The sequence below is a fragment of the Rathayibacter iranicus NCPPB 2253 = VKM Ac-1602 genome (assembly GCF_003149025.1).
GTDB classification, from domain to species: Bacteria; Actinomycetota; Actinomycetes; order Actinomycetales; family Microbacteriaceae; genus Rathayibacter; species Rathayibacter iranicus.
Genome location: NZ_QGDV01000012.1, coordinates 1 through 56,868, shown reverse-complemented (window position 1 = coordinate 56,868; position 56,868 = coordinate 1). Strand labels below are relative to the sequence as shown.

Sequence of the window (56,868 nt, the reverse complement as noted above, 5' to 3'; positions counted from 1 at the left end):
CGCCGGGCAGATTGCCCAGCACCGTTTCGGCTCCTGCCCACTCATCGAGCAGCGGCACCTCGAGCGGATCACCGGAGACGTTGCCGACCACCAGCAGCTCATCCGCTCCGCTACGCGTAAAGGCGAACAGCGCCGGATGCTCGGGCTCGAGCAGGGTGAAGCGGCCCAACTGCACGGTCTCGTCCTTGTGACGCAGCGTGATGAGGGCGCGGTAGTACTCGAACACCGAACGCTTGGCCGCGCGATCGGCGGCGACATTCACCTCGGCCGCATTCGGGTTGACTGCGATCCACGGCTGGCCGGTGGTGAAGCCCGCGTGCGCGGAGTCGTTCCACTGGACGGGGGTTCTCGCGTTGTCGCGGCTCTGCGCACGGAGACCGGCGAGGACCGTGGCGGCGTCCTCCCCACGCTGGCCGACCGCCTCCGCCCAGTAATTCAATGACTCCACGTCTCTGAAATCATCGATGCCAGCGAAGGGGACGTTCGTCATCCCGATCTCGTCGCCCTGATAGATGTAGGGCGTGCCGCGTTGCATGTGCAGGAGCGTCGCCCACAGCGTTGCGGATTCGTAGCGGTAGGCGCCGTCGTCGCCGAAGCGCGAGACGAGCCGAGGCTGGTCGTGGTTGCCGAGGTACAGGCTGTTCCAGCCGCGCTCGGCGAGACCGTCCTGCCAGCGCGCAAGGTTCGCCTTCAGGGCGACGAGGTCGAGCGGCACCGGGTGGAATTTGTCGACGCCGTGGTCGATTCCGACGTGCTCGAACTGGAAGACCATGTCGAGTTCGCGGCGCTCGGGATCGGTGACCAGCATCGCCTCCTCCAGTGTGACGCCGGGCATTTCGCCCACGGTGAGGAAGGCGCCATCACGACCGGCGAACACGGCCTCGTTCATCTCGCGGAGGAACTCGTGCAACCGAGGGCCGACGCCATCGAGGATGCCCGCGCCACCCGTCGCACTGTCGATAGCCTCGACGTCCTTAGAGACGAGGTTGATCACGTCCATTCGGAACCCGTCGACCCCGCGGTCGAGCCACCACGTCATCATCGCGTGCACCGCGTGCCTGACCTCGGGGTTTTCCCAGTTGAGATCTGGCTGCTGCACCGCGAAGAGGTGGAGGAAGTATTCGTCGGTAGCGGGATCGAGAGTCCAGGCGGGACCCGAGAAGTAGGAGCGCCACCCGTTGGGCTCGGCGACGTCAAGACCAGCGGAGGCCGCCGCCTCGAGTTTCCGGCCGGGCTCGGCGAGGGCGCGCCCCCGACGCCACCAGTACCAGTCGCGCTTCGGATTGTCCCGCGATGAGCGCGACTCGACGAACCAGGCGTGCTCATCGCTGGTGTGGTTGACGACGAGGTCCATCAGGATTCGGATGCCGCGCTCGTGCGCCTCTGCAAGCAGCAGGTCGAACTCGGCGAGGGTGCCGAACCGCGGGTCGATGTCCTGGTAATCCGAGATGTCGTAGCCGTTGTCGTGCTGGGGTGACGGATAGATCGGTGAGAGCCAGATGACGTCGATACCGAGGTCGGCGAGATGGTCGAGTTGTGAGCGGATTCCGCCGAGGTCGCCGATGCCGTCGCCGTTCGAGTCTGCAAACGAGCGGGGGTAGATCTGGTAGACGACGGCGCTGGTCCACCAGGGAGCGGACGGGGTTGGGGCGTCGGGTTTCATGAGCCCGAATCTAGCCGGGAGGTGCGACACGGAGGGGGCCAACGCACCGGCGGACGGCGCGTTTTGTAGCTCTCTGCGGCCTCCGTGTAACGATCTGGTGAACCGTTTCGGACCAGTCGCTGGTGCGGCTCCGACGCTCGGCTAACGTCTGACGCGGCGGGCATGAGAGCCGCCGCAGGGAGAGTGATGGCGTGCCCAGGGTCAAGTCCGGTGCAGCCGTGAGGGCGTTGCACCACGGTGCCCTGCCGTCTACCACGTGGCCGGTCGAGACCGCCGTCGTCGCGCAGACGCACCGCCGTCCGCTCGGCGAATCAGAGCACGCCCTGTTCCCCCTGATTCTCGACGTCTCCGCGGTCGGACGCGAGGGCGGCGCCGCCCTGCTCGAGCGTTTTGCCGCCTGGGGTGGCAATGGAGTGGTTGTCACCGATTCGGCGTCCTCCGTCGCGGCTGAGACGGAAGCCGGCAGTTGGCTTGCTGGTCACCGCGATCGAGACCGTTTTCTTCTTATCGGCCGTTTTGGCGCCCCCGAGGGAGCCGCAGCCACACCGCGGTTGCTGGTGACACGGATCGAGGATGTCCTGCGCCGCCTCCGCACGGACCGGTTGGACGTGCTCGCCGTTCGACCCGACGGCGCGGGCCGACTCGACGAGCTGCTGAGCGCGGCGGAGGTACTGCTTTCCCGCGGCCTGGTCCGAACGGTTGTCGCCTCGGGCTTTGCGGCGGAGCAGCTCTTCGAGGCGCGAGTGCTCGCCGCGCACGGGCTGCCGCGCTTCTGCGCCGTGGAGGTCCGCTACAACCTGCTCGAGCAGCAGGAGGCGGAGGGCGACCTCGGACTCGTCGCTGCCGGCCAGGGCCTCTCGCTCCTGTCGAGCGTCCCGCTTGCGCACGGCTTCCTCCGGGGCGTCGAACGGACGAAGCGTGACCTCGGCCGCCTGCCCGAGGGGGCTCTGGCGGCGGCGTACATCGGCCGTCGCGGCCGGCGGATGCTCGCTGCCCTCGACGCGATCGGCTCCGAACTCTCGGCGGCGCCTGCCGCTGTCGCCCTCGCCTGGCTGCTCGCTCGGCCGCACCTGGCCGCGGCGACCGTGGCCCCGCGCTCGCCGGCCGAGGTGGACGCGCTCGTGCGCGCAGTCTCACTCGATCTCGACGCCGGGCACGTCGCCGCGCTTGATCGCGCGCGGCGCTGACGACCGGGTACAAACGCCGCAGCGACGCTCCGCTCGGCTAGTTGCGCCAGCAGGTGGCAGTCGGGCGCCGGTGGCCTAGGGTGATCACGATGAATCACGGTGTCGCACTCCCACTCGACCAGCCGGAGACGACCATCCGGGCCGCAGGCGGGTCGTTGGTCCGCCGCTCCGTCCTTCCGAGCGGGGTCCGGATCCTGAGCGAAGCGGTTCCCGGTGCTCGGAGTTCGACGATCGGCTTCTGGGTCGCTGCGGGCTCACGCGACGAGCGCGCTGGTCGGCCGGCCACCGCGACCGAGGCCGCTGTGCCGTCCAACGTCGGCTCGACGCACTTCCTCGAGCACCTGCTCTTCAAAGGCACCCGGACGCGATCGGCGCTCGACATCGCTGTCGCCTTTGACTCCGTGGGCGGCGAGCACAACGCTCTGACCGCCAAGGAGTACACCTGTTACTACGCCAAGATCCAGGACCGCGATCTGCCGATGGCCGTCGAGGTCATCGCCGACATGGTTACGTCGAGCCTCCTGGACCCTGTCGAATTTGAGACGGAGCGCGGGGTCATCCTCGAGGAGCTTGCGATGGCCGACGACGATCCGGCTGATGTCGCGGGGGAGCGGTTGTTCGAGGCCGTCTTTGGTGACCACGCCCTCGGCCGCCCGATCGGCGGTACGGCTGCGACGATCGGTGAGGCGACTCGCGAGGCGGTCTGGGCGCACTATCGCTACGCGTACCGCCCGCGCGACCTCGTCGTTACTGTCGCCGGTGCCGTCGACCACGAAGCACTGGTGACACTGCTCGAGCGCGTACTCGCTTCCGACGGCTGGGACCTCGACACCCCCGCGGCTCCCGTCGAGCGTCGCGTCGGCGGCACCGCCTCGTACAGCCGGGGCAGCGCGCTCTCGGTGGTGCAGCGCCCCACCGAGCAGGCACATCTGCTCCTCGGCTTTCCCGGCATCGCAGCCGGTGATGAGCGCCGAATGACTATGGGAGTGCTCAACTCCATCCTCGGCGGCGGAATGTCGTCGCGGCTGTTCCAGGAGGTGCGCGAGAAGCGTGGGCTCGCCTACTCCGTTTACTCCTTCGCACCGTCGTACTCCGATGCGGGTCTCTTCGGCCTGTACGCGGCCTGTACGCCGGCCAAAGCGGGCGCCGTAGCCGAGTTGCTCCTCGGCGAATTCGGCCGACTCGCCGAGCACGGCGTGAGCGCCGACGAACTCGAGCGTGCCCGCGGGCAGCTCTCGGGCGCCGCCGCCCTCGCGCTCGAAGACTCGGACACGCGGATGTCGCGCCTCGGCCGTGCCGAGCTCACCTTCGGCGAGTTCGCTGATCTCGACGAGAGCCTACGGCGACTCGCCCTCGTCAGCGTGGACGACGTCCAGGCGCTGGCGGCAGACTTGGCCCGGGGGCCGTCGTCGATCTCGGCCGTCGGTGCGGTCGAGGAATCGACCTTCGCCGGGTTCGCCGATATCGCGAGCGCCTCTGTGGTCTGATCGGATTCTCTCCGGCCGGATCGTCGACCGCGCACCGTCGCGCCGCAGCAGGGAGGACTGTCGTGTCCCACTACATCTACCTCGTCCGTCACGGAGAGCAGCAAGACGCCGAGCATGGTCTACCCGACGGCCCGCTCTCAGCGCGGGGCGAACGCCAGGCCCGACTCATCGCGGAGCGGCTTGGCGGCGTCCCCTTCACTGGCGCGTGGCACTCGCCGCTGCGGCGGGCGGAGGAGACGGCCGCGCGCTTCCAGACGCTCCTCCCGAGCCTGCCGCTGCAGCCGTCCTCGCTGCTGTTCGACTGCATCCCGTCCGGCCCCACTCCCGACATGCCCAAGGCGTTCGAGCCCTTCTTCGGCAGCGTGACGCCGGCCGAGATCGAGGCCGGTCATGCGCAGATGCAGGATGCTGTCGCCGAGTTCCTGGCGCCCTCACGCGAGGACCGCCATGACCTCCTGATCACCCACAACTTCGTCATCGGCTGGTTTGTGCGCCACGTCTTCGACGCTCCTAACTGGCGCTGGTTGGGCGTCAACCAGGCCAACTGCGGCCTGACGATCATCCGCGTACGATCGCGCAAGCCGCCCGTGCTCGTGGTGCATAACGACCTGGCGCACCTGCCCGTCGAGCTGCGCACCGGCCTGCCCGAGGCGCAGCCGTACTGAGCGGCGGCGGAGGAGGATCGAGCGGCGGCGGAGAACGTCCGCTAATCGACAGGCCCGCGGGCTCGCTCAACAGTGTGTGAGTCGGGGCGAGCGCGTCCCATCGATGGTGCTGCATGTGCTCGAGGCGACCTTGATCGCCGTCGGCGTCTCCATTTCTGGAGGCTGGCGGGTGGAGGGAGCGGTAGGGCCGCATCCGTTCACCTATGCGCCGATGCTCACCCTGGTGCGCGATCTGCGCGACGCCCCGCCGTGCTCAGCTGCGCCGCGTTGTTAAGCTTGACCGGTGATTACCTCTGTCGCCGTGGTCGGTGCGTCCGGCCGACTCGGTTCCTTCACCTGCTCCCTCCTCGACGCGTCCGACGAGTTCACGCTTGTGGCGCGGCTCGGCTCGCGGAACGACCTGCGGGAGATGCTTGCGGCTGACATCGTCGTCGACATGACCGTGCCGGCGGTCAGCCAGCAGATCGTCGATCTCGCCGTCGCGAACGGGAAGAAGGTGCTGGTCGGCACCTCCGGCTGGACGGGCGACCGCATCGCCGCGCTTCGGCGCACCGTCGAGGAGCAGCCCGAGGCGGGGGTGATCATCATCCCTAACTTCTCACTGGGATCGGTCCTCGCCACCGCACTCTCGACCGTCGCTGCCCGATTCTTCGACGCGGCGGAAATCATCGAGGCACATGGCGCCCGAAAGGTCGATTCGCCCTCGGGCACCGCGGTGCGCACGGCCGAACTCCTCCTCCGTGCTCGCGCCGAGCTCGGACCTGTGCAGGCGCCGCACACCGATCAGCGGGCGCGGGGCCAGCAGGTCGCGAGCGTTCCGGTGCACAGCCTGCGGCTGCCCGGTGTGGAGGCGCGGCAGGAGATCATCTTTGGCGGCACGGGTGAGACGGTGACCATTCGCCACGACACGTTCTCCCAGTCGTCGTACGAGCAGGGTGTCCTGCGCGCGCTCGACGCTGTCCGTACGACGACCGGAGTGGTCGTCGGTCTCGATGCCTTGATTGATTTACGGGCGGCCTTCGACGCGGTACCGCTCGCGGAGCGCCCAACTGCTGACAGGCCCGTCGCCGATCAGGCGCCCTCCGGTCAGGCCGCCACCGCCACGAGCTCGGCGTGAGGACCCGCGTCGGCGTCGTCCTGATGGCGGTCTTGCTCGCCCTCTACCTGTTCGTCTGCCTGCAGTACTCGGTCGTCGCTTTCGCGGCGGCGACCGTGCCCGGCATCGTCATGGGCGTCGGCCTGCTCATCCTGGGTGCTGTCGGCGTCTGGGGGCTCGTTCGCGAACTGCTGTTCGGCGTCCGTGCCGAGCGCCTCGCCCGCCGTCTTGAAGGCGAGGACGGCCTTCCGAAGGAAGTTCTCGACTCGCGCGCCAGCGGACGGCCGCTCCGTGAGGAGGCGGACGGTTTGTTTCCGCGTTACGCCGAGGCGGTGGACGCGCAACCGAAGAACTGGCGCGCCTGGTACCGCCTGGGCCTCGCCTACGATGCGAGCGGTGACCGCAAGCGGGCTCGCGGAGCCATCCGCCGCGCCATCGCGCTCGAGCAGGACGCTTCCGCCTGAGTGTTCAGTGTTCAGGCCAGCACCCACTGCAACGCCTGTGCGATGGTGCGGTGCCGGAACTCGAAACCGTCATCGAGCAGCCGCCGCGGCACGAGCCTTTGGCTCGAGAGAAGCAACTCGTGGCCGGCGTCTCGCAGTGCGAGTTCGATGACCTTCTCGGGCACGGGAAGCGCGAATGGACGGTGCATCAGCTCAGCGAGTGTGCGCATGACGTCATTCGCTGTCGCAGGCTCGGGCCCGGCTAGGTTGACCGGTCCGGAGAGGGACGACGTCAGCAGGTGGCGGATCGCCGCGGCCTCGTCGTAAAGACTGATCCACGGCCACGACTGACGACCCCCACCGAGCGGACCGCTGAGCCCCAGGCGGGTGAGAGGGAGCAGCGGCTTCAGTGCGCCTCCGTCGCCGAGAACGAGGCCGGTGCGCAGGGTCACCACGCGGGTCGACTCGGGTGCGAGGTTGGCTGCCTGCTCCCAGCGGTCCACGACGTCCGCTAGGAACCCCTCGCCTCGCGCGGATTCCTCGGTGAGATCCTCGTCCGGTCGGTCTCCGTAGAAACCGACCGCGGAGGCATTGAGGAGGACCGACGGGGGAGCGGATGACATCCGCATCGCGTCCGTGATCGTGCGGGTCGCCTGCACCCGTGAGTCGAGGATGTCCCGCTTGTACGACGAGGTCCACGGTAGCCGGCTGATCGACGCACCCGAGAGATTGACCACCGCGTCGACTCGGTCGAGCACGCTGAAATCGAGCATGTGCGAGGTGGGCGCCCAGTGAAACTCATCCGAACTAGTTGGCGTGCGCCGTACCAGGCGAAGGATCTCGTGCCCCTCCGCGCGCAGTTGCCGAGAGAGTTCGGAGCCGATCATGCCGCTCGCACCCGAGATCAGGACCCGCAGCCTCGGCGACCGCGTCTCCTGCTCCGACGGCGCCGGCTCGGACACGTGCCCCCCAACGGAGTGCGTAGCTCGATGCGGCGAGCCCTCCGTCTCCGTTGGCTCCTGGTCCGAGTGCCGTGCGGATGAGTCGCTCATGGTGCCTCCCCAGGCCCGTCGCGGGCCACCCGCGAAGCTCGTCCAGCCTAGAGCCTCAGGCCCGGGAGCTACCCGAACGACCGAGGAGCCCGATCCGTGCCAGGACAAGGTAAAGCTCACAGCCGAGGCAGAGGCCGACGGCGGCGTTGAGGAAGGCGGCGAGGAATGCGACTGCCGCGGCGACCGGCACCGCTCCGGGAACGCCGACGAGATGCAGAAGGGCGCCGGCTCCCGCGACGATCAGTCCAATCAGCTGGGCAAACCGTGGCGGACGGGCGTCCTCCCAGTCCCGCGGCGGAGCCAGATATGGCCGGATCGCGCGGCGAAACAGCAGCGCCCAGGGGCCAGCGCCGACTCCCCGTGCCGCTGACCAGGCGAAAAGCAGAGCCAGCAGGAGCAGGAGGAGGAAGCCGGGCTGCGTGATCCGCGCAGCGAGGTCTGCCTCGGTCGGCTCCGCGAGGCCGAAGCCGACGCTCACGAGGAGGAGCGCGGCGGTGAGGGCAGCGGCAACGCGCGGACTCCGTGGGTCGATGCTTCCGGGCGGGGGAGGGGTGCTCATCGTGTCTCCTGAAGTCGGTCGAGCTCTGCCGTCACGAGAGTGCGGGCAGGCGTGCCGCCGATTCTGCTGCGCGGAACGCCCGCGGCATCAAGCAGGAGCAGGGTCGGGGTCTGTCGGACGCGGAACCGCTCGGCGAGGTCGGCGCGGTAGGTCAAGTCAACGTCAAGATGCACAACGCCCGGTCGTTCTTGGGCGAGTCCCGTGAGCATCCGTCGCACCGCCGGGCACCGTTTACAGTACTCGATGGAAAATTGCACGATTGTGGCGCGAGATCCGAGGACGGCGTCAGGGATGAGGTCGGCCGGATCGATCGCCGCGTCGGTGCGGGCCGGCCGTGCTGCGATCCGTCCGGCAGCGCGCCGTTACAGGGCACCGAGGACTATGCCGAGTGTGACCAGCCCTGCGAGGGCGGCGGCGATCGTCGCGGGGTCCATGGGGCGAGCGTACGGTCTGAGGCACGTTCCATCTCGTCCATGACGCCCGGAGTCACCGGGAGCGGGCGGGCCTGGTCTAAGTTCGAAGCCGTGATCGAGCAGACAGACAGCAGCCCAGAGTCCAGCGCCACGTTTCGTTCCGACATCGTCGTCGAGCTGGTCCGATCGAGTGCCCACGACTCCGACGTCCTGTTCGCCGCTCGGGTGTCCACGCAGGGCGAGAAGACACTCGCCCTAGCGCTCGATGACGAGGAGTCAGACTCCGAGCAGCAGCGCAAGCGCGACCGAGGTCGCATCAACTATTTGATTCGCGATCGCCATGGTTCGCCCTTCGAGCACAACTCGATGACCTTCTACGTGCAGGCGCCGATCTTCGTCTTCCGCGAATTCATGCGGCACCGCATCGCCTCCTATAACGAGGAATCCGGCCGCTACCGCGAGCTGCGTCCCGTCTTCTACGTGCCCGGACCCGAGCGCAATCTCGTGCAGATCGGTAAGCCCGGCGCCTACGACTATGTCCCCGGCACCCCCGAGCAAACTGAACTCGTTCAGGAGGAGACCCGTCGGGTCAGCACCCAGGCGTACGAGTCGTATCAGCGGATGCTCGGCGAGGGCGTCGCGCGCGAGGTCGCCCGCATCGTCCTCCCGCTGAACATCTACTCTTCGATGTACGTCACGTTGAACGCCCGCTCGCTGATGAACTTCCTCTCTTTGCGCACCAAGCGCGCGGACTCGACGTTTCCCTCCTTCCCGCAGCGAGAGATCGAGATGGCCGCCGAGCAGATGGAGTCACACTTCGCGGAACTCATGCCCCTCACGGCCGCCGCCTTCACCGCGAACGGCCGCGTCGCCCCGTAACCACGCCGTCCCTCGGCCGCACCGTCCCCAGCCCGCCGTCCGATGCGCAGGGACCTGTGCCATCTGCAGGGACCTGTGCCATCTGCAGGGACCTGTGCCATCTGCAGGGACCTGTGCGATGTGCAGGGGATCCCTGTCGGAGAGCGCTCTTCTTCGCGTGCTGCGACCGGCGGGAGTTCCATCCTCTGCACATCGAACCCTAGAACGTCCTCCACAGCGCCCGGTTCATCGAACTCTCCACCGAACGGGCAGCTCCTTGCCCGCGAACTCACGCATCGCGTCACGCTCAGTGCATGCGACCCTCCAGCACAGTCCTCCTCCGCGCAGGCGGTGTTGTTAAGACGGAGCAGTTCCTGCGCGAGGGGACGACGCAGCGTGAGCTAAGCCGAGCCGTCGTCGCGGGGTCCCTTCTCCGGGTGCGAAAGGGGTGGTACGCCCTCCCGGGTCTGGCGCCGAGCATCGAGCAAGCCTTCCGGGTCGGAGGAGTCCTCGCCTGCGCGAATGCGGCTGCCGTTCACGGGCTCTGGGTCCCGCACTTTCGCGGGCTCCACGTCGGTGTGCCCGATCAGGCCTCCCGTCTCCGTGATCGAGAGCAGTACCACCGGCGTCTCGCCAATGCTCCGGACGTCGTCGTGCACTGGTCCGAATGGGCCCCGCCGCCCTGCACCCTCGTGCAGAGCATTGAGGACTGCATCGTTACTGCCGCACGGTGCCACGGCGCCGAGTTCGCCTTCGTCCTACTCGAGTCCGCTTTGCGACTCAGGCTGCTCGGCGATGCCGGCAAGCGGCGGCTGTTGGAGCGACTCCCACCGCGGATGAGGTCGCTGCTGCGCTGGGCCGGCCGCGAATCCGAGAGCGGGCTCGAGTCGATGGTGGCATTCCGGCTGCGACGGCTTGGCATCCGGTTCCGACAGCAGGTCCGGATCGGCGCTCGCCGCGTCGACTTCCTCCTCGGCGAGGTCCTCGTCCTCGAGGTGGACGGAGCAGCCTTCCACGAGGCCGATCACGACAATCGCCGCGACATCGAGCTTGGCCGGCTCGGGTATCGTATCCACCATTTCCGAACCGCGACGGTGCAGACACACTGGGATGCCGCCGAGGCGGACATCCTCGCGGCGCTCTCGCGCGGCGATCACCTTCGCAGCTGAGGGCCGCAAGCCGACTCTGGGCGACGGCATCTGCAACGTTCGATCTGCAGGGGATCTCGATCGCCGGACGCCGATCGCGCGAAGGAACGCCGCCAGTCGCGCGGATCCCCGGCAGATCGCACCCGATCCTGCACATCGCACGCCCGTCTCCGCACCCAAGCGCACCGCGTGACTGCGCCAGCGGACCCGCCGTGTCGAACCGCTACCCTGTCAGCGTGTCAATTCCGGAGAATCCTTTCGGCCAGGTCCTGGTTGCCCTGGTCACCCCGTTCACCGCCGACGGCGAGGTCGACTGGCCCGGCGTCGAAAAGCACATCGACGATTGCATCGCGGGCGGCGCGGACGGCATCGTGGTCACCGGGACCACGGGCGAGACCAGCACCTTGACCGACCCCGAGAAGATCCGCCTCGTCGAGGTCGGCCGCTCGGTCGCCGCCGGCCGGGCAAAAATCATCACCGGGGGTGGCTCCAACGAGACCGCGCACGCCATGCAGCTCGCCCGCCAGAGCGAGAGGGCCGGCGCCGACGGCAACATGATTGTCACTCCGTACTACAACAAGCCCACGCAGGCGGGGATCCTCACGCACTTTCGGATGATTGCCGACGCGACCGATCTGCCGGTCATCCTGTACGACATCCCCGGCCGCACCGGCGTCCCGATCCGCTACGAGACGATCCTGCGCGCGGCGAAGCACCCGAACATCCTGGCGGTCAAGGATGCAAAGGGCGATCTCTCCGAGGTCAGCCGCGTCCTCAACCAGACTGATCTGATGTATTTCTGCGGCGACGACGCGAACGTGCTGCCCGAACTTGCCATTGGCGCCACCGGTCTGATCGGGGTGACCGCCAACATCGCCGCCTCCCCCTACCGCACCATCATCGACGCCGTGAATTCGGGAGATCTGCACGCCGCGACTCGCGCTCACCAGCAGCTCGAGCCGCTCGTGCGGGCCGTCATGACGCACGTCCCTGGCACCGTCGCCGCGAAGTACATCCTGCACGGGCTCGGCCGCATCTCGTCGCCGCGCGTCCGGCTGCCGCTCGTCGGCCCTGAGGAGTCAGAGGCTGCGCTGATCGAGGACGAACTCGGCCTGGTCCGAGACATTCCGGGAGTCGATTTCCGCAACTTCCGCCCCGACCGCAACGCCGCGGCCGGTGGCGCCCTCCCGAAGGTCGCCGGCACCACCCGCTAAGCCGCAGGAGCGGCATCGCCAGAGAATGAGGAGGGCGTATGCCCAGTCCCGTGATCACCCCCGCCCCTCTCCAACCGGGCACACTGCGGATCATCCCTCTTGGCGGTCTCGGCGAGATCGGCCGCAACATGACGATCTTCGAGATCGACGGCAAGATCCTGGTGATCGACTGCGGCGTGCTCTTCCCGGAGGAGAACCAGCCGGGCGTCGACCTGATCCTGCCGGACTTTAGCCCGATCAAGGACCGTCTCGACGACATCGTCGGAGTGGTGCTGACGCACGGTCACGAAGACCACATCGGAGCCGTCCCTTACCTCCTGCGCCTCAAGCGCGACATCCCGCTGATCGGCTCGACCCTCACGCTCGCCCTCGTCGAGGCGAAGCTCAAGGAGCACCGCATCAAGCCCTACACGCTGGCCGTGAAGGAGGGCGACGTCGAGAATCTTGGCCCGTTCGAACTCGAGTTCGTTGCCGTCAACCATTCGATCCCGGACGCGCTGGCCGTCGCCATCGTCACCGACGCCGGCTCGATATTGCACACCGGCGACTTCAAGATGGACCAGTTGCCGCTGGACGGCCGGATCACCGACCTCCGCGCGTTCGCTCGTCTCGACGAGGAGGGAATCGACCTTCTCCTGGTCGATTCGACCAACGCGGACGTCCCCGGATTCACACCAAACGAGCGTGATATCGGACCGGTCATCGAGAGCGTGATGGCCAAGGCGACGCGTCGGGTCATTGTCGCGAGCTTTTCTAGTCACGTGCACCGGGTGCAGCAGGTGCTCGACGCGGCACACGCCACCGGGCGCCGGGTGGCGCTCCTGGGTCGCTCGATGGTCCGCAACATGGGGATCGCGGCCGACCTTGGCTACCTCAGGGTGCCGCAGGGGGTGCTAATTGACATGAAGAAGGCGGGCGATATCCCCGAGGACGAGATCGTCTATATGTCCACCGGGTCGCAGGGCGAGCCGATGGCGGTGCTGAGCCGGATGGCTAATCTCGATCACCACATCGAGCCGGGGGAGGGTGACACGGTGATCCTTGCCTCGAGTCTCATTCCGGGCAACGAGAACGCTGTCTACCGGGTGATCAACGGACTCACCAAGCTGGGCGCGACCGTGGTGCACAAGGGCACTGCGAAAGTGCACGTCTCGGGTCACGCCGCCGCCGGTGAGTTGATCTACTGCTACAACATCCTCAAGCCGCTGAACGTCATGCCCGTGCACGGGGAGTATCGGCACCTCGTCGCCAACGCGAAGCTGGCGCGTGAGACGGGCATCGCGGAGGAGAACACGATCATTGCCGAGGACGGCACCGTCATCGACCTGCTCGACGGGACGGCCACCGTGGTCGGACAGCTCGATCTGGGCTTCGTCTACGTCGACGGCTCCTCCGTGGGCGAGATCACCGACGCCGACCTCAAGGACAGGCGGATTCTCGGCGAGGAGGGCTTCATCTCCATCATTGTGGTCGTCGAGGCCGGAACGGGGCGGGTCGTGGTCGGCCCAGAGATTCATGCCAAGGGCTTTGCAGAGGACGACCGCGTCTTCGACGAGGTCAAGCCTCGCATCGCGAAGGCTCTTGAAGAGGCGGTGCAGAACGGAGCAAGCGATCAGCACGCGCTCTCGCAGGCGGTCCGGCGCGTCGTCGGCCGCTGGGTGAATATCAGTTACCGCCGTCGTCCGATGATCGTGCCGCTGGTCATCGAGGCCTAAGGCTCCTCCACAGGCTGCGGGTGGAGACCGGGTGGGCCGCTCACGGCGCGGGTCAATGGTCCGAGCGGAGGCGGCGGGTACGGTGGCCTCATGGCGACCAGCACCAAGACGACCTCCCGCGGGCGCGGCACTGCGGCTCCACGCTCCGGCGCGCCGCGATCCAGTCGGGGCTCGGCCAAGGCGGACGCCGAGACGAAGACAGTGGCCTTCGAGTCCGCTGCACGCACGGGCATCGTCGTCCGCGTCTGGTTGGCGCTCGCTCACCTCGCAGGAGGAGCCGCTCGCGCCCTCGGTCCTGAGCGGCTCGCGAAGGAGGAGCGCCGCGACGGCCTTCCGTTCCTGCTGCTTCTGCTGGCGTTGGTGGGTGCCGTGGTCGAGTGGTTCCTCGCGACCGACCCGGTCGCACGCGTGCTCGACGCCTGGAGCTTTGGAGGCATGTTCGGCCGCGTCGCCTACGTCCTGCCGGTCGTACTCCTCCTCTTCTCCCTCTGGCTGTTCCGCCATCCGCGTTCGGTCGACGACAACGGTCGGATCGGCATCGGCGTGACGACCCTCCTTGTCGCCTCGGCCGGTATCTGCCACGCGCACCTCGGCCTGCCGCTACCCGGCCAGGGCATCGAGCCAATGGCGGCGGCCGGAGGCGTTCTGGGCTGGCTTGTCGGCGCCCCGCTTGCGGCGATCGCGACGGTTCCCGGTGCGACCGTGCTGCTGTCCCTCGTGATCCTGCTCTCACTCTTCATCATCACCAAGACCCCGCCGAATCGCGTGGGCGCGCGAGTGCGCGAACTGTACGGCTACCTCTTCGGGGCTCCCGTGCTTGACGACGAGGAGCGCGCCCGGCTGAAGTCCGAACGAGCTGCCGCTAAAGCCGCCGCCAAAGCAGAGGCGGAGCACGAGGAGAACACGCAGCAGGACGGAGGCGATCTGCCCTGGTGGCGGCGCACCGAGTCCGGCCGCGAGGATGAGCCGACGGTCCAGACCGAGCTGCCGATCGGCTCTTTCACCGAGGTCATCGCGGGAACGGCTCCAACGGCGGGCCCCGCGACCGGCTTTGATACTCCCCTTCAGGAGCCAGCTGATCCTCCTACCCGTTCCTACGCGACGGAGGTGCTCGCTTCTGCTGAGACGGCTGAGGCGGCGCTCGCCCGTCTCGAGCAGAGCGGCGCGCCCCGCGGAGCGACCGGCGTGGTCGATGACGACGCCACCGAGATCATTCGCCTGGACCGCCTCGACGTCACGCCCGCCGTGCCGGTCCCGCCCGCTGGGGAGACCGGCCCGATCGCGCCCCTTGCCGACGAGGACCCGACCGCAGGATTCGACCCCTCCTTCCGCGACGATGCGCCCTACCGTCTGCCCTCGGCCGCCGCCCTCTCGACCGGTACTCCGTCGAAGGCACGCTCAGCCGCCAATGACGACATGGTGAGGGCGATCACTGAGGTCCTCCAACAGTTCAACGTCGACGCGACCGTCACCGGCTTTTCTCGCGGCCCGACCGTCACGCGCTACGAGATCGAACTCGGACCGGGCGTCAAGGTCGAGCGCGTCACTGCTCTCAGCAAGAACCTGTCTTACGCGGTCGCAAGCAACGAGGTGCGCATCCTCTCGCCGATTCCCGGTAAAAGCGCTATCGGCGTTGAGATTCCGAACGCCGACCGCGAGATCGTCTCGCTCGGGGACGTCCTGCGCTCTCCGGCCTCGACCACCTCGACGCACCCGATGACCATTGGTGTCGGCAAGGATGTCGAGGGCGGTTACGTCGTGGCCAACCTCGCCAAGATGCCGCACCTCCTCGTCGCGGGCTCCACCGGCTCCGGTAAGTCGAGCTTTGTGAACTCGATGATCACGAGCCTGCTGATGCGTGCCCGTCCGCAGGACGTGCGGATGGTCCTCATCGACCCCAAGCGAGTCGAACTCACCATCTATGGCGGAGTGCCGCACCTGATCACGCCGATCATCACGAACCCCAAGAAGGCCGCCGAGGCGCTGCAGTGGGTCGTGAAAGAGATGGACATGCGCTACGACGACCTCGCGTCGTTCGGGTTCCGGCACATCGACGACTTCAACGCTGCCGTCCGGGGCGACGAGATCAAGCTTCCGGCCGGGAGTAACCGGGTGCTCAAGCCTTACCCGTACCTGCTCGTGGTCGTCGACGAGCTCGCCGACCTGATGATGGTCGCCCCGCGCGACGTCGAAGACTCGATCGTCCGCATCACTCAGCTGGCGCGGGCCTCCGGGATCCACCTCGTGCTCGCCACGCAGCGCCCGAGCGTCGACGTCGTCACCGGCCTCATCAAGGCGAATGTTCCCAGCCGACTCGCCTTCGCCGTGACGAGCGTCACCGACTCCCGGGTCATCCTCGACCAGCCCGGCGCCGACAAGCTGATCGGCCAGGGTGACGGACTGTTCCTCCCGATGGGAACCAACAAGCCGATGCGTGTGCAGGGCGCCTGGGTCCGCGAAGACGAGATCGTCAAGGTCGTCGAGCACGTCACCCGGCAGGCGCAGCCTGAGTACCGCCAAGACATCACTGTTCAGGCGCAGCGGAAGGAGATCGATTCCGATATCGGGGACGACCTCGAGCTGCTCATGGCCGCCGCCGAGCTCGTCGTCAGCACTCAGTTCGGCTCGACCTCGATGCTCCAGCGCAAGCTCCGCGTCGGCTTTGCCAAAGCCGGTCGCCTGATGGACCTGCTCGAGTCTCGCGAGGTCGTCGGCCCCTCCGAGGGGTCGAAGGCACGTGACGTGTTGGTCACGGCTGAGCAGCTACCGGGCGTGCTCGCGAGGATGCGGGGGGAGGAACCCGCAGAAGTCGACGCGGCACCGTCGGTCGTCGCGCCCGATCCCTACGCCGATCCGCTGGCGGAGCCGACCGGACCGGCCGCGGTCGACTACCACGATGACGACGAGGGCTCCAGCGAGGATGCCTGGGCGCTAACCGGCCGCGAGTGACCGCTCGGGCGGCCACTCCATCCACGACGACGAACGGCGAGGAACGATGAGTACTCCCACGGTGCCGAACTCGGCGAGATCGGGCAACTGGAACCTGCCCAACGCGATCACGGTGGTCAGGATCCTGGTCGCACCGCTCTTCTTCTGGCTGCTCCTGGCCGATAGCGGCGCGGACGGCGGGCTGCGCATCGCAGCGGCGCTGCTGTTCATCGTGGCGATCGCGACCGACGGTATCGACGGGCACATCGCGCGCAGCCGCGGTCTGGTCACCGACCTCGGCAAGCTGCTCGATCCGATCGCGGACAAGGTACTGACGGGCGCAGCCCTCGTAGGCCTCTCGATCCTCGCTGAGTTGCCATGGTGGGTCACCACCGTGATCCTCGTGCGCGAGATCGGCATCACAGTGTTCCGGATGGCCGTGCTCTCGGACCGAGTAATCCCCGCTTCCCGTGGCGGCAAGCTCAAGACGATTGTGCAGTCGACCGCTCTCTCGCTCGCCCTGCTTCCCCTGTGGGTCGTCCTCGGCGAGTGGGTGCACTGGCTGAACGGCGTTGCAATGACCGCCGCCCTCGTGCTCACCGTGGTCACCGGCGTCGATTACCTCGCCGATGCGTCCCGCCAGAGCCGGGCCGCGCGCAAGCGCTCATGACGGCTGCGGAGCTGATCGGGGAACTCCGTCGTCGTGGCCTTGGCATTGCGGTCGCGGAATCATTGACCGGTGGCGCACTCAGTTCGGCCCTCGTGGAGGTGCCCGGTGCCTCCGCAGTGCATCGCGGGGGAGTGGTGAGCTATGCAACGGAGCTCAAGCACCGCCTGCTCGGCGTCGATGCCGACCTCCTTGCTATGGCGGGTCCAGTGCACCCGGAGGTCGCTCTGCAGATGGCGCGGGGCGCGGCTGCCCGCCTGCGCGCCGAGGGCCAGCTCACCCTCGGGCTCTCGACGACGGGAGTCGCTGGGCCCGACCCACAGGGGTCCGCCGCCGTTGGCACGGTCTTCGTCGCTGCTGTCCTGGGAGAAGCGGAGGTCGTCAGGAAGTACCGCTTCGACGGAGATCGAGCCGCGATCCGAGGCGCCTCGGTCGATTCGGCTCTGGCTCTGGGTCGCGAGTTGCTCGCTCGAACGGCATGAGGCGGATACCCAGCCACCCGCGCGCGTCGATCGGAATGCCCTGCATTGCGACCCGGTTACATCTGGTGTCGCTCACACGCAAAGTCCAGTCATCCGGTATTAGAGTCGACATAATACGAACCGGGTAGTGAACAGCTATCCGGTTCTCTCGTCCCAGCCCCTCGACCACCCGCCTCGGAGAACTCCGATGCCCGTGCCGCGGGGAAGGTGCGCGACATGCGGTTGACGTGGAGAAGGAGGGTCCAGTGGTTCTAGTTCGTCAGGAAATCGGCGATGTCCTCAGGGACTTTCGCCTGCAAAAAGGTCGTACGCTCCGTCAGGTGGCGAGCAAGGCGAGCGTCGCGCTCGGCTACCTGAGCGAGGTTGAACGTGGTCAGAAGGAGGCCTCTTCGGAGATCCTCGCATCTGTCGCCGACGCCCTCGGCACTCCCATCTCGGTGATCATGCGCGAGGTCGGCGATCGTCTCGCCGTCATCGAGGGCATCGATACCATTCCCGACACCATCCCGGCCGACATGGTCGCCGGCTTCGACGCCGACCTTGTGACGCAGTAGTCGGCTCTCCCTCCACTCACCGCACCCCGTTTCACGCGAAGGGCGCCCAGGCTTTGGCCGGGCGCCCTTCGGCGTTGGCCGGGAGGTCGGTCGGGGAGCGGCTAGCGTGGATGGATGCGGTTGAGCGAATTCCGGCAGCTGGTCGACGACGAGTTCGGCGGTTCCTACGCCCGTGTCCTGGTCTCGGATCTCGTGCTCACTGAACTCGGCGGCCGAACGGCGGAGCGGGCGCTGAGCGATGGGGCCGAGCCCCGTGAGGTGTGGTTCGCCCTTTGCCGTGCAAACGACGTCCCCGAGGCTCGGTGGTACGGCATCGGGCCGAAGAAGCGCTCTCGCTGAATCGGCTGGTTACACACGCCCGAATTCCTGTTCGACACGCCGAGAGTCATTTGATCGAATCTGTGTTCGATCGGGTCTAGGCTCCTCCACAGAAGCAGAATCGGCTCCGTCTCCACGGAGTCGCTCTCGCACGGTCCCGGTGTCGGTGGTCGGGCGTACCGTCGGAGATACCTGAACGGGTCTGCTTCACCGCCTTGTTGCAGCCGGTCGGCACTGTCACTCCGACAGCCGCCGGCATGTCGCGACAGCCTGTAGGCGACACCACCACGAACACGAGAGCGAGACGGCCATGCCCAGTTCCTCCGACCGCGAGAAGTCCCTTGAGACCGCACTCGCCCAAATCGACCGCCAGTTCGGCAAGGGCGCCGTCATGCGTCTTGGCAGCGACGAACGCGCCCCCGTCGAAGTCATCCGGACCGGGTCGATCGCGCTTGACGTCGCACTCGGCATCGGCGGTCTCCCTCGTGGCCGCATCGTCGAGATCTACGGGCCCGAGTCCTCGGGTAAGACAACTCTCACGCTGCACGCCATCGCGAATGCCCAGCGCAACGGGGGCATCGCCGCCTTCATCGACGCAGAGCACGCGCTCGACCCCGAGTACGCCAAGAAGCTCGGTGTCGACATCGACTCCCTTCTCGTCTCGCAGCCCGACACGGGAGAGCAGGCACTCGAGATCGCGGACATGCTTGTGCGTTCCGGCTCGATCGACCTCGTTGTCATCGACTCTGTCGCGGCCCTCGTGCCGCGTGCCGAAATCGAGGGCGAGATGGGCGATTCCCATGTCGGCCTCCAGGCCCGGCTCATGTCGCAGGCGCTGCGCAAGCTCACCGGTGGTCTCAATACCACCAACACGACCATGATCTTCATCAATCAGCTGCGCGAGAAGATCGGTGTCTTCTTCGGAAGCCCCGAGACCACCGCGGGTGGCAAGGCACTCAAGTTCTACGCCTCCGTCCGCCTCGATATCCGCCGCATCGAGACGCTCAAAGATGGCACCGAGGCGGTCGGCAACCGCACCCGAGTGAAGGTCGTCAAGAACAAGATGGCCCCGCCCTTCAAGCAGGCCGAGTTCGACATCCTGTACGGCATCGGCATCTCTCGTGAGGGCAGCCTGATCGACTTCGGTGTCGAGCACGAGATCGTCCGCAAGTCGGGCGCCTGGTACACCTACGACGGTGACCAGCTCGGCCAAGGCAAGGAGAAGGCGCGCCAGTTCCTCATCGATAACTCGGACATCGCCGCCGAGATCGAGAAGCGCATCCTGGTGAAGCTGGGCGTCATCGCCGACCCAAACGCGATCGCCGAGGTCGCACCGGTCGCGATCGAGACCAAGCAGCCCGTCCGCAAGGGCGCCTAGCCCGTGGCGCAGAAGGCTGCGGGTGGAGCCGGGAGTCGTCCCGTGGCCTTCCTGCCCTGGGTCGACAAGGACCAGGCGAGCGCGACGGCGGGCGCTCGTCCCAGTAGGACGGACGACGAGGGCTGGGCGGTTGCTGCTCCTGAGCCCGCAACTACGGGGCATGATGCCCGCGGTGCCGCTGTCGTCGGTCCCGCCGACGCGGAGCGAATCGCCGAGCTGTCGGCGCACATCACCAGGCAGGCGTCGACCGCCGAGCCAGACGGCCAGCACGCCTTTCCGGAAGACGACGCGGTGGAGGCTCCTGAGGAGATTGATCCGGAGCAGGTCGCCGATCGCATCGTCCGCGGGCTCTCGCGCAAGAGCCTGTCGGTCGCCGAGGTCGAGGTGCGCCTCTACACCGAAGGGGTCGCAGAGAGGGACGCCCTCGAGATCATTGAGCGGTTCACCCGCTTCGGCTACCTCGACGATCTCCGGATGGCTGAGCAGTTAGTTGTGTCGCTTCGAGAGCGCAAGAAGCTCGGCCGGTCGTCCATTCAGCAAGAGTTGCGGGCGCGGAAGCTTGACCCGGACGCGATCGCGTCGGCCCTCGACGCACTCGACGGCGACGACGAGTACCGCACTGCGCTCGAGCTGGCACGCAAGCGGCTGCCGAGCCTCCGCTCCCTCTCGGATGAGGTCGCCGAGCGGCGCCTGACCGGTTTCCTCGCCCGCCGCGGCTACTCTGGCGGGCTCGTCCAGCGCGTCGTCCGCGAGACCGTCCGCGGGTCTCGGCCGAGCGTTCGATTTCGTTGAACAGACGGCCAGGAGGCGTTCAACCCGGCGCGTAGAATCGCAGACCATGAGCATGCTCGGTACCGTCCCGTCATCCGTCACCGAGATCCGGCCGAGGACCTACGAGGTTCGCACGTTCGGGTGCCAGATGAACGTTCACGATTCCGAGCGCCTGAGCGGGTCGCTGGAAGCCGCGGGCTACGTGCCCGCGGACGGAGCGGAGGCCGACGTCGTCGTCATCAACACCTGCGCGGTGCGTGAAAACGCTGACAACAAGCTGTATGGCACTCTCGGGCACCTCGCCTCGGTCAAGCGCCGACACGAAGGAATGCAGATCGCGGTCGGCGGCTGCCTCGCGCAAAAAGACAAGAGTGTCGTCCTCGACCGAGCACCGTGGGTCGACGTCGTTTTTGGAACTCACAACATGGGCGCGTTGCCCAGCCTCCTCGAGCGAGCGCGCCATAACGACGAAGCGCAGCTCGAGATCCTGGAGTCGCTCGACGTCTTCCCCTCGACGCTCCCGACCAAACGCGACTCCACCTACAGCGGCTGGGTCTCCATCTCGGTCGGCTGCAATAACACCTGCACGTTCTGTATCGTTCCCTCACTCCGCGGCAAGGAAAAGGACCGCCGACCCGGCGACGTCCTGGCCGAGATTCAGGCTCTCGTTGACGACGGCGCAATAGAGGTCACGCTACTGGGCCAGAACGTCAACTCCTACGGCGTCGAGTTCGGCGACCGTCAAGCGTTCTCGAAGCTGCTGCGCGCCGCGGGAACGATCGACGGTCTCGAGCGCATCCGCTTCACCAGTCCCCACCCGGCCGCTTTCACGGACGACGTGATCGACGCGATGGCCGAGACTCCGACCGTGATGCCGCAGTTGCACATGCCGCTGCAGTCCGGATCCGACCGCATCCTCCGCGCGATGCGCCGCTCCTATCGATCCGACCGCTTCCTCGGCATCCTCGACCGGGTTCGCGCCCGCATTCCGCACGCAGCGATCACCACCGACATCATCGTCGGCTTCCCCGGAGAGACGGAGGAAGACTTCGAGCAGACTCTTCGCGTGGTCGAGGAGGCGCGCTTCGCCTCGGCCTTTACCTTCCAGTACTCGATTCGGCCGGGCACTCCCGCGGCGACCCTGCCCGATCAGATCCCGAAGGCGGTCGTGCAGGAGCGCTACGAGCGCCTCGCCGCGCTACAGGATGCGATCAGCGAACAGGAGAACCGGCTGATCGTCGGCCGCGAGGTCGAGGTGCTGGTCGCCACCGGTGAGGGTCGCCGCGATGCCGAGACCCACCGGCTGAGCGGACGGGCGGAGGACAGCCGACTGGTCCACTTCGATGTGCCGGCCGGCTCCGAACAGCCCCGACCCGGGGATATTGTCTCGGTCCGGATCACGCGAGGCGCGCCGTTCTACCTCCTGGCCGACTCGCCCGACGGCGCTCCGCTGAGGATCCGCCGCACCCGAGCGGGCGACGCCTGGGACCGTGCCCACACCGAGTCCTGCGGCGTGCCGGTGGCCGTCGGCGCGTCCGCTGCGCCCCGCGTCTCGCTCGGCCTCCCCTCGCTGCGCGTGCGCAGCAACACCGACAGCGACACCCTGACGACGCCGATTTACGACGCCGCGGATGGCGAGCGCTAAGCCGCCGGCACACGCTCCCGAGTTGATCGCCGTGGTGGGAGCGACCGGCACCGGCAAGTCGGCGCTGGCGCTCGATCTGGCCGACCTCATCGGCGCAGAGGGCGGAACCGCCGAAATCGTGAACGCGGACGCCATGCAGCTGTACCGCGGTATGGACATCGGGACGGCGAAGCTGCCGGTCGAGGAGCGCCGAGGAATTCCGCACCACCTGCTCGATGTGCTCGACGTGACAGAGGAGGCGTCCGTCGCGCGCTACCAGGTTCAGGCGAGGCAGGCGATCGAGGACGTCCTGGCGCGCGGCGCGACACCGATTCTCGTCGGTGGCTCGGGTCTGTACGTGTCGAGCGTCATCTTCGAGTTCACGTTCGCAGGGACGGACCCGGAGATCCGGCGTCAACTTGAGGAGACGGCGGAGCGCGAGGGCTTGGGAGTCCTCATCGAGCGCCTGCGGGCTATCGACCGTCGTATCGCCGAGCGGATCGGGCCGCACAACGCACGGCGAATCATCCGGGCTCTCGAAATCGCCGAACTCACGGGCGGGAGCACCCACAGCGCGCTGATGTCGGACGAGCCCGTGCCGTGGCGGACGGCTGCGATCATCCTCCTCGAGGCACCGCGCAACGAACTCGTGCTGAGGCTCGACGCCAGGGTGGAGCGGATGTGGGCGGACGGCATGATCCACGAGGTTGAGCGCCTGATTCCGTTGGGTATCGAACGCGGGGTGACGGCGGGCCGGGCCATCGGTTACGCGCAGGCGCTCGCTCAGCGTGCGGGAACCCTCCGGGAGGATGAGGCCGTCGCGGCGACACAGGCGCTCACGCGGCGGTACGCCCGCAGGCAGAACAGCTGGTTCCGCCGGTATGCCGCGGCGCACCGTCTGCCCGCCGACGCGCCTGATCTGGCGGCGCGAGCGCGTGTCGCCGCTCAGGCCGCTGCTGCCCCGCGTCGCTAGGCTGTGCGCCATGACGATCGAGCTGCACTTCACCAAGGGCCAGGGCACGGGCAACGACTTCGTGCTCTACAGCGACCCGGACGGTGAGCTGGATCTCTCGCCCGCGCAGATCGCGACGATCTGCGACCGCCACTTCGGCGTGGGCGCCGACGGCGTGATCCGGGCTGTGCGCTCGCGTTGTCTGCCGGAGGGCGCCGCCGCCCTCGCTCAGGAGAGCGAGGCCGAGTGGTTCATGGACTACCACAATGCCGACGGGACGATCGCCGAGATGTGCGGCAACGGCATCCGCGTCTACGCCGCTTTCCTCCTCGCCGGAGGGCTCGCTTCTCTCGAGCCGGGCGACACTCTGCCGATTGGCACCCGTGCCGGCGTTCGCGACGTGACGCGCAGTGGGGCGGGATTCCAGGTCGATCTCGGCCACTGGACACTCGCGGGTGGAGAGCCGCTCGTCCGAGCCAAGGAACTCAATGTCCCGCGCCCCGGCCTCGGCATCGACCTCGGCAACCCCCACGTCGTCGTGGCGCTGAGCAACGACGAGGAGCTGGCGTCGGCCGATCTCACCTATATCCCGCAGCTCGATCCTGAGCCGGAAGAGGGGGCCAACATCGAGTTCGTCGTGCCCGGTGAGCCGCTAGTGCACGACGGTATTGGGCGCATCCGGATGCGCGTGCACGAACGAGGCAGCGGTGAGACGCTGAGCTGCGGCACGGGCGCGGCGGCGGCGGCGCTGGCTGTGCGTTACTGGGCCGGACCCCGCGCTCCGCAGTCCTGGCGCGTCGAGGTGCCGGGCGGGACCGTGGGTGTCACCATGTTCGCCACCGAGGAGGGCGAGCACGTCGGCCTCTCCGGTCCGGCTGATCTCGTCTTCACCGGTACCATCCGCATCGACTGAGCGGCAGACTCAGCCGACCCGAGTCGTCCGAAGGACCCGGAAGCCCTTGGCCGAGGAAACGCGCTCGACGTCGAGACGGCCGGGGAACGTCGCACTCAGCCACGTCTGCAAAGAGTCGGAGCCGAGGTTGCGCTGCACGACCAGCCAGGCGGCCGCGCGGTCTTCCAGGCGCGGGAGCCAACGCTCCAAGAGCAGGTGCAGCTCCTCCTTGCCGATGCGGATCGGCGGGTTGGACCAGATGGTGCGGAAGCGGAGTGCAGGGGGAACATCCTCGGGCAGGACGGCGTTCACATTAAGTACGCCGAGTTCCTCGCAATTGCGACGAACCAATTCAAGTGCGCGCTGGTTGACGTCGACCGCCCAGACCCGGGCGTCGGGAGAAGCGAGGGCGAGCGCGAGGGTAATCGGACCCCAGCCGCAGCCGAGGTCGAGCAGGTCCCCGTCAGTGGGGGCGCGCGGCACCGCGTCGAGCAGGACGCGCGTACCGAGGTCGACGTGGCCGGGGCTGAACACCCCTCCGGCGGTCGTCACATCGAGGTCGCGTCCGGCGAGGTGGATCGAGATTGTGCGGGGCCGGAGGTCGCCGTCGGGCGTACTCGAGAAGTAGTGCTCCGCGGCCATGAGAAGTGAACATATCAACACCTGAGGAGTTAGTGTTATTCGGATGACGGAAGACCTGAACGAGACCGACACGACCGATGCCGTGGACGTCGTCTCGAGGGTCCTGGCGAACGCGCAGTCGCGCTCGGCAGGGTACTCGCGCTTCGTCGCGGGTGAAGCCCAGGCGCTGCAGAGTGCCGGCCACGAGGGCGAGAATAACGGCAGCGACGGCGAGCAGTTCGACCGCGACGACCGGCAGGCGCTCCGACGCGTCGCTGGCCTGTCGACCGAACTCGAGGACGTCACGGAGGTCGAATACCGCCAGCTGCGGCTCGAGAACGTCGTGCTCATCGGCGTGTACTCGCAGAACTCGCTCGATGACGCCGAGAACTCGCTGCACGAGCTTGCCGCGCTCGCCGAGACCGCCGGGGCGACCGTCCTTGATGGCCTGCTTCAGCGACGTCCACATCCCGATCCCAGCACATACTTGGGGAAGGGCAAGGCGCAGGAACTCGCCGGGCTCGTCGCCGCGGTGGGCGCCGACACGGTGGTCGCCGATACCGAACTCGCACCGAGCCAGCGCCGCGCGTTGGAAGACGTCGTGAAGGTAAAGGTGATCGACCGCACGGCGGTGATTCTCGATATTTTCAGCCAGCACGCGACGAGCCGCGAGGGCAAGGCCCAGGTCGAACTCGCGCAGCTCGAGTACCTGCTGCCGAGGCTCCGCGGCTGGGGTGAGTCGATGTCTCGCCAGGCCGGCGGCCAGGTGGGGGCGGGCGCGGGCATGGGTTCGCGTGGACCGGGTGAGACGAAGATCGAGCTTGATCGTCGGCGCATCCACACGCGCATGGCGCGGCTTCGCAAGCAGATCACGGCCATGAAGCCCGCTCGGGAGGCGAAGCGCGCGAACCGCAAGCGCAACGCGGTCCCGTCCGTCGCCATCGCCGGTTACACCAACGCGGGCAAGTCGAGCCTGCTCAACCGCATGACGCAGGCAGGAGTGCTGGTCGAGAACGCACTATTCGCAACGCTCGACTCGACCGTCCGCAAGGCGCAGACGAGCGATGGCCGCCTTTACACGCTCGCCGACACGGTCGGCTTCGTGCGGGCGCTGCCGCATCAGCTGGTCGAAGCGTTCCGTTCGACGCTCGAAGAGGTGGCCGATTCGGACGTCATCGTGCACGTTGTCGACGCGTCACACCCGGACCCTGCGGGGCAGATCGCGACAGTGCGCGACGTGATCGGCGAGGTCGGGGCACGCGGCATCCCGGAGATCATCGCCTTTAACAAGGCCGACCTGGTCGACGAGGGCACGCGCCTCGTGCTCCGCGGCCTCGCTCCGAACGCCGTCTTCGTGTCGGCGCTGAGCGGCGAGGGAATTGACGAGCTCGAAGCGCGGATCGCCGCGATCCTGCCCGAGCCCGACATCGAGGTCGACCTGCTCTTGCCGTATGACCGGGGCGACGTGATCTCCCATCTGCACCGCAGCGGGCGGATCCTGTCGACGCAGTACGTCGAGGGCGGCACGCACGTGACCGCTCTCGTGCACGCCGACCTCGCGGGCTCGCTCGCCGAATTCGCCGCTGGGAAGCCGGCCGTCGAGGCCTGAACCCCGGCCGTCGAGGCCTGAACCCGCCGCCGTAGCGCCTGGCTCCCCGTCCCGGGAGGCGGGCGCTCGGTGCATCCGGCCCCGACACGCGGCGTCATACCGCTTCACACGACGTCATCTCCGCTCGACTCAATGACCCGGGCTTCCTACTGTGGTCCGCGAGGCGCCGACTGGTGCGGGGGCCGACTGGTGCGGGGACAGACAGCCGAGCCTGGCAGCGGTCCGAACCCAGCCGACTCCTTCCGGGGTTCGGTACGAGGAACGGAGGGCACAGGCGTGTCGGAGCAGCGATCATCGGCGGACCCCGCCTGTTCGTCCGTCCCCTTCTCGTTCGAGATCTACCCACCCCGCACTCCTGCCGGGGCTCTCGCGCTGACCAAGACCGTGGATCGGCTTGCTGCGGTCCGGCCTGACTTCGTCTCGGTGACCTACGGGGCGGGCGGATCGTCACGAAGCGCGTCTCTGGAGATCCTCCGCTACCTCCGCGAGCACACGTCGACCCCCGCGCTCGCGCACCTCACCTGTGTCGGCTCCACCCACGCGGAGGCGAGCAGCCTCGTGCGCGAGTTCCTCGGGGCGGGAGTCACTCGATTCCTTGCCCTGCGTGGGGATCCGCCCGTGGGGACGCCGGAGGGCGACCCGTTCCTCGGCGAGTTAGGCAGCGCCGCCGAGCTGGTGCAGCTGATCCACCGAGTTCAGGCCGAGCGCGAGCCTTACGGAGCGGTCGCGGTGCCCGGGCTGCCGAATGCACAGCGGGTGGAGGTGGGCGCTCGCCCGCACGCGGAGGTCGCCGTCGCCGCGTTTCCGAACGGGCATCCGCGCTCCCGCTCGCGCACGCAGGACATTGACGTGCTGCTGGCGAAGGAGGCGGCGGGAGCGTCGTTCGCTCTCACCCAGCTCTTCTTCCACGCGGATGACTACTTGCGGTTCGTCGATCGCGCGCGGGCTGCCGGACTGCGGATGCCGATCATCCCGGGTGTGATGCCCGTGACGAGTCCCGGGCGCCTGCGCCGAATGCTCGAGCTGAGCGGCGAGGATCTGCCTGCCGAGCTCGCGATTGCGCTGGATGTGGAGCCAGACGACGAGGTGCGCGCACGGATCGGCGTGGAGCACGCCGCGCGCCTCGTCCGCACTCTCGTCGCTGGCGGTGCGCCCGCCGTCCATCTTTACGCCTTCAACCGCCACGAGGCGGCGCTGGCGGTGCTGGCCGAGAGCGGGCTGTTGCCCGACTCCGCACCGTCCCTGCCCAGCGCTGCCAACCTGCCCACCCCGTCCCCCTAGGAGCGAACCGCATGAGCACCACCCCCGCCTTCCCGACCGGCACCATCCTTGGCTACCCGCGGATCGGGCGCCGCCGAGAGCTGAAGAGAGCCATCGAGTCCTTCTGGTCCGGAGTCATTTCTGCCGACGAGCTCGAAGCCTCGGCGGCCACACTGCGCGCCGCGACACGGGAGCGCCTCCACACCCTCGGTCTCGGTCGCGACGACTCGTCGATCCCGGAGGCGCACTCTTTCTACGACCAGGTGCTCGACACCACACTCGCGGTCGGTGCGATCCCCGAGCGATTCGCGGACCTCGTGATAGACGGTGCGGTCGACCTGGCCGGATCCTTCACACTGGCACGGGGCGACGGTGAGCGGGCACCGCTGGAGATGACGAAGTGGTTCGACTCCAACTACCACTACCTCGTGCCTGAGATCGGCCCGCAAACGGTGTTCTCCCTGGCCGACACGCGGCGAGTGCGTGAGGTTCAGGAGGCGCGCGAGGCGGGCTTTACGACGCGCCCCGTCCTCGTGGGGCCGGTCACCTACCTCCTCCTCGCGAAGCCCGACGACACGGCGCCTGCTGGGTTCGCGCCGCTGTCACGCCTTGCCGACCTTATGCCGGTCTACGTCGAGATGCTGGCTCGGCTGCGGGCGGCTGGCGCCGAGTGGGTGCAGCTCGACGAGCCGGCGCTCGTCTCGGAGTCGCTGGGCGTCTCACGGGAGCAGGTCCTCGCGGCCGTCGCAGCGGCGTACGGCCTCCTCGCCGAGGCCCAGGAGCGGCCCGCACTGTTCGTTGCCGCGCCGTATGGCACGCTGGGCGACGCGCTGCCGGTGCTGGTCTCCGCGGGTGTCGAGGCCGTCGGCGTCGACCTCGTGAAGGGCGCGTCCCCCGTGGCGGTGCCGGGACTCGAGCGCACCGTGCTTGTGGCGGGAGTCGTCGATGGTCACAATGTCTGGCGCGGCGACCTCGCGGCCGCGCTGGAGCGGGCCGAAGCGCTGCGTCCCCTCGCGGCCGACGTCGCCGTCGCGAGTTCCACCTCCCTGGTGCACGTGCCGCATGACGTGACCGACGAGCCGGACCTTGACCCACGGCTGGCCTCCTGGCTCGCCTTTGCCGATCAGAAGGTCGAGCAGATTGCCGTGCTTGCCCGCGGGCTTCGGGAGGGCCGCAGTGCGATCGAGCAGGAGCTTGACGCCGCGACCGCGGCACTGGAGGACCGTCGCGCGGCGCCGGGCGTGCGGGACGGTTCCGTGCGCGAGCGCGCCGCGGCACTCCGCCCCGCGGATCGGTCTCGCGCTCCTGTCGTTGAGCGCCTCGCTTCTCAGGAGAAGGCGCTCGGTCTTCCGCTGCTGCCCACAACGACGATCGGCTCGTTCCCGCAGACTCGCGAGATCCGCACGGCCCGCGCCGCGGTCGGCCGCGGCGACCTCACCGCCGAGCAGTACACGGAGCGGATGCGCGAGGAGATCGTGCGCGTCGTGCGCCTCCAGGAAGAGATCGGCCTCGACGTCCTCGTGCACGGCGAGCCCGAGCGCAACGACATGGTGCAGTACTTCGCCGAGCACCTCGACGGCTTCGCGGTGACGCGGAACGGTTGGGTGCAGTCCTACGGCAGCCGCTGTACGCGACCCTCCCTCCTGTGGGGCGACGTGGCGCGGCCGGCGCCGATCACGGTGGAGTGGTCACGCTTCACCCAGTCGCTGACCGACCGGCCAGTGAAGGGAATGCTCACCGGGCCGGTGACGATCCTCGCGTGGTCGTTCGTCCGCGACGACCAGCCACTCGCTGAGACGGCCGATCAGGTTGCGCTCGCCCTGCGCGACGAGATCGCCGACCTCGAGCGGGCCGGCATCCGAATCGTGCAGGTGGACGAGCCGGCGCTGCGCGAACTCCTGCCGCTCGAGGCGGCGGCTCAGCCGGACTACCTGGAGTGGTCGGTCGGCGCGTTCCGGCTGGCGACGGGCGGAGCGGCGACCGCGACGCAGATTCACACGCACCTCTGTTACTCGGAGTTCGGGGTGGTCATTGATGCGATTGACCGGCTCGACGCTGATGTGACCAGCATCGAGGCGGCGCGCTCGCGGATGGAGGTCGTCGGCGACATCGAGCGCTCGGGCTTCGCACGCGGTATCGGGCCGGGCGTCTACGACATCCACTCGCCGCGAGTACCCAGTGGCGACGAGCTCGCGGAACTTGTCCGGATCGCGCTCGGCTCGATCCCGGGGCGGCAGCTCTGGATCAACCCGGACTGTGGTTTGAAGACGCGCGGCTACGACGAGACGGTCGCGTCGCTCCGCGCGATGGTCGCGGCGGCGGCGGCAACTCGCGCCTCGCTCGCGGTGGTCTGACCCGGAGGAACGGAGACGGGGCCCGGCCTGCGTGCAGCCACGGGCCCCCGTGTCCGCGGCGGGACTTAGACCGAGCGCAGCACCGCGACGATTTTGCCGAGCACCTCGGCCTCGTCGCCGAGAATCGGCTCGAAATTGGAGTTGCGGGGGAGGAGCCAGGTGTGTCCGTCGCGCTGGCGGAGCACCTTGACGGTCGCCTCGCCGTCGAGCATCGCCGCGACGATCTCACCGTTCTCTGCGGTGCGCTGCGAGCGGACGACGACCCAATCGCCGTCGCAGATCGCCGCGTCGATCATCGACTCGCCCACCACCCTGAGCATGAAGAGTTCGCCCTTGCCCACGAGCTGGCGAGGGAGTGGAAAGACCTCGTCGATCTGCTGATCCGCCATGATCGGGACGCCCGCCGCGATGCGCCCCACGAGCGGCACCATCGCCGCGTCGGCGACCGTCGCGGTCGACTCGAAGGAGCCGTCGTCCTCCGTGGAGCTCGGCACGTCGATCAGGATTTCGAGCGCACGGGGCCGGTTCGGATCGCGGCGCAGGTACCCGCTGAGCTCGAGCTGGTTGAGCTGGTGAGTGACGCTGGAGAGCGAGGCGAGGCCGACTGCGTCGCCGATCTCGCGCATGCTCGGCGGGTAGCCCCGGCTCGACACTGAGCGCTGGATTGCGTCGAGGATGGCGAGCTGCTTCGCGCTCAAGTTCTTCCGGCGCCGGCCCGCTGCCGCCTTCGTCTTGGCGGCCGATGATCCGGCTGTGTTCGCGTCGCCCACGATGTTCCCTCTCCCGGCGCGCACGCCGCGCGCGCGCCCGCCCGGTCACGACTCAACGTGGAATGTCGGTGGTCGCTGCTCTACTGCAACCAGGCTCTCGAAACTGTATCCGCCGAGAGTCTCGGCGCGGAACATTCGTTCGAGTGTGTCGCGACGGTGTTGCGCTGCGGATGCGCCGTGCCGGGCGCTTGACCGGCGCGGCAGTCGAAGATATGTTCGGTACAAGCGTTCGGGATAGACCTCCTGGCCGAGGCCGCCCGGATTCCCGCTGAAAGGAGCGATCTCATGACCGCACAGCTCACCTCCCTCCGCTCGAGACCGTCCGCCGACGCGTCGCAGGACCCACTTCCGCAGCCGGGCGCGGCTGCCGAAGTGCAGGTTGGCCGTACGCGTTTGCGGCTCACCCGCCGCGGTCGCTTCGTGGTTGCCGTTCTCGGTGCGCTGCCGATCGTGGCCGGTGCATTTGCCTTCGGGCTCAATGGCGGTGGAGCGCTTGCGTCGAGTAGCCCTGCGTCAGTCGAGTTCCACTACGTCACGGTGCACGCGGGAGAGTCGCTCTGGTCGCTCGCCGAGGAGCTTGCGCCGGAGGCCGACCCACGCGACGTAGTCGACGACATCCTCGCCCTCAACCAGTTGCCGAGCGCGGGCCTCGAGCCTGGCCAGCGGCTGGCGGTCCCGGCCGAGTACGCTACTGCGCGCTGAGGCCCGGCCCGCGTCGGACACCCCGCTACCATCTCCTGGTGACGACTCTTGACGACCTTCCCCTTCGTGACGACCTCCGAGGCAAGCACCCGTACGGTGCTCCGCAGGCAGTCGTCCCCGTGGCCCTCAACGTCAACGAGAACACTCACCCGGTCCCCGACGAGGTGATCGCCGACATCATCGGGCGCGTCTCCGTGGCTCTGCAGACGGTCAACCGTTACCCCGACCGCGAGTTCCGTGAACTCCGCGACGCCCTCGCGGGTTACCTCGGCCACGGGCTCACCTCCGACGGCGTCTGGGCCGCGAATGGATCGAACGAGGTTTTGCAGCACGTTCTTCAAGCGTTCGGTGGCCCCGGTCGCTCGCTCCTTGGCTTCGCACCGACCTACTCGATGTACTCGATCCTCGCCTCCGGCAGCGGAACGGCATGGATACCGGTCGACCGCCAAGCCGCGTTCGAGGTCGGGGCCGAGTACGCCGCGGAGCACGTCCACCGCGCACGGCCCGACATCGTCTTCCTGTGCGCTCCGAACAACCCCACCGGGACTCCGCTCGACCTTGCAGTGATCGAATCGGTCTATGACGCGACCGAGGGGATCGTTGTCGTCGACGAGGCCTACGCGGAGTTCGCCGGCCGAGACGCACCGACGGCGCTGAGCCTTCTACCCGGACGGCCCCGCCTCCTGGTCTCGCGCACGATGAGCAAGGCCTTCGCGTTCGCTGGCGTCCGCCTCGGCTATCTCGCCGCCGACCCTGCCGTGGTCGACGCCCTGCGCCTCGTCCGCCTCCCGTACCACCTCTCAGCGCTCACCCAGGCCGCGGCGACCGCCGCGCTCGCACATGCCGACGAAATGCTCGCGATGGTCGGTGAGATCATCGTGCAGCGCGACCGAATGATCGATGGCCTCCGCGCTCTCGGGTACCACCCTTACGCGACGGGTAGCAACTTCGTGCTCTTCGGCGGCGTCGATGACCCGGTGGCGGTGTTCGAGGGCCTGCTCGCGCGCGGTGTGCTCATCCGCGACGTCGGGATCCCCGGACACCTCCGCGTCAGCGCCGGCACCGAGGAGGAGACCACGGCGTTTCTTGCCGCGCTTGCCTCCCTGCCTGCCCCCTCCGCCGACCCAGCGGTCGCCCTCTCGCGGGAGTGATCGCCCGCCGAGAAGCGGCTATGCCTCGCGAATAGACTGGCGAGCATGACCTCTCCGAGCGCCGCATCCGGGCGCACCGCCTCCCTCAGCCGCGCCACCAGCGAGTCGAGCATCGAGCTTTCCCTCGACCTCGACGGCACCGGCGTTGCCGATCTCGACACCGGCGTGCCGTTCTTCGACCATCTGCTGACGGCGTTCGCGAAGCACTCCCTCACTGATCTTCACGTCCGCGCGCGCGGTGACATCGAGATCGACATTCACCACACCGCGGAGGACATCGGCATCGTGCTTGGTTCCGCGATCCGCGAGGCGCTCGGTGACAAGGCTGGCATCTCGCGTTTCGGTGACGCGCTCGTCCCGCTCGACGAGGCACTCGTACAGGCCGTGGTCGACATCTCCGGCCGCCCCTACCTCGTGCACGCGGGGGAGCCAGAAGGATTCGCGCTGCACCTGATCGGCGGCCACTTCACTGGATCGATGGTCCGCCACGTTTTCGAGGCGATCGCCGTCAACGCGGGCCTGACCGTGCACGTGACCGTCCTGGGCGGGCGGGACCCGCATCACATCGCCGAGGCCGAGTTCAAGGCGTTCGCCCGCGCGTTCCGACAGGCGAAGGCGTTCGATCCGCTGGTCTCGGGAATCCCGTCGACCAAGGGCGCGCTGTGAGTTCGGTCCGCCCCTCCGTGGTCGTCTACGACTACGGCTCGGGCAACGTCCACTCCGCCGTCAAGGCGCTCGAGCTGGCCGGGGCCGACGTCGAGCTGACCGATGACCGTGGTCGTGCTCTCGAGGCCGATGGCCTCCTGGTCCCCGGTGTCGGGGCGTTCGATGCCGTGATGGCGGCCCTGACTCGGGCGCGCGGTGGCGAGATCATCGAGAAGCGACTTGCCGGAGGCCGCCCCGTGCTCGGGATTTGCGTCGGCATGCAGGTCTTGTTCGAGCGTGGCGTCGAGCGCGGGGTCGAGAGCGAGGGCCTGGGGGAGTGGCCTGGCACGGTCGACCTGCTCCCCGCTGCTGTCGTCCCGCACATGGGCTGGAACACGATCTCGGCACCGGAGGACTCTGTCCTCTTCCACGGGGTCGCAGACGAGCGCTTCTACTTCGTCCACTCCTACGGAGCGAGGGAGTGGTCGCTCGACGTGATGCCGCCTTTTCCTCGGCCGGCGGTGACGTGGGCTGACCACGGCGGTCCGTTCATTGCGGCGGTCGAGAATGGGCCACTCTCCGCGACGCAGTTCCACCCCGAGAAGTCGGGAGCGGCGGGCCTGCGGCTGCTCTCGAATTGGCTGGGCACCCTCCGCACGAACTAGGATCGGCCGGTGGTCGGCGCCTGCTGCGGTCGGCACCGGTTTCGAGACTGAGGATGACGATGAGCGAGTTCACGAAGGCCCCGGGTCTGGTTCTTTTGCCCGCGATCGACGTGGCGGGCGGCAAAGCCGTACGCCTCACGCAGGGCGAGGCGGGGACCGAGACGAACTACGGCGATCCGATCGATGCCGCCGGGGACTGGGCCGAGCAGGGTGCGAAGTGGATCCACCTCGTCGACCTCGATGCCGCGTTCGGCCGGGGTGACAACCACGGCATCATGAAGAAGGTCATCCGCCAGGTGAAGGGCGTCAACGTCGAACTTTCTGGCGGTATCCGCGATGACCGCAGTCTCGAGTCGGCGCTGAGTGCAGGCGCCAAGCGGATCAACCTCGGCACGGCCGCGCTCGAGAACCCCGAGTGGGCCGCAAGCGTGATCGCCCAGTATGGTGACCAGATCGCGGTCGGCCTCGACGTCCGTGGGACGACGCTCGCGGCGCGGGGGTGGACCAGGGAGGGTGGCGATCTCTGGCAGGTCCTCGACCGCCTCGAGGAGGCCGGCTGCACCCGCTACGTGGTCACCGACGTGACCAAGGACGGCACCCTCGAGGGTCCGAACCTCGAACTCTTGGAGCAGGTCATGGCGCGCACCCGCCGTCCGGTGATCGCCTCCGGGGGCGTCTCGAACCTCGACGACATCGCCGCTCTGCGCACCCTCGTCCCCCAGGGCCTCGAGGGCGCCATCGTGGGCAAGGCGCTGTACGCCGGCGCTTTCACGCTCGCGGAGGCGCTGGATGTCGCGCTCGAATGAGCACCGTCCGCTCCCGGCTCACCTGACCGACTCTGCGGGGACCCCGTGGGCGGGTCGGCACTTCGAGCCGAGCACGGCCTCCGAGGACGACGGCCGTGCCCCGGCGGGGTTGGTCGCGGCCCTCGACGCGTTCGGCGACGGTGCGCGCGGGGCGGAGGCAGTCATCGACGCTCTGCGCTCCTCGCGTCTGCTGATCCCTCTTGTCGCTCGACTGGGCGAGGAGGGCGAGGGGGTCGAGCGCCTGCGCGTCGACAAGACGCAGGAACTCGCGATGGTGACGGTGGCGGGACCGGATGGCCGCACTGTGCTTCCCGCCTTCAGTAGCATCGACGCGATGCGTGCCTGGGACGCCTCTGCTCGGCCGGTGCCGGTGGATGGACGCCGTGCTGCGTTGGCCGCCGTGGCCGAGGGCACCGAGGTGATGGTGCTGGATCCTGGCTCCGCCGGGGAATTCGCCGTCCGACGGCCGGCGCTCTGGGCGATCGCCGAGGGGGGCTCCTGGCGCCCGGCCGCACACGATCCCGAGGTTCTGAGAGTTTTGCGCGCCTGCACGGCGGGGGAGCCCGCGGTCGTCTCGCTCGATGTCCGTGCGGGAGACGCCGCCCAGCGGCTCGTCGGCCCCGAACTCGTCGTCGTGCTCGGACTGCGTCCCGGACTGGATCAGGAGGCGCTCGCCGCCCTCGTCGCCCGGCTTGGTGCGCGCTGGGCAGCCGACGAGATCGTCGCCGCCCGCGTCGATTCGATGACGCTTCAACTCGCCGTCGCCCGCTGACTTCGGGTCAGGTGACCGGGCCGGTCCACTTCTCGCCGGGCCCTTTCCCGATCGGGTCGGCAATCGGGGAGGCCTCGCGGAACGCGAGCTGGAGGGTGCGCAGTCCGTCGCGCAGGCTGCGCGCGTGCATGTCGCTGATATCGGGGGCCCCGGCGGTGACCAGCCCGGCGAGGGCAGTGATGAGCTTGCGCGCCTCGTCGAGGTCAATCTGTGCGCCGGGTTCGTCGGCGAGCCCGCACTTGACGGCGGCTGCGCTCATCAGGTGCACGGCCGCAGTGGTGATGATCTCGACCGCGGGCACCTCCGCGATGTCGCGAGTGGCCACCAGGTCTATGCCATTCTCGCCGTCACCGAAGCGTCGGGTGTAATCGTCGTCGTACTGAGCCATGGGTCCTTCGTTCGGTGAGTTGGAGTGCTTCGATCGGCGCTGTCGCCCGAGGCGCAGGTCTGCTATGGTGGACCGGGCTCCGAGGCATGTCCTCGGTTCGAAAGTGGAGATTCTCCCACCCGCGCTTGACCGCTTCACAAGGTTACCGGGTTAGAAGCACCCCGCCTCCAGCAACGGAGGCAGGCTGCGGTTCCTGAGGTTCGCCTCGGGAGTCGCATCGAGGGTGCAAGCGCTGTGCTGATGCATGGCGCGAACGGGACGATCACCTCTCTCGGGTGCGCTGGAAAAGACTCCGGACGCAGAGCTGCACTCACCGAGATCAGAGGAGAAACGCAATCAGCGATCCCCGTACCAACGACCGTATCCGCGTCCCCGAGGTCCGCCTCGTGGGTCCCGCAGGAGAACAGGTCGGCGTCGTCAAAATCGAAGCCGCCCTGCGGCTCGCGCAGGACGCAGACCTGGATCTGGTCGAGGTCGCCCCGAACTCGAAGCCGCCGGTCGCCAAGATCATGGACTACGGCAAGTTCAAGTACGAGCAGGCGCAAAAGCTCAAGGAAGCCCGTCGTAACCAGGCGAACACGATCCTCAAAGAGGTCCGTTTTCGACTCAAGATCGACAAGCACGACTACGAGACCAAGCGCAAGCGTGCCGAGGGCTTCCTCAAGGCCGGCGACAAGGTGAAGGCGATGATCCTCTTTCGCGGTCGCGAGCAGTCCCGACCCGAGATGGGCGTCCGACTCCTTCAGCGCTTTGCAGAAGACGTCGCCGAGTTTGGCCAGGTCGAGTCCACCCCGACCATCGACGGTCGCAACATGGTGATGGTTATCGGCCCGCTCAAGAACAAGTCGGAGGCGAAGGCCGAGGCCAACGCGGTCCGCGCCGCTCGTCGCGAGGCCAATACCCCCGAGGACACGGCCGACGCCGAGTCCGTCTAAATACTTCGCCGCCCCGGCCTCGGGGCCGGTGGATGCCCCGTTCGCGGGGCACCGGTTTCGCCCCGCCGTGCGCGGTGTGACGTTCACAAGGAGAGAACATGCCCAAGATGAAGACCCACTCGGGTGCCAAGAAGCGTTTCAAGGTGACCGGCTCCGGCAAGCTCATGAAGCAGCAGGCCGGAATGCGTCACAACCTGGAGTCGAAGTCCAGCGTCCGCACCCGCCGCCTCAACCAGGACCAGGTCCTCGCTCCGCAGGACGCGAAGGTCGCCAAGAAGCTTCTCGGTCTGTAGCTCACTGCCGGCGCAGTCCGTTGCGCCGCGTAGTCCGCTACTTCACCGACCAGGATCGATAGGAAGAAACAGTAATGGCAAGAGTGAAGAGGGCCGTCAACGCCCACAAGAAGCGTCGGGTCATCCTCGAGCGCGCCTCGGGCTACCGCGGGCAGCGTTCGCGCCTGTACCGCAAGGCGAAGGAGCAGGTCACCCACTCCCTCGTTTACTCGTACCGTGACCGCCGCGCCAGGAAGGGCGAGTTCCGTCGCCTCTGGATTCAGCGGATCAACGCCGCGTCTCGCGCGAACGGGCTAACCTACAACCGCTTCATCCAGGGTCTCGCCCTGGCCGGCGTCCAGGTCGACCGCCGCATCCTCGCGGATCTCGCGATCACCGAGCCCGCGACATTCGCCTCGCTCGTTGCGACCGCGAAGAGCGCGCTGCCCGCCAACACGTCTGCCCCGAAGGCGGCGTAGTCCACACCGCTTCCCGGAGGGGGTCGCGACCGAGAGGTCGCGGCCCCCTCCGCTCGTTTCCGCGGAATCACGGTGACGCGACGTTTCTGCGGGAGTCACGGGGACCGCGCCGATAGGCTCGACGCATGCTCGACAACCCCCGTTCTCCTCGCGTCCGCTCTGTGGCGAAGCTCACCCGGCGGCCTGCGCGGCAGGAGACAGGACTCTTCCTCCTTGAGGGCCCTCAGGCCGTGGCGGAGGCGCTGCAATACCGGCCGGAGCTGTTGGTGGAATCGTTCGCGACTCCGACCGCGCTGGAGCGCTACCCCGAGATTATGATGGCGGCCGAGGAGGCGGAGGTCGAGATCGAGTACGTCACGGAGGATGTGCTCGACACGATGGCCGATACGGTCACGCCTCAGGGCTTCGTCTCGGTCTGCCGCCAGTTTCCCACCTCGCTGAAGGATGTCGTCGCCTCAGAGCCGCGGCTGGTCGTGGTGCTCGAGGAGGTCCGCGACCCCGGTAACCTCGGCACGATCATCCGCGCGGCCGATGCTGCTGGTGCCGACGCGGTCGTTCTCTCGGGCCGCTCCGTTGATCTGTACAACCCAAAAGTGGTCCGCTCGACGACGGGCTCGCTCTTCCACCTTCCTGTCGCGGTGGGTGCCGACCTCTCCGACGTTCTGCAGCGCCTGCGTTCCGTGGGCCTGCGCTCGGTCGCCGCCGATGTGAAGGGCGAGGATCTGCTGGCGGTGCGCGCCCGGGGCGACCTCGCTCGGCCCACCGTGTGGGTCTTTGGCAACGAGGCGCGGGGGCTCGAGGACGAGTCGATCGACCTCGTTGACGGCGTCGTTGCGGTGCCCATCTACGGAGCCGCTGAGTCGCTGAATCTGGCTACCGCCGCCTCGGTCTGCCTCTACGAGAGCGCCTTCGCCCTTCGTTCTTGAGAAGAATGAGGGCGACGGCGACCGGAAGCTGGGGAAAGGCCCAGTTGTTACCCTTCGATTAAGAATCCACTCATGATTTGACCCGACCATCCTCGTGTGATTGCCTGACCGCATGGTCACCGCACCCCAGGATGAGCGCGCCGCCGCTGCCACCGGAGAACCCCTCGTCGTGCTCGACGGAGTGCAGAAGCACTATGGCGATTTCCAGGCGTTGAAGAACATTGACTTGACGGTTCACCGAGGCGAGGTGGTCGTCGTGCTCGGGCCCTCCGGGTCAGGCAAGTCGACACTGTGCCGAACCGTGAATCGCCTCGAGACGATCTCCGGCGGCACGATCTCGATCGACGGGCAGCGGCTCCCCGAGGAGGGCAAGGGTCTCGCGGCCCTCCGCGCCGACGTCGGCATGGTGTTCCAGTCGTTCAACCTGTTCGCGCACAAGACGATCCTCGAGAACGTGACGCTGGGACCGATCAAGGTGCGAGGCATTGCCCGCAAGGAGGCGCAGGCCCAGGCGCAGGCGCTGCTCGACCGCGTCGGAGTCGGCCACCAGGCCTCGAAGACCCCGGCCCAGCTCTCGGGCGGACAGCAGCAGCGCGTCGCTATCGCGCGCGCCCTGGCAATGAAGCCCAAGGTGATGCTGTTCGACGAGCCGACGTCGGCGCTCGATCCCGAGATGATCAACGAGGTTCTCGACGTGATGGTCGGGCTCGCGAAGGAGGGGATGACGATGATCGTCGTTACCCACGAGATGGGCTTCGCTCGCAAAGCCGCGGACCGCGTTGTCTTCATGGCCGACGGCGAGATCCTCGAGGACACGGACCCGGAGTCCTTTTTCACCGCACCGCGCACGGATCGAGCGAAGGACTTCCTCTCAAAGCTCATTACCCACTAACGCCGCCCGGCGACCAGCAGTACCGACAGGTCGGAGCCGGAATCCCGGCGGCCGACCGAACATCGCCCGCTCCGGCGGGCCACACCCAGGAAGGACGATCATGCGCACCAAGCTCATGTTCATGACCGCGGGATTCGCGGCGGCGACCCTTGCTCTCACCGGCTGCGCCGGCGACTCCGGTTCGGCCGGCGGCGGCTCCGGGGGGAGCGCCGCTGCCTACGAGGTTGCCTCCGACGTCACGGTCGAGGGCAGCCCAACGTTCGAGGCGATGAAGGCCAAGGACGCCATCACCATCGGTGTCAAGGAGGACCAGCCCGGGCTCGGCTACCTTGACGCGGCGACAGGTGAGCGCACCGGTTTCGACATCGAGATCGCGAAGTGGGTCGCAGCGTCGCTCGGATTCTCCGCCGACAAGATCACCTACACCTCGATCCCGTCGGCGAACCGCGAGGCGTCGATTGTGAACGGCGACATCGACTACTACGTCGGCACCTACTCGATTACCGACAAGCGCAAGGAGCAGGTCGGCTTCGCTGGACCCTACTTCGAGACCGGTCAGCAGTTGCTCGTCGCGGCGGACAACAGCACCATTACCGGCCCGGACAGCCTCTCGGCCGACACGAGCGTGTGCTCGGCGACCGGCTCCACGCCGATCCAGAACATTCGCACCAACTACCCCGAGGTGAAGACAGTGGAGTTCGACACGTACTCGCAGTGCGTCGACGCTCTGGCCGATGGGCAGGTCGACGCGGTGACCACCGACGGCGCGATCCTGATCGGCTATGCCGCCCAGAATCCCGACAAGCTCAAGGTCGTCGGCGAGCCCTTCAGCACCGAGCTCTACGGAATCGGCCTGGCGAAGGATGACGACGCGCTGCGCCATTTCATCAACGGGATGTTGACCGACGGTGGCGACACCTGGAGTGCCATCTATGACAAGACGCTCGGGCAGTCAGGTACGACCGTCACCCAGCCGGCGGTCAACGACTACTAGGAGGCGCCCCGGGCGGCGTTCGCGCCGTCCGGGGATCCCCGCACTCCCCGATCTTCCCCCCCCACCCCCAGAGAAGGGCCCGCCGCATGGATGTGCTGCTGGACAACCTCGACGTGTTCGTCCCGGCGTTCGGGAACACGCTGCTGCTGTTTGCCGTCTCCCTCGTCCTCGCCCTGATCCTCGGGACCATCGTCGGCGCACTGCGTGTCTCGCCTGTCCCGATCGCACGAGCGCTCGGAACGGTCTATGTGAATACCGTCCGCAATACGCCGCTCACGCTCTTGATGTTCTTTTTCGCCTTTGGCTACCCGAAGCTCGACCTGCCTGATGTCGGCTATACCACCCTCGCAATCTGCGCCCTCAGCCTGTACACCGCGACCTACGTCGCGGAGGTCCTTCGCTCAGGCATCAACACTGTGCCAATCGGCCAGGCCGAGGCGGCCCGTGCGATCGGCCTCGACTTCGGCCTCACCATGACCCAGGTCGTCCTTCCGCAGGCTTTCCGCTCGGTGATTCCGCCGCTGATGAGCGTCCTGATTGCTCTGCTCAAGAACACGACCGTCGCTGCGGGCTTCTCCGTCGCCGAGGCGGGGACCATCGTCCGCGTCCTGAACGAACGCGGCGAGAACAGCCTCATCGTGGTCCTCTGGGTCGCCGTTGTCTTCGTGATCCTGGTCACTGTGCTCTCACTCGTCCAACGTCAGCTTGAGAAGAAGTGGAGGGTCGCGCGATGAGTTCCGTCCTCTTCGATAACCCGGGGCCGCGCGCAGTCGTCCGCAATCGCATTATCGGTGGCGTCGTCGTTCTCCTGGTCGTCGCGCTGATCGCGTTCGTCGTGTGGCGCTTCGCTGAATCCGGACAGTTCAGTGCCGCGAAATGGCGCGCGTTCGGCTACCCGCTGGTTTGGCGGAGCATCGGGGCCGCACTCGGACAGACTCTCGCCGCCTTCGCCACGGCCGGAGTCGCCAGCATCGTCCTCGGTCTCGTCCTCGCGATCGGCCGCCTCTCGGACCACCGCTGGGTGAACGTCCCGGTGACACTCTTCATCGAACTCTTTCGTGCGATCCCCGTCCTGATCCTGATGATGCTGATGTATTACGGCCTGCCGTTCGCAGGACTCAAACTCAGCCCCTACCTCGCCGTTGTCATCGCCCTCACGCTCTACAACGGCTCGGTCTTCTCCGAGATCTTCCGCGCCGGCATCGAAGCCCTCCCACGAGGGCAGAAGGAGGCGGGCTACGCGATCGGCCTGCGCAAGGCCGGGGTCATGCGGCTCATTCTCTTTCCGCAGGCCATCCGCTCGATGCTGCCGGTGATCATCGCGCAACTGGTCGTCGCTCTCAAGGACACCGCGCTCGGCTCGATCATCACCTACAACGAGCTGCTCTACTACGCGAAGTACCTCGGCAACCAATCGAGCCTGGACAGTCCGATCATCCCGGCGGCCATTGTGATCGGTGCTATCTACATCAGTATTTGCCTGCTCCTCTCGGGACTGGCGAAATGGATCGAGATCCGGACGCAGCGCGGCGGCCGCGGCGGGCGGGCGCTCGGCGGACATCCCGCAGCTCGCTCGACGACCGACACGCAATTGATCGCTGTGCAGGACTGAATTGCTCGGATCGCCCGAGGTCGATCCTCGCCGCGGTTGGCTTGTTGATGGGGTGCGTTTCGTGGAGCGTGGTGCGTTCGGCTAGGGCGAATCGCTGGCACGCGATTCACCCGTGTGCCGTGCCTGATTGCTCGGATCGCCCGAGGGCGGTCCTCGCCGCGGTTGGTTTCCAGGGGTGGTCGGCCTGGGTGGAGCGTCGTGCGTTCGGCTAGGGCGAATCGCTCGCACCCGATTCACCCGTTCGCCGTGCGGGTGGGAGGTCGTGCCGGGTCTCTTTGTGGTGAGTGACGTGCTGCCTGACGGGGTGGAGGACGAGCGCTGAGGAGAGGCGCGTGCGGCGCGAGGGCGGGCGGAGGGGGCGGAGGGCCTCGCCTACACTGGGGGATCGTGTCCGACAGCAACCCGATCACCGATGAGGCCGTCTCCGCAGCGGTCGCCGACGCCCTGGCCGCCATTGGCTCGGCAGTCGGCTCCGCCGCTCTCAAGGCCGCCCGAGCTGCCCACCTCGGCGAGGGCTCCACTCTGGCAAGGCTGAACGCGCAGATGCGATCCGTCCCGCCCGAGCGTACGGCCGCCTCCGGCAAGCTCGTCGGCGGCGCCCGCAAGCAGGTGGGCGATGCGTACGCCGCCCGCGAGGCCGAACTGGTCGGGGCCGAGGAGGCTGCCGCGCTGGAGGCCGAGCGCGTGGATGTTACGGCCGGCGCGAGCTTCATTCGGCGCGGTTCCCGCCATCCGCTCTCGCTGCTCCAGGAGTCCATCGCCGACGTGTTCGTCGGGATGGGCTGGGAGATCGCGGAGGGGCCGGAGCTCGAGAACGAGTGGTTCAACTTCGACGCCCTCAACTTTGACGAGGACCATCCGGCCCGCGCCATGCAGGACACCTTCTTCGTCGATCCGGTCGACTCCCACCTGGTGCTGCGCACACACACCTCGCCTGTGCAGATTCGCTCGATGCTCGAACGTTCGCTGCCGCTCTATGTCATCGCTCCGGGCCGGGTCTATCGCACCGACGAACTCGACGCCACGCACACGCCTGTCTTCACACAGTTCGAGGGTCTGGCTGTGGATCGCGGGCTGACGATGGCGCACCTACGTGGAACTCTCGAGCACGTCGCGCGCATTCTCTTCGGCGAGGACGCGCGGATCCGCCTGCGGCCCAACTACTTCCCCTTCACCGAGCCGAGCGCCGAACTCGATATCTGGCACCCCACCTTCGTCGGTGGGGCGCGCTGGATCGAATGGGGCGGCTGCGGCATGGTCAATCCGAATGTGCTGCGCTCAGCGGGCATCGACCCGGACGAGTACTCCGGATTCGCCTTCGGAATGGGAATCGAGCGGACCCTGATGTTCCGCAACGACGTGAAGGACATGCGCGACATGGTCGAGGGCGACGTCCGCTTCAGCGAGCAGTACGGGATGGTGATCTGATGCGCATCCCGCTGAGCTGGCTGGGGGAGTACGTCGAGCTCGGGCAGGACGTCACGACGGAGTCGGTGCACGCGGCCCTCGTCTCGGTCGGGCTCGAGGAAGAGGACGTACACCGCTTCGAGGTGACCGGGCCCGTCGTGGTCGGCGAGGTCCTTGACCTTCTGCCTGAGCCGCAGAAGAACGGCAAGACAATCAACTGGTGCCACGTGCGGGTCGCTCCGGAGGGCGAGCGCGCGGCCGACGGCGGCGAGGACGTCCGCGGGATCGTCTGCGGTGCGCACAACTTTGGCGTCGGCGACAAGGTCGTGGTCTCCCTCCCGGGCGCTGTGCTCCCTGGGCCGTTCCCGATCTCGGCGCGGAAGACCTACGGCCACGTCTCCGACGGAATGATCGCGTCGAGCCGCGAACTCGGCCTCGGCGAGGATCACGACGGAATCCTCCGACTGGCGACTCTCGGCGTCAACCCGGAGCCAGGGACCGATGCGATTGCCCTCCTCGGACTCGACGACGCGGCGGTGGAGGTCAACGTGACCCCCGACCGCGGCTACGCCTTCTCGATCCGCGGTATCGCCCGCGAATACGCTCATGCCACCGGTGCGGTTTTCCGCGACCCGGCGCAGGCTCTGCCCGCGCACGAGCGAGCGGAGTCGGCTCCCGTCTTCCCGGTGCAGGTCGCCGACGACGCCCCGATTCGCGGTCGGAGAGGCGCGGCGGTCTTCGTGACGCGCGTTGTCCGTGGAATTGACACGTCGCGTCCGACTCCGCCGTGGATGGTCGCGCGGCTCCGACTCGCGGGCGTGCGCTCGATTTCGCTCGTGGTCGACATCACCAACTACGTCATGTTCGAGCTGGGGCAGCCGCTGCACGGATACGACCTGGCGACGCTGCAGGGCGGCCTCGTCGTGCGCCGCGCGGCCACCGGCGAGACGCTCGAGACTCTCGACGGGCAGACCCGTCGCTTGCACGCGGAGGACCTCGTCATTGCGGACGACGGCGGAGCGATCGGCCTGGCCGGGGTGATGGGTGGGGCACGCACCGAGATCTCGGACGGCACCACCGACGTGCTGCTCGAGGCCGCGAACTTCGACCCAGTCTCGGTCGCGCGCACGGCCCGACGGCACAAGCTGCCCAGCGAGGCCTCTCGGCGCTTCGAGCGCGGCGTCGATCCTCTGGTGGCGCCCGTCGCCGCTGCTCGGGCCGTGCAACTGCTCGTCGAGCTGGCCGGCGGCACGGCGGATGAGCTCGGGTCGGTGCTCGCGGATCCTCTCGTCGTCGAGCCGATCCAGCTGCCCGACGGCTACATCGAGGGGCTGATCGGAGTCGCGTACACGCCGGAGGAGATCCGCGGGGCTCTTCTCGAAATTGGTGCATCCGTCGAGGCCGGTGGCCGGGGCCTACTGGTCACGCCGCCGAGCTGGCGTCCTGATCTCACCGATCGAGCGACGCTCGCGGAGGAGGTTGCCCGCATCACTGGGTACGACCGCATCCCCGCGATTCTCCCCGTCGCCCCTCCCGGACGCGGACTGACTGCCGGCCAGCGCCTGCGCCGCACGCTCGCCCAGGTGCTCGCTGCGTCCGGGCTGACGGAGGTGCTGTCGTATCCGTTCCACTCCCGCTCGATGAATGACCGGCTCGGTTCGGTCACGGGCGAGCCGCAGGAGCAGATCACGCTCGCTAATCCGCTCGATGCGACCGCTGCGCAGCTGCGGATCTCGCTCCTGCCCGGGCTCGTACAGGTCGCCGCCCGTAACCGCTCGCGCGGGCTCGTTGACCTCGCGGTGTACGAACTCGGCTCTGTCTTCCTCCCCGCGCAGGGCCGTCCGTTCGGCTCCGGCAGCCTTCCGGTCGGTGGCGCGCGTCCCTCTGCCGAGGTCGAGGCCGTGCTCAATGCAGGGATTCCGCCTCAGCCGATGCACCTGGGCGCGCTGCTCACCGGTGCGGCTCTCGTGCGGCAGCCGGGAGTCGCGGGCCGCGAGGTCGATTGGCGCGATGCGCTGGATGTCGTCCGCGAGGTCGCTGCCGCCACCGGCGCCGAGCTGGTCCTTCGCCAGGGCGCACATGCCGCGCTGCATCCGGGGCGCACTGCTGAGATTGTCCTCGACGGCGTCGTCATCGGTCACGCCGGTGAGCTGCTTCCTGCTCTCGCCGAGGAGTTCGACCTGCCGCGCCGCGTCGCCGTCGTCGAACTCGATCTCGATCCTCTGCTCTCCCAGGCCGGGAGGGTCGTCGTCGCCCGCCCCGTCGGGGCGCTGCCCGCCGCGACGCAAGATCTCTCGCTCGTCGTCCCTGTCGCGACGGCTGCCGGCGACGTGCTGGCGGCCGTTGCCGACGGCGCGGGGGAGCTGCTGGAGGCCATCCGCCTCGTCGATGACTACCGCGGTACCGGCCTCGAGGCAGGCACCAAGTCGCTCACGTTCGCTCTGCGCTTCCGGGCTCCGGATCGGACGCTGACGGCGGCGGAGGCGACGGCCGCGAAGGAGGCCGGCGTGCGCGTCGCGGCGGAGCGCTGGGGTGCTCATCTGCGGGAGTGACGGGGGCGGCCCGGCATCGACGGGCGGGGCTCGAGACCCACACCGGCTAGGCTTTCGGGCATGACTTTCTCCGTGGCGGTGGCCGGTGCGAGCGGCTATGCAGGCGGCGAAGTCTTGCGCCTCCTCGCGAGCCACCCCGAGTTCGAGGTGCGGACCGTGACGGCGTATGCCAACGCGGGTCAGCCTCTGGTGGCCGTGCACCCGCATCTGCGGTCGCTGCGCGATCTCGTCCTTGTGGAGACGACGACCGACAACCTCGCCGGCCACGACGTGGTGTTCCTCGCTCTCCCGCACGGGAAATCGGGCGAGATTACGGCGACCCTTCCCGAGGACGTGCTCGTTGTCGACTGTGGGGCTGACCACCGGCTGACCGACCCGCAGGACTGGGCCGATTACTACGGCGGCGACTTCGCGGGTGCCTGGCCGTACGGCCTGCCCGAGCTGCTGATCGGCGGCGGCGGCCGTAAGCAGCGCGAACAGCTCGTGGGAGTGCGGCGGATCGCCGTGCCCGGCTGCAACGTCACCGCGATCACCCTCGGTCTCGCCCCCGGCCTGCACGCCGGCGTGATCGAGCCCGTCGACCTCGTGTCGGTGCTGGCAGTCGGCCCGTCCGGCGCAGGCAAGAGCCTGCGCACCGATCTGCTGGCGAGCGAGATGCTCGGCTCGGCGCACGCCTACGGTGTGGGTGGCATGCACCGCCACAACCCCGAAATCCGGCAAAATCTCGTACTGGCCGGTGCCGGTCCCGTGTCGATCTCGTTCACACCTGTGCTGGTGCCGATGTCACGCGGCATCCTCGCGACCTCGACCGCTCGGCTCGCTCCGGGTGTTTCGCCCCAGGACGTCCGCGCAGCCTGGGAGACCGCCTACGGAGACGAGTTCTTCGTCCAGCTACTCCCCGGCGGCTCCTTCCCGCGAACCGCGGATGTCGTCGGCGCCAACACAGCTCTCGTCGGGCTGGCCGTTGACGAGCACGCTCACCGCGTGGTCGTCGTCACCGCGATCGACAACCTGGTCAAGGGCACTGCGGGCGCGGCTATCCAGTCCACCAACATCGCCCTGGGGCTCCCCGAGTCCCTAGGTCTGAGCGTGGACGGAGTCGCGCCGTGAGCGTCACTGCAGCCGCAGGATTCCGGGCGGCGGGCGTTGTCGCGGGCCTCAAGTCGTCGGGAGGGCGCGACGTCGCCCTCGTGCAGAACCTCGGTCCGCTACACAACGCGGCCGCGGTCTTCACGAGCAACCGGTGCAAGGCCAATCCGGTGCTCTGGAGTGAGCACGTCATGCTCGACGGTGTCGTCTCGGCGATCGTGCTCAATTCCGGAGGCGCCAACTGCTACACCGGAGCCCAGGGCTTCCAGGTCACCCACCGCACCGCCGAGCTCGTCGGCGAACGCCTCGACGTCTCGGCGGGCGACGTGCTCGTCTGCTCCACCGGCCTGATCGGCGACCAGCTCGACCTCGCGGCGCTCAGCGCAGGAGTGACCAGCGCCTCCGCCGACCTGGCCACGGGTGAGGATGCCGGAGAGGCAGCGGCCCGCGCGATCATGACGACCGACACCGTTCCCAAGCAGGCGACGGTGCGCTCGGACCAGGGCTGGTGCATCGGCGGCATGGCCAAGGGCGCGGGGATGCTTGCACCCGGCCTGGCGACCATGCTCGTGGTGCTCACGACCGACGCCGTCCTCGAGTCCGCGGACCTTGACCGCGCGCTTCGTGCGGCGACCCGTGTGACCTTCGACCGGCTCGACTCCGACGGCTGCATGTCAACGAACGACACCGTCGCCCTGCTCGCGAGCGGTGCGAGCGGAGCGACGCCGGCCGTCGCCCATTTCACGGCCGCGCTCACCGACGTGTGTCGTGACCTCGCCCTGCAATTGCAGGCCGACGCCGAGGGTGCTGCCCACGACATCGCGATCCGCGTGCTCAACGCCGCGACCGAGGACGAGGCTGTCGTCGTCGCTCGCGCGGTCTCGCGGAGCAACCTCTTCAAGGCCGCGATGTTCGGAAAGGACCCGAATTGGGGCCGGGTGCTCGCCGCCGTCGGCACGACTGACGCGCAGTTCGACCCCTACGGCATCGACGTCGCTATGAATGGTGTCCACGTCTGCCGGGCGGGCGAGCCGCACGAGAGCCGCGACCTTGTCGACCTCGCGCCGCGCAGCGTCGCGGTCGACATCGACTTGCACGCGGGAGCGGCCACCGCGACGATCTGGACCAACGACCTCACGCACGACTACGTGCACGAGAACTCCGCCTACTCGAGCTGAGCCGACGATGACCGACGAAACCCCAGCAGAGGCGCAGAGCCACGCCCTGCGCGACGCTGCGCCGGGCAAGGCCGCGACACTGATCGAGGCGCTGCCATGGCTGCAGCGTTTCCACGGCCGGACGATGGTGATCAAGTTCGGCGGCAACGCGATGGTGTCGGAGGAGTTGCAGCGCGCCTTCGCGCAGGACATCGTCTACCTGCGCTACGCCGGCATCCGCCCAGTGGTCGCGCACGGCGGCGGACCGCAGATCTCACGGATGCTCGACCGACTGGGCATCGAGAGCGAATTCCGCGGAGGTTACCGGGTGACGAGTCCGGAGGCGATGGAGGTGGTGCGCATGGTGTTGACCGGCAGCATCAGCCGCGACATTGTCCGCCGGATCAACGAGCACGGCCCGCTGGCCGCAGGCATCTCCGGCGAGGACGCGGGACTCTTCGTCGGGCGCCGTCGTGGCGTCGTGATCGACGGCGAGGAGCACGACCTCGGTCTGGTCGGCGACGTCATCGCCGTCGACCCCGCCGCGGTCATCGCTCAGCTCGAGGCTGGGCGCATTCCTGTCGTCTCCTCGATCGCGCCCGACTCCGACGACCCAACGCAGTCCCTCAATGTGAACGCGGATGCGGCGGCCGCCGCCCTCGCCGTGGCCCTCGGCGCCGAGAAGCTGGTCATCCTCACCGACGTGCCCGGCCTCTACTCCGATTGGCCTGACCGCGGGTCGCTCGTCCCGCACATCCGCTCGGACGACCTCGCGGCCCTGCTGCCGTCACTCGAATCGGGGATGATCCCGAAGATGACCGCCTGCCTCGATGCCGTGCGCGGAGGAGTGCCGAAGGCCGCGATCATCGACGGTCGGATCCCGCACTCGATCCTGCTCGAGGTCTTCACTTCGGAGGGGATCGGCACCGAGGTCGTCGCCTCGGCTGATCCCCGTGACCGGGAGCGAATGTCGGGCCGCTGATTCTCAGTGGCCCCGGCTCCGAGCGCCCGCCCCGTCCCTGGTGCGTGGCACCGACGGCCCTCGCGGCCGGATCGCTTCGATCGAAAGGCTCCCTGACCATGCCCCGTGTTCCGACCATCTCGCGCACCACCTCGGCCCGCGAGCGCTACTCCGCCGTGATGATGCAGACCGTCGCGCCGCCGCTCGCCGTCCTGGAGCGCGGCGAGGGCTGCCGAGTCTGGGACGTCGATGGCCGCGAGTACCTCGACTTTCTCGGCGGGATCGCCGTCAATTCGCTCGGACACGCGCATCCGGTCTTCGTCGAGGCCGTCGCTCGCCAGGCCGGCATACTCGCGCACGTCTCGAATTACTTCGCCACGGCACCGCAGATCGAACTCGCCGAAACCCTGCGCAGACTGACCGGCGCGGGAGACGCCGGGCGCGTCTACTTCGCCAACTCGGGAACCGAGGCGAACGAAGCCGCGTTCAAGCTCGCTCGACTGAATTCGGCCGGCGGCCGACACCGCATACTCGCGCTGCAGAACGCATTCCACGGACGAACGATGGGCTCACTCGCGCTGACAGGCAAGGCCGCTCTGCGCGCGCCCTTCGAGCCGATGCCCGGCGGAGTCGAGCACATCGAGGCCAGCATCGAGGCGCTCGACGCGGCCGTCGACGAATCGATCGCGGCCGTGATCGTCGAGCCAATCCAGGGGGAGGCGGGGGTCATCCCGCTTCCCGCCGGTTTCCTCACGCGCGCTCGGGACCTCACCCGCGAGCACGGCGTGCTGCTGATCGTCGACGAGATCCAGACCGGTGTCGGCCGGACCGGACGCTGGTTCGCCTACCAGGAGGCAGGCATCCTGCCCGACGCCGTCACGCTCGCCAAGGGCCTCGGCGGCGGATTCCCCGTCGGCGCGCTGGTGACCTTCGGCGAGGCGTCCAATCTGCTGCAGAAGGGCCACCACGGCAGTACCTTCGGCGGCAATCCGCTGGCGACCGCGGTGGCCGGAGCCGTCCTCGCTGAGATCGAGCGGGCCGACCTCTTGGCTAACGCCCGCGAGCGCGGCGCGCAGATCATCACGGCCGTGACGGCGCTCAATTCACCGTTGATCGGAGGCGTGCGCGGCACCGGATTGCTTCTGGGCCTCGCGCTCACGCAGCCCGTCGCCGCCGAACTCGCTGCCGCCGCACTCGAAGCCGGGCTGATCGTCAACGCGGCCAATGAGTCGAGCATCCGCCTCGCCCCACCGCTGATCGTCACTGCCGCCGACGTCGCAGAATTCGCCTCCCGGCTCGGCCGCGCCCTCCAGAGCCTTTAACCCTCCGCACCTCTCACCGAAAGCGACCAGCACCGTGACGCGCCACTTCCTTCGCGACGACGACATCAGCCCTGCCGAGCAGGCCGAGATCCTCGATCTCGCGCTCGAACTCAAGCGCGACCGCTGGGCGCGCAAGCCACTCGCTGGGCCACAGACCGTCGCCGTCATCTTCGACAAGTCCTCCACTCGCACCCGCGTGTCGTTCGCCGTCGGCATCGCCGACCTGGGCGGGAGCCCGCTGATCATCTCGACCGCGAGCAGCCAACTCGGCGGGAAGGAGACTGCGTCGGACACCGCCCGGGTGCTGGAGCGCCAGGTGGCGGCGATCGTCTGGCGCACCTACGCGCAGTCCGGGCTGGAGGAGATGGCGCGCGGCACCCGCGTCCCCGTCGTGAACGCGCTCTCCGACGAGTTCCATCCCTGCCAGCTGCTCGCCGACCTTCTCACGATTCGCGAGCACCGTGGGCACCTCGCCGATTTGACGCTGACGTTCTTCGGCGACGGAGCCAGCAACATGGCGCACTCCTATCTCCTGGCGGGCACGACGGCTGGGATGCACGTGCGCATCGTCTCTCCAGAGTCGTACGCCCCGGATCCTGCCGTGCTGGCCGACGCGCAGCGAATTGCCGCAACGACCGGCGGATCCGCCCTGACCACGACCGACCCGACCGAGGGCGCTGTGGGCTCGGACATCATGATCACCGACACCTGGGTCTCGATGGGCAAGGAGGACGAGAAGGCCGCCCGCGTCGCGACCTTCGGCGCCTACCGCGTCGATGCCACAACGATGGCCGCCGCCGCGCCGGACGCCCTGTTCCTGCACTGCCTCCCCGCCGACCGCGGCTACGAGGTGACCGCCGACGTGATCGACGGTCCGCAGAGCGTGATCTGGGACGAGGCCGAGAACCGTCTGCACGCGCAGAAGGCGCTGCTGGTCTGGCTTCTCGAACGCGCCGGAACCGCTCACTAGACTCGACAGCCGAGACCGAGGAGAACCATGACGCAACGACCCTCCGCCCGCGCGGGCGAGGCCGGGGCCCTGTGGGGCGGACGCTTCGCTGGTGGCCCCTCGCCCGAGCTGGCCATGCTCTCGAAGTCGACGCACTTCGACTGGCAGCTCGCGCCCTACGACCTGGCGGGCTCCCGGGCACACGCCCGTGCGCTCGCCGCGGCCGGTTACCTCGACGAGTCGGAGCTGATCGGGATGCTCGACGCGCTCGACCGGCTGAGCGCCGCGGTCGCCGACGGTCGATTCACCGCCGAGGAGTCGGACGAGGACGTCCATGGCGCCCTTGAGCGAGGTCTGATGCTCGAGGCCGGTTCCGAGTTGGGCGGCAAGCTGCGCGCCGGGCGCTCGCGCAACGATCAGATCGCGACCTTCGTGCGGATGTACCTCCGCGACCATGCCGCGATCGTCGCGGAACTCGTCGTGCAGCTCATTGATGCGCTCGCCGCGCAGGCGTCCGCCCACCCGGCTGCAATCATGCCCGGACGCACCCACCTCCAGCATGCGCAGCCCGTCTTGCTCGCACACCACCTGCTCGCCCACGCCTGGGCGTTGCTGCGCGACCTCGAGCGCCTCCGCGACTGGGCAGTTCGCGCAGACGTGTCGCCCTACGGCTCCGGGGCGCTCGCCGGATCGACGCTCGGTCTCGACGCCGAGGCGGTCGCGCGCGACCTCGGCTTCGCGGCGAGCGTCCCGAACTCGATCGACGGAACAGCGAGCCGCGACGTGGTCGCCGAGTTCGCTTTCGTCGCCGCAATGATCGGGATCGATATCTCGCGGATTGCGGAGGAGATCATCCTCTGGAATACACGCGAGTTCGCATTCGTCACCCTCGACGACGGCTATTCGACCGGATCCTCGATCATGCCGCAGAAAAAGAACCCCGATATCGCCGAGCTGGCCCGCGGCAAGTCGGGTCGGCTTCTGGGCAACCTCACCGGATTGCTGGCGACTCTCAAGGCCCTCCCGCTTGCGTATAACCGCGACCTGCAGGAGGACAAGGAGCCTGTCTTCGATTCGGTGACCACCCTCGAGGTGCTGCTTCCCGCCTTTAGCGGAATGATCGCCACACTCACGTTCCACACGGAGCGGATGGCCGAGCTGGCGCCGCAGGGTTTCTCTCTCGCCACGGACGTGGCCGAATGGCTGGTGAAAAAGCACGTACCCTTCCGCGATGCCCACGAGATCACCGGCGAGTTGGTCAAGCTGGCGGAGTCGCGCGGTCGTGGCCTTGACGGCCTCGACGACGACGCGCTTGCCTCGGTGTCCCCGTTGCTGACTCCCGATGTCCGCTCGGTGCTCAGCATCGAGGGTTCCGTCGCGAGTCGCGACGGGGTGGGTGGCACTGCTCCCGACCGAGTCGCGGAGCAGCTCGCGCAGCTAACCGAGCGCGTGCGCGTGGTGCGCGCTGCCCTGCGCGGAGACCGCTCGTGACTCTCGGCGGCGCACCCGGGGACGACGGCCGTCCCCCGCTGCCGCCGTGGCAGCAGCGCACGTTAGTGATCGTCGCCACGGTGGTGATCGTCGCGGTGATCGTGATCACCCTGGTCTCGGGCCAGAACTTCTTCTAGGCGTGCCAGTCCTGGACCTGTCCCGATCGGCCCTCGACGTCGCGCCGGAACTGCTGGGCTGCGTCCTCCTGCACAAGACCGAGGAGGGCGTCGTCGGCGTCCGCCTGACCGAGGTGGAGGCCTACCTCGGCACGGGCGAGGACCCGGGCTCGCACGCGCACCGCGGCCCGACGCCACGGACCGCGCCGATGTTCGGTCCGCCCGGGTCGATCTACGCGTACTTCTCCTACGGGATGCACACGTGCGTCAACATCGTGTGCTCACCACTGGGAACGGCCTCCGCTGTGTTGCTGCGCGCCGGCGAGGTCGTCGTCGGGCAGGAGCTGGCGTTGCAGCGGAGGGGAGCGGTGCGTCCGCGGGATCTGGCGCGCGGCCCGGCGCGCCTGGCGAAGGCTCTCGGCGTGTTGCTCTCCGAGTCCGGCTCTCCGCTCTCCGCGGCCTTCGAGCTGTGGCCGGCCAACGAGCAGTTCGCAGTCGTGTCCGGTCCGCGTACCGGGGTCTCGGGAGCCGGCGGCGGGATTGAGTTCCCCTGGCGCTTCAGCATCGAGGGCAATCCGACGGTGTCTCCCTACCGCCCGGCCGTTCAGTACCGCTCGGCCGTTCAGCGCCGTGGGCCGGAGGCTAACCTCAGCCCGTGAGGGAATACCGGGCGAGGATCCCCAGCGCCGCCGACCACGCGAGGCTCGCGAGCGTGCCGATGATGAACCGCTCGCGCGCCTCCGCCGACGCGAGTTCGCTGAACCGGCCGACGCCCTTGACCGCCACGACGACCGCCACGCCCTCGGGCAGCCCACTCAGGAGGGCACCTGCGGTCACTATTCGCTCCAGAATGCCGATCGTCGTGCCTCCGCGCAGGACCTCGATCGGTTGGCCTATGGCGGTGGGGAGGCCTCCGGTCAGTGTCCGCTGCGAGGCGGTCACCATGATGCCGCCGTGGCTGCCACTGCGCGAGTCGGCGGTCGCGAGGTCGAGGGTGAGCAGCACGACCGGCCCGCCACCGAGGACGGCGAGGGCGAACGCGAGCACCGTGACGAGCACCGCGTGCACCGGGGGAGCCGTGCTGCCGGCGATCGCAGTGAGCAGGAACGCGGCCGATCCCGCACCGATCGCGATCCACGCGAGGTGTGGGCGACGCAGGCGCAGTGCGAGCAGGGTGCCTGCGAGACCGGCAAGGAGCACCAGCACGACGCCGGTCCACGAGGCGGTCTGTACGGCGGAAGTGAGGAGCAGTGCGGGGGAGCCGGACGCATCCGTCATCAAGGGTTCCTCTCGTCGGTGGGATCGAGCGTACGGTCGACCACCGTCAGCAGGCGCGCGATCGCTTCCCGGGCGGGTCCATCGACCCGGGCGCCGGCAGCGCGCACCCGCAGACTGACCGCTTGCGGAGTGACGGCGAGGCGACCGGCCGCCTCCTTCTGCGAGATCCCGCTCTCGAGCAGGTCGACGATCTGCCAGCCGGCGTCAGTTCGCGAGTCGCGCAGGAGCAGAAGCGGATCGATCAGCGCCTGCACGTCCGTGGCGCTCGGGACAGCGTCGCCGGGTGCGTCGGGATCGAGCGAGAACCGGGTCGGACGTGTCTTCGCCGACTCGACCGCCCGCCGTGCGGCGAAGTATGCCTCACCTCGAGCCGCACGGGTCGTCGCGGGAAGGGGATGCTCCACAGGGCCGATTCCCAGGCCGATGCTCCAGTGCTCGGCCCGGTGCAGGGCGAGCACGAGCGGAACCACCGCGTCTGCCCGGTCCAGGACGAACTGGAACTCGTCACCCGCGGTGCGTTCGGGCGGCAGGACGAAGCTGGTGTCTACACGATCGAGGAGGCTCGCGATGGCGTGTTCTACCCGATCGTCGTCGTGACGGCTGTCGCGTTGATCCGCGGTGATGACGAACACTGTACCTCCCTCGATCAAGTATGCACACTTGATTCACCCACATCAAGCCCACGGACTTGATGCTTCCAGCGCGTCTCGCTCACTCTCGCGATAGCCTGGCGGAGTGACCGACCAGGACGTCCAGGGCTCCGCGACGAGCCCTCAGCTCGACCGCTCGTTCGACTCCGTGTGGGAGGAACTCGTCTGGCGCGGATCTGTCCATGTCTCGACCGACCGCGAGGCACTCCGTGACCTCCTCTCGGGCGACGCGATCACCTACTACTGCGGATTCGACCCGACCGCTCCGAGCCTGCACCTCGGCAATCTCGTGCAGCTCATTGTGATGCGGCGCCTCCAGCTCGCCGGCCACCGTCCTCTTGGCCTGGTAGGAGGATCGACCGGACTGATCGGAGATCCGCGGCCGACGGCCGAGCGGTCGCTCAACTCCCGCGAGACCGTCGTCGAGTGGGTGGAGCGCCTCCAGGCTCAGGTGTCCCGGTTCCTCCCGGTGGACGGCGAAAACGGAATGCGGCTCGTCAACAACCTGGACTGGACGGCGCCGCTCTCGGCAATCGACTTCCTTCGTGAGATCGGCAAGCACTTCCGGGTCGGCACGATGCTCAAAAAGGATGCGGTCAGCGCTCGCCTCAACTCCGACGCGGGCATCAGCTACACCGAGTTCAGTTACCAGATCTTGCAGGGCTTGGACTACCTCGAGCTCTACCGCCAGTACGGCTGCGTCCTGCAGACCGGAGGTAGCGATCAGTGGGGCAATCTCACGAGCGGGACGGATCTGATCCACCGCACGGAGGGAATATCGGTACACGCCATCGGCACGCCCCTGGTGATGAACTCGGACGGCACCAAGTTCGGCAAAAGCGAGGGGAACGCCGTCTGGCTTGACTCCGAACTGACCAGCCCGTACGCGTTCTACCAGTTCTGGGTCAATACCGACGATCGCGATGCCGTTGACCGACTCAAGACCTTTACCTTCCTGCCGCGCGTCGAGATCGACCGGCTCGAGCGCGCGAGCGTGGACGAGCCGTTCCGCCGCGAGGCCCAGCGAGCCCTGGCGTGGGAGGTCACCTCGTTGGTGCACGGCGAGGAGGTGACGCGGGCGGTGATCGACGCATCGACTGCGCTCTTTGGAAGAGGGTCCCTGGAGGGGATCGATCCCACGATCCTCCGCGGCGCGCTCGACGCTGTCCCCTCGACGGAGGCGACGGCCGAGACTCCCGTGCTCCAGGCGTTCCTCGACACGGGCCTCGTTGCGAGCATGGGGGAGGCGCGGCGGGCACTCGCCCAGGGTGGGCTCTCGGTGAACAACGTCCCGGTTCCCGGCGAAGCTGCGGTCCTCGGCGAGCTTGCGCTGATCGACGGCATCGCCGTCTTGCGACGCGGCAAGAAAAGTTTTGCTGGGGCCTTCGTGCGCTGAACCAGGTCACCGCTGGGCGACCGGCAGACTGGACACTCGCGACACGCCCGGGGTGGAAGCGATTTGCCGGGCGGCTGAACTCCGCCGTAATGTAACCCCTCGTCACCCCAAAGGAGCGGCAAGCGGGAGTCCGGCGCAGAGCGTCGAGACCAGCTGGCCCACCTCAAGTGGGGGCCATCCCCTCGCTCCTCGGTCTCGACGAGATTCGTCTCTTGAAGATTGCGGGTAGCGAGCGTACGATGTAAAATCTCCGCGGGACACGGTCCCGGCCTCGACACTCTGCCTGACAGCAGAGCTGCGGTGTAGCGTGACGATCTCGATCCGACCGCAAACACACGAAGGGGCCGGATTTGACACGGTCTGCGGATGTGCTAGGTTAGTCAAGTTGCCACGGCGGCGGGGAGAGAAACTTTTCCAGCTTAGCCGAGTCGACCGGTAAGACGCAAGCAGTAATGCTTACGATAATTAATTGTTTTCGATCACGTCCGTTGTGAAGCGCCTTTGTGGTGTGGAGGCGGGGTGTGTCCGATTTTTGAGAACTCAACAGCGTGCACTATGTTCAATGCCAATTTTATATCCTG

The 56,868-nt window shown here is 68.0% G+C and carries 56 protein-coding genes (1 of these 56 only partly in view); 47 read left to right on the top strand and 9 right to left on the bottom strand.

All coding sequences use genetic code 11. From position 1 onward, the window contains the following. Window positions 1-1,663, bottom strand: the 5' portion of a protein-coding gene (locus B0H03_RS12140; RefSeq protein WP_104263940.1) for a glycoside hydrolase family 13 protein. It extends 50 nt beyond the left edge of the window; 1,663 of the gene's 1,713 nt are visible here — the first part of the coding sequence; the start codon lies at window positions 1,661-1,663; its stop codon lies beyond the left edge, outside the window. A gap of 191 nt (window positions 1,664-1,854) precedes the next feature. Here B0H03_RS12140 and B0H03_RS12135 point away from each other — a divergent pair, with 191 nt between their 5' ends. From B0H03_RS12135 to B0H03_RS12115, 5 genes are all read left to right on the top strand, one after another. After that, the gene (locus B0H03_RS12135) at window positions 1,855-2,850 is read left to right on the top strand and encodes an aldo/keto reductase (RefSeq protein WP_104263941.1); all 996 of its coding nucleotides are present in this window, start codon (window positions 1,855-1,857) and stop codon (window positions 2,848-2,850) included. 89 nt (window positions 2,851-2,939) lie between these two features. Continuing rightward, window positions 2,940-4,337: a M16 family metallopeptidase gene (locus B0H03_RS12130; protein ID WP_104263975.1), complete on the top strand. Its 1,398-nt coding sequence runs from the start codon at window positions 2,940-2,942 to the stop codon at window positions 4,335-4,337. A 62-nt stretch (window positions 4,338-4,399) separates the two neighbouring features. After that, entirely contained in the window at window positions 4,400-5,002 is a 603-nt protein-coding gene (locus tag B0H03_RS12125) for a histidine phosphatase family protein (protein ID WP_104263942.1), read from the top strand. Between the two features lie 283 nt (window positions 5,003-5,285). Then, a complete protein-coding gene (dapB, locus tag B0H03_RS12120) occupies window positions 5,286-6,119 on the top strand; it encodes a 4-hydroxy-tetrahydrodipicolinate reductase (protein ID WP_104263943.1) in 834 nt (277 codons plus the stop codon). Continuing rightward, window positions 6,116-6,562, top strand: a complete 447-nt coding sequence (locus B0H03_RS12115; RefSeq protein ID WP_104263944.1) for a tetratricopeptide repeat protein — start codon at window positions 6,116-6,118, stop codon at window positions 6,560-6,562. Before dapB ends, B0H03_RS12115 begins: the two co-directional genes overlap by 4 nt. A gap of 11 nt (window positions 6,563-6,573) precedes the next feature. Here B0H03_RS12115 and B0H03_RS12110 read toward each other — a convergent pair whose 3' ends face one another. From B0H03_RS12110 to B0H03_RS17120, 3 genes are read right to left on the bottom strand one after another with little or no spacing between them, the layout of a single operon-like run. Next, on the bottom strand, window positions 6,574-7,593 hold the full coding sequence (locus tag B0H03_RS12110; protein ID WP_104263945.1) for a TIGR01777 family oxidoreductase: 1,020 nt from the start codon (window positions 7,591-7,593) through the stop codon (window positions 6,574-6,576). 55 nt (window positions 7,594-7,648) lie between these two features. After that, complete coding sequence (locus tag B0H03_RS12105; protein ID WP_104263946.1) at window positions 7,649-8,152, bottom strand: DUF4395 domain-containing protein; 504 nt, start codon at window positions 8,150-8,152, stop codon at window positions 7,649-7,651. Beyond that, window positions 8,149-8,412, bottom strand: coding sequence for a thioredoxin family protein (locus tag B0H03_RS17120; protein ID WP_258061873.1), 264 nt, complete (start codon window positions 8,410-8,412; stop codon window positions 8,149-8,151). Before B0H03_RS17120 ends, B0H03_RS12105 begins: the two co-directional genes overlap by 4 nt. 213 nt (window positions 8,413-8,625) lie before the next feature. Here B0H03_RS17120 and thyX point away from each other — a divergent pair, with 213 nt between their 5' ends. The 14 genes from thyX (at window position 8,626) to dapF (ending at window position 24,087) form a co-directional block, all read left to right on the top strand. Further along, complete coding sequence (thyX, locus tag B0H03_RS12095) at window positions 8,626-9,444, top strand: FAD-dependent thymidylate synthase (protein WP_104263947.1); 819 nt, start codon at window positions 8,626-8,628, stop codon at window positions 9,442-9,444. A gap of 293 nt (window positions 9,445-9,737) precedes the next feature. Further along, window positions 9,738-10,592 (top strand): DUF559 domain-containing protein, encoded by an 855-nt coding sequence (locus B0H03_RS12090; protein ID WP_104263948.1) that lies wholly within the window; start codon window positions 9,738-9,740, stop codon window positions 10,590-10,592. Window positions 10,593-10,807: 215 nt separating this feature from the next. Beyond that, the gene (gene dapA, locus B0H03_RS12085) at window positions 10,808-11,785 is read left to right on the top strand and encodes a 4-hydroxy-tetrahydrodipicolinate synthase (protein WP_104263976.1); all 978 of its coding nucleotides are present in this window, start codon (window positions 10,808-10,810) and stop codon (window positions 11,783-11,785) included. A gap of 38 nt (window positions 11,786-11,823) precedes the next feature. Then, the gene (locus tag B0H03_RS12080) at window positions 11,824-13,500 is read left to right on the top strand and encodes a ribonuclease J (protein ID WP_104263949.1); all 1,677 of its coding nucleotides are present in this window, start codon (window positions 11,824-11,826) and stop codon (window positions 13,498-13,500) included. A 90-nt stretch (window positions 13,501-13,590) separates the two neighbouring features. Then, complete coding sequence (locus B0H03_RS12075; protein WP_104263950.1) at window positions 13,591-16,449, top strand: FtsK/SpoIIIE family DNA translocase; 2,859 nt, start codon at window positions 13,591-13,593, stop codon at window positions 16,447-16,449. 46 nt (window positions 16,450-16,495) lie between these two features. Next, window positions 16,496-17,098 carry a CDP-diacylglycerol--glycerol-3-phosphate 3-phosphatidyltransferase gene (pgsA, locus tag B0H03_RS12070; protein ID WP_104263951.1) on the top strand — a complete coding sequence of 201 codons (603 nt, stop codon included), beginning with the start codon at window positions 16,496-16,498 and terminating at the stop codon, window positions 17,096-17,098. Next, a complete protein-coding gene (locus B0H03_RS12065; RefSeq protein WP_104263952.1) occupies window positions 17,095-17,577 on the top strand; it encodes a CinA family protein in 483 nt (160 codons plus the stop codon). Before pgsA ends, B0H03_RS12065 begins: the two co-directional genes overlap by 4 nt. Window positions 17,578-17,822: 245 nt before the next feature. Further along, on the top strand, window positions 17,823-18,131 hold the full coding sequence (locus B0H03_RS12060; protein WP_104263953.1) for a helix-turn-helix domain-containing protein: 309 nt from the start codon (window positions 17,823-17,825) through the stop codon (window positions 18,129-18,131). A 114-nt stretch (window positions 18,132-18,245) separates the two neighbouring features. Next, window positions 18,246-18,470, top strand: a complete 225-nt coding sequence (locus tag B0H03_RS12055; protein ID WP_104263954.1) for a DUF3046 domain-containing protein — start codon at window positions 18,246-18,248, stop codon at window positions 18,468-18,470. Window positions 18,471-18,759: 289 nt separating this feature from the next. Next, on the top strand, window positions 18,760-19,827 hold the full coding sequence (gene recA / locus B0H03_RS12050; protein WP_104263955.1) for a recombinase RecA: 1,068 nt from the start codon (window positions 18,760-18,762) through the stop codon (window positions 19,825-19,827). 42 nt (window positions 19,828-19,869) lie between these two features. Next, window positions 19,870-20,619 carry a regulatory protein RecX gene (locus B0H03_RS12045; protein WP_160487263.1) on the top strand — a complete coding sequence of 250 codons (750 nt, stop codon included), beginning with the start codon at window positions 19,870-19,872 and terminating at the stop codon, window positions 20,617-20,619. Between the two features lie 46 nt (window positions 20,620-20,665). Next, the gene (miaB, locus tag B0H03_RS12040) at window positions 20,666-22,243 is read left to right on the top strand and encodes a tRNA (N6-isopentenyl adenosine(37)-C2)-methylthiotransferase MiaB (protein ID WP_104263957.1); all 1,578 of its coding nucleotides are present in this window, start codon (window positions 20,666-20,668) and stop codon (window positions 22,241-22,243) included. After that, window positions 22,230-23,195, top strand: a complete 966-nt coding sequence (gene miaA / locus B0H03_RS12035) for a tRNA (adenosine(37)-N6)-dimethylallyltransferase MiaA (protein ID WP_104263958.1) — start codon at window positions 22,230-22,232, stop codon at window positions 23,193-23,195. Before miaB ends, miaA begins: the two co-directional genes overlap by 14 nt. Window positions 23,196-23,205: 10 nt before the next feature. After that, window positions 23,206-24,087, top strand: coding sequence for a diaminopimelate epimerase (gene dapF / locus B0H03_RS12030; protein ID WP_104263977.1), 882 nt, complete (start codon window positions 23,206-23,208; stop codon window positions 24,085-24,087). A 9-nt stretch (window positions 24,088-24,096) separates the two neighbouring features. On the opposite strand, the gene B0H03_RS12025 is transcribed toward dapF, so the two are convergent. Then, entirely contained in the window at window positions 24,097-24,708 is a 612-nt protein-coding gene (locus B0H03_RS12025) for a class I SAM-dependent methyltransferase (protein ID WP_104263959.1), read from the bottom strand. 43 nt (window positions 24,709-24,751) lie between these two features. On the opposite strand from B0H03_RS12025, the gene hflX reads away from it, so the two are divergent. The 3 genes from hflX (at window position 24,752) to metE (ending at window position 29,910) form a co-directional block, all read left to right on the top strand. Further along, window positions 24,752-26,296 (top strand): GTPase HflX, encoded by a 1,545-nt coding sequence (hflX, locus tag B0H03_RS12020; protein WP_104263960.1) that lies wholly within the window; start codon window positions 24,752-24,754, stop codon window positions 26,294-26,296. Window positions 26,297-26,572: 276 nt separating this feature from the next. Further along, window positions 26,573-27,577 carry a methylenetetrahydrofolate reductase gene (locus B0H03_RS12015; protein ID WP_241560375.1) on the top strand — a complete coding sequence of 335 codons (1,005 nt, stop codon included), beginning with the start codon at window positions 26,573-26,575 and terminating at the stop codon, window positions 27,575-27,577. A gap of 11 nt (window positions 27,578-27,588) precedes the next feature. Next, a complete protein-coding gene (gene metE / locus B0H03_RS12010) occupies window positions 27,589-29,910 on the top strand; it encodes a 5-methyltetrahydropteroyltriglutamate--homocysteine S-methyltransferase (protein WP_104263978.1) in 2,322 nt (773 codons plus the stop codon). A gap of 65 nt (window positions 29,911-29,975) precedes the next feature. Here metE and lexA read toward each other — a convergent pair whose 3' ends face one another. Next, a complete protein-coding gene (gene lexA / locus B0H03_RS12005) occupies window positions 29,976-30,680 on the bottom strand; it encodes a transcriptional repressor LexA (RefSeq protein ID WP_104263979.1) in 705 nt (234 codons plus the stop codon). Window positions 30,681-30,965: 285 nt separating this feature from the next. On the opposite strand from lexA, the gene B0H03_RS12000 reads away from it, so the two are divergent. The 6 genes from B0H03_RS12000 to B0H03_RS11975 are packed head-to-tail and all read left to right on the top strand — an operon-like array spanning window position 30,966 to window position 35,421. Beyond that, window positions 30,966-31,382 carry a LysM peptidoglycan-binding domain-containing protein gene (locus B0H03_RS12000; RefSeq protein WP_104263980.1) on the top strand — a complete coding sequence of 139 codons (417 nt, stop codon included), beginning with the start codon at window positions 30,966-30,968 and terminating at the stop codon, window positions 31,380-31,382. Between the two features lie 35 nt (window positions 31,383-31,417). Next, window positions 31,418-32,533, top strand: a complete 1,116-nt coding sequence (locus B0H03_RS11995; RefSeq protein ID WP_104263981.1) for a histidinol-phosphate transaminase — start codon at window positions 31,418-31,420, stop codon at window positions 32,531-32,533. Window positions 32,534-32,578: 45 nt separating this feature from the next. After that, a complete protein-coding gene (gene hisB / locus B0H03_RS11990) occupies window positions 32,579-33,199 on the top strand; it encodes an imidazoleglycerol-phosphate dehydratase HisB (protein WP_104263982.1) in 621 nt (206 codons plus the stop codon). Then, complete coding sequence (hisH, locus tag B0H03_RS11985; protein WP_104263983.1) at window positions 33,196-33,843, top strand: imidazole glycerol phosphate synthase subunit HisH; 648 nt, start codon at window positions 33,196-33,198, stop codon at window positions 33,841-33,843. The genes hisB and hisH overlap by 4 nt, the downstream gene beginning before the upstream one ends. Before the next feature lie 59 nt (window positions 33,844-33,902). Continuing rightward, window positions 33,903-34,649, top strand: coding sequence for a bifunctional 1-(5-phosphoribosyl)-5-((5-phosphoribosylamino)methylideneamino)imidazole-4-carboxamide isomerase/phosphoribosylanthranilate isomerase PriA (priA, locus tag B0H03_RS11980; protein ID WP_104263984.1), 747 nt, complete (start codon window positions 33,903-33,905; stop codon window positions 34,647-34,649). Continuing rightward, window positions 34,633-35,421: an SseB family protein gene (locus B0H03_RS11975; RefSeq protein ID WP_104263985.1), complete on the top strand. Its 789-nt coding sequence runs from the start codon at window positions 34,633-34,635 to the stop codon at window positions 35,419-35,421. Before priA ends, B0H03_RS11975 begins: the two co-directional genes overlap by 17 nt. 7 nt (window positions 35,422-35,428) lie before the next feature. On the opposite strand, the gene B0H03_RS11970 is transcribed toward B0H03_RS11975, so the two are convergent. Further along, on the bottom strand, window positions 35,429-35,809 hold the full coding sequence (locus B0H03_RS11970) for a DUF1844 domain-containing protein (protein WP_104263986.1): 381 nt from the start codon (window positions 35,807-35,809) through the stop codon (window positions 35,429-35,431). A 335-nt stretch (window positions 35,810-36,144) separates the two neighbouring features. Here B0H03_RS11970 and infC point away from each other — a divergent pair, with 335 nt between their 5' ends. The 18 genes from infC to B0H03_RS11885 all read left to right on the top strand — a co-directional run bounded on the left by infC (window position 36,145) and on the right by B0H03_RS11885 (window position 53,622). Continuing rightward, window positions 36,145-36,744: a translation initiation factor IF-3 gene (gene infC / locus B0H03_RS11965; protein ID WP_104263991.1), complete on the top strand. Its 600-nt coding sequence runs from the start codon at window positions 36,145-36,147 to the stop codon at window positions 36,742-36,744. 98 nt (window positions 36,745-36,842) lie between these two features. Then, the gene (rpmI, locus tag B0H03_RS11960) at window positions 36,843-37,037 is read left to right on the top strand and encodes a 50S ribosomal protein L35 (protein ID WP_056042364.1); all 195 of its coding nucleotides are present in this window, start codon (window positions 36,843-36,845) and stop codon (window positions 37,035-37,037) included. A gap of 74 nt (window positions 37,038-37,111) precedes the next feature. Next, window positions 37,112-37,495 (top strand): 50S ribosomal protein L20, encoded by a 384-nt coding sequence (gene rplT, locus B0H03_RS11955; protein WP_104263987.1) that lies wholly within the window; start codon window positions 37,112-37,114, stop codon window positions 37,493-37,495. A 125-nt stretch (window positions 37,496-37,620) separates the two neighbouring features. Continuing rightward, on the top strand, window positions 37,621-38,421 hold the full coding sequence (locus B0H03_RS11950; protein ID WP_104263988.1) for a TrmH family RNA methyltransferase: 801 nt from the start codon (window positions 37,621-37,623) through the stop codon (window positions 38,419-38,421). A 112-nt stretch (window positions 38,422-38,533) separates the two neighbouring features. Then, entirely contained in the window at window positions 38,534-39,313 is a 780-nt protein-coding gene (locus B0H03_RS11945) for an amino acid ABC transporter ATP-binding protein (protein WP_104263989.1), read from the top strand. Window positions 39,314-39,413: 100 nt separating this feature from the next. Next, the gene (locus B0H03_RS11940; protein WP_104354075.1) at window positions 39,414-40,307 is read left to right on the top strand and encodes a glutamate ABC transporter substrate-binding protein; all 894 of its coding nucleotides are present in this window, start codon (window positions 39,414-39,416) and stop codon (window positions 40,305-40,307) included. Window positions 40,308-40,393: 86 nt separating this feature from the next. Continuing rightward, window positions 40,394-41,041 (top strand): amino acid ABC transporter permease, encoded by a 648-nt coding sequence (locus tag B0H03_RS11935; RefSeq protein WP_104263992.1) that lies wholly within the window; start codon window positions 40,394-40,396, stop codon window positions 41,039-41,041. Beyond that, window positions 41,038-41,919: an amino acid ABC transporter permease gene (locus tag B0H03_RS11930; protein WP_104263993.1), complete on the top strand. Its 882-nt coding sequence runs from the start codon at window positions 41,038-41,040 to the stop codon at window positions 41,917-41,919. The genes B0H03_RS11935 and B0H03_RS11930 overlap by 4 nt, the downstream gene beginning before the upstream one ends. A gap of 387 nt (window positions 41,920-42,306) precedes the next feature. Continuing rightward, window positions 42,307-43,347, top strand: a complete 1,041-nt coding sequence (gene pheS / locus B0H03_RS11925) for a phenylalanine--tRNA ligase subunit alpha (RefSeq protein WP_104263994.1) — start codon at window positions 42,307-42,309, stop codon at window positions 43,345-43,347. Then, window positions 43,347-45,878 carry a phenylalanine--tRNA ligase subunit beta gene (gene pheT / locus B0H03_RS11920; RefSeq protein WP_104263995.1) on the top strand — a complete coding sequence of 844 codons (2,532 nt, stop codon included), beginning with the start codon at window positions 43,347-43,349 and terminating at the stop codon, window positions 45,876-45,878. The genes pheS and pheT overlap by 1 nt, the downstream gene beginning before the upstream one ends. A gap of 60 nt (window positions 45,879-45,938) precedes the next feature. Beyond that, window positions 45,939-46,988 (top strand): N-acetyl-gamma-glutamyl-phosphate reductase, encoded by a 1,050-nt coding sequence (argC, locus tag B0H03_RS11915; RefSeq protein WP_104263996.1) that lies wholly within the window; start codon window positions 45,939-45,941, stop codon window positions 46,986-46,988. Further along, window positions 46,985-48,145: a bifunctional glutamate N-acetyltransferase/amino-acid acetyltransferase ArgJ gene (gene argJ / locus B0H03_RS11910; protein ID WP_104263997.1), complete on the top strand. Its 1,161-nt coding sequence runs from the start codon at window positions 46,985-46,987 to the stop codon at window positions 48,143-48,145. Before argC ends, argJ begins: the two co-directional genes overlap by 4 nt. A 7-nt stretch (window positions 48,146-48,152) precedes the next feature. Beyond that, window positions 48,153-49,106, top strand: a complete 954-nt coding sequence (gene argB, locus B0H03_RS11905) for an acetylglutamate kinase (RefSeq protein ID WP_104263998.1) — start codon at window positions 48,153-48,155, stop codon at window positions 49,104-49,106. A gap of 98 nt (window positions 49,107-49,204) precedes the next feature. Continuing rightward, window positions 49,205-50,407, top strand: coding sequence for an acetylornithine transaminase (locus B0H03_RS11900; protein WP_104263999.1), 1,203 nt, complete (start codon window positions 49,205-49,207; stop codon window positions 50,405-50,407). Between the two features lie 34 nt (window positions 50,408-50,441). Continuing rightward, window positions 50,442-51,377: an ornithine carbamoyltransferase gene (gene argF, locus B0H03_RS11895; protein WP_104264000.1), complete on the top strand. Its 936-nt coding sequence runs from the start codon at window positions 50,442-50,444 to the stop codon at window positions 51,375-51,377. Between the two features lie 27 nt (window positions 51,378-51,404). Then, window positions 51,405-52,847, top strand: a complete 1,443-nt coding sequence (argH, locus tag B0H03_RS11890) for an argininosuccinate lyase (RefSeq protein WP_104264001.1) — start codon at window positions 51,405-51,407, stop codon at window positions 52,845-52,847. After that, window positions 52,844-52,984: a hypothetical protein gene (locus tag B0H03_RS16655; RefSeq protein WP_160487264.1), complete on the top strand. Its 141-nt coding sequence runs from the start codon at window positions 52,844-52,846 to the stop codon at window positions 52,982-52,984. The genes argH and B0H03_RS16655 overlap by 4 nt, the downstream gene beginning before the upstream one ends. Window positions 52,985-52,986: 2 nt before the next feature. Further along, window positions 52,987-53,622: a DNA-3-methyladenine glycosylase gene (locus B0H03_RS11885; protein WP_104264002.1), complete on the top strand. Its 636-nt coding sequence runs from the start codon at window positions 52,987-52,989 to the stop codon at window positions 53,620-53,622. Here B0H03_RS11885 and B0H03_RS11880 read toward each other — a convergent pair. Beyond that, entirely contained in the window at window positions 53,612-54,241 is a 630-nt protein-coding gene (locus B0H03_RS11880) for a hypothetical protein (RefSeq protein ID WP_104264003.1), read from the bottom strand. The two genes, B0H03_RS11885 and B0H03_RS11880, sit on opposite strands and share 11 nt — an antisense overlap. Further along, window positions 54,241-54,873, bottom strand: a complete 633-nt coding sequence (locus B0H03_RS11875; RefSeq protein ID WP_181075009.1) for a DNA-binding protein — start codon at window positions 54,871-54,873, stop codon at window positions 54,241-54,243. Before B0H03_RS11875 ends, B0H03_RS11880 begins: the two co-directional genes overlap by 1 nt. Window positions 54,874-54,976: 103 nt before the next feature. On the opposite strand from B0H03_RS11875, the gene tyrS reads away from it, so the two are divergent. Then, window positions 54,977-56,287: a tyrosine--tRNA ligase gene (gene tyrS, locus B0H03_RS11870; protein ID WP_104264004.1), complete on the top strand. Its 1,311-nt coding sequence runs from the start codon at window positions 54,977-54,979 to the stop codon at window positions 56,285-56,287. Window positions 56,288-56,868 lie beyond the last annotated feature (581 nt).

Excerpts from the sequence above, each read along its gene's own strand:
- thyX (WP_104263947.1), top strand. The coding sequence starts at position 8,626 with ATGACGCCCGGAGTCACCGGGAGCGGGCGGGCCTGGTCTAAGTTCGAA.
- hflX (WP_104263960.1), top strand. The coding sequence starts at position 24,752 with ATGACGGAAGACCTGAACGAGACCGACACGACCGATGCCGTGGACGTC.
- rpmI (WP_056042364.1), top strand. The coding sequence starts at position 36,843 with ATGCCCAAGATGAAGACCCACTCGGGTGCCAAGAAGCGTTTCAAGGTG.
- rplT (WP_104263987.1), top strand. The coding sequence starts at position 37,112 with ATGGCAAGAGTGAAGAGGGCCGTCAACGCCCACAAGAAGCGTCGGGTC.
- B0H03_RS12105 (WP_104263946.1), bottom strand. The coding sequence starts at position 8,152 with ATGAGCACCCCTCCCCCGCCCGGAAGCATCGACCCACGGAGTCCGCGC.
- hisB (WP_104263982.1), top strand. The coding sequence starts at position 32,579 with ATGACCTCTCCGAGCGCCGCATCCGGGCGCACCGCCTCCCTCAGCCGC.
- pheT (WP_104263995.1), top strand. The coding sequence starts at position 43,347 with ATGCGCATCCCGCTGAGCTGGCTGGGGGAGTACGTCGAGCTCGGGCAG.
- B0H03_RS12075 (WP_104263950.1), top strand. The coding sequence starts at position 13,591 with ATGGCGACCAGCACCAAGACGACCTCCCGCGGGCGCGGCACTGCGGCT.
- priA (WP_104263984.1), top strand. The coding sequence starts at position 33,903 with ATGAGCGAGTTCACGAAGGCCCCGGGTCTGGTTCTTTTGCCCGCGATC.
- argB (WP_104263998.1), top strand. The coding sequence starts at position 48,153 with ATGACCGACGAAACCCCAGCAGAGGCGCAGAGCCACGCCCTGCGCGAC.
- miaB (WP_104263957.1), top strand. The coding sequence starts at position 20,666 with ATGAGCATGCTCGGTACCGTCCCGTCATCCGTCACCGAGATCCGGCCG.
- recA (WP_104263955.1), top strand. The coding sequence starts at position 18,760 with ATGCCCAGTTCCTCCGACCGCGAGAAGTCCCTTGAGACCGCACTCGCC.
- B0H03_RS11945 (WP_104263989.1), top strand. The coding sequence starts at position 38,534 with ATGGTCACCGCACCCCAGGATGAGCGCGCCGCCGCTGCCACCGGAGAA.
- pgsA (WP_104263951.1), top strand. The coding sequence starts at position 16,496 with ATGAGTACTCCCACGGTGCCGAACTCGGCGAGATCGGGCAACTGGAAC.
- B0H03_RS11950 (WP_104263988.1), top strand. The coding sequence starts at position 37,621 with ATGCTCGACAACCCCCGTTCTCCTCGCGTCCGCTCTGTGGCGAAGCTC.
- B0H03_RS12090 (WP_104263948.1), top strand. The coding sequence starts at position 9,738 with ATGCGACCCTCCAGCACAGTCCTCCTCCGCGCAGGCGGTGTTGTTAAG.
- dapF (WP_104263977.1), top strand. The coding sequence starts at position 23,206 with ATGACGATCGAGCTGCACTTCACCAAGGGCCAGGGCACGGGCAACGAC.
- B0H03_RS11900 (WP_104263999.1), top strand. The coding sequence starts at position 49,205 with ATGCCCCGTGTTCCGACCATCTCGCGCACCACCTCGGCCCGCGAGCGC.
- B0H03_RS11940 (WP_104354075.1), top strand. The coding sequence starts at position 39,414 with ATGCGCACCAAGCTCATGTTCATGACCGCGGGATTCGCGGCGGCGACC.
- miaA (WP_104263958.1), top strand. The coding sequence starts at position 22,230 with ATGGCGAGCGCTAAGCCGCCGGCACACGCTCCCGAGTTGATCGCCGTG.
- argC (WP_104263996.1), top strand. The coding sequence starts at position 45,939 with ATGACTTTCTCCGTGGCGGTGGCCGGTGCGAGCGGCTATGCAGGCGGC.
- B0H03_RS12055 (WP_104263954.1), top strand. The coding sequence starts at position 18,246 with ATGCGGTTGAGCGAATTCCGGCAGCTGGTCGACGACGAGTTCGGCGGT.
- B0H03_RS12130 (WP_104263975.1), top strand. The coding sequence starts at position 2,940 with ATGAATCACGGTGTCGCACTCCCACTCGACCAGCCGGAGACGACCATC.
- B0H03_RS12000 (WP_104263980.1), top strand. The coding sequence starts at position 30,966 with ATGACCGCACAGCTCACCTCCCTCCGCTCGAGACCGTCCGCCGACGCG.
- B0H03_RS11930 (WP_104263993.1), top strand. The coding sequence starts at position 41,038 with ATGAGTTCCGTCCTCTTCGATAACCCGGGGCCGCGCGCAGTCGTCCGC.
- B0H03_RS12080 (WP_104263949.1), top strand. The coding sequence starts at position 11,824 with ATGCCCAGTCCCGTGATCACCCCCGCCCCTCTCCAACCGGGCACACTG.
- metE (WP_104263978.1), top strand. The coding sequence starts at position 27,589 with ATGAGCACCACCCCCGCCTTCCCGACCGGCACCATCCTTGGCTACCCG.
- B0H03_RS12025 (WP_104263959.1), bottom strand. The coding sequence starts at position 24,708 with ATGGCCGCGGAGCACTACTTCTCGAGTACGCCCGACGGCGACCTCCGG.
- argH (WP_104264001.1), top strand. The coding sequence starts at position 51,405 with ATGACGCAACGACCCTCCGCCCGCGCGGGCGAGGCCGGGGCCCTGTGG.
- B0H03_RS11935 (WP_104263992.1), top strand. The coding sequence starts at position 40,394 with ATGGATGTGCTGCTGGACAACCTCGACGTGTTCGTCCCGGCGTTCGGG.
- B0H03_RS11880 (WP_104264003.1), bottom strand. The coding sequence starts at position 54,241 with ATGACGGATGCGTCCGGCTCCCCCGCACTGCTCCTCACTTCCGCCGTA.
- B0H03_RS11970 (WP_104263986.1), bottom strand. The coding sequence starts at position 35,809 with ATGGCTCAGTACGACGACGATTACACCCGACGCTTCGGTGACGGCGAG.
- B0H03_RS12065 (WP_104263952.1), top strand. The coding sequence starts at position 17,095 with ATGACGGCTGCGGAGCTGATCGGGGAACTCCGTCGTCGTGGCCTTGGC.
- B0H03_RS11975 (WP_104263985.1), top strand. The coding sequence starts at position 34,633 with ATGTCGCGCTCGAATGAGCACCGTCCGCTCCCGGCTCACCTGACCGAC.
- B0H03_RS12110 (WP_104263945.1), bottom strand. The coding sequence starts at position 7,593 with ATGAGCGACTCATCCGCACGGCACTCGGACCAGGAGCCAACGGAGACG.